General features: G+C 53.0%; 58 protein-coding genes and 4 tRNA genes (1 of these 62 running past the window's edge). 21 read left to right on the top strand and 41 right to left on the bottom strand.

Annotated elements, in window-relative coordinates; translation table 11 throughout:
* Positions 1-788, top strand: the 3' portion of a protein-coding gene (locus L2097_RS14995) for an MFS transporter (RefSeq protein WP_047372084.1). The gene continues 538 nt to the left of window position 1, outside the view; 788 of the gene's 1,326 nt are visible here — the last part of the coding sequence; its start codon lies off the left edge, out of view; the stop codon is at positions 786-788.
* 1 nt (position 789) lies between these two features.
* On the opposite strand, the gene L2097_RS14990 is transcribed toward L2097_RS14995, so the two are convergent.
* The 23 genes from L2097_RS14990 to nnr all read right to left on the bottom strand — a co-directional run bounded on the left by L2097_RS14990 (position 790) and on the right by nnr (position 23,864).
* Entirely contained in the window at positions 790-1,956 is a 1,167-nt protein-coding gene (locus L2097_RS14990; protein ID WP_250353191.1) for a glutathionylspermidine synthase family protein, read from the bottom strand.
* A 2-nt stretch (positions 1,957-1,958) separates the two neighbouring features.
* Positions 1,959-2,615: a DUF1190 domain-containing protein gene (locus L2097_RS14985; protein WP_142516806.1), complete on the bottom strand. Its 657-nt coding sequence runs from the start codon at positions 2,613-2,615 to the stop codon at positions 1,959-1,961.
* 9 nt (positions 2,616-2,624) lie between these two features.
* Positions 2,625-3,023, bottom strand: a complete 399-nt coding sequence (locus tag L2097_RS14980; protein WP_250353190.1) for a DUF350 domain-containing protein — start codon at positions 3,021-3,023, stop codon at positions 2,625-2,627.
* Positions 3,024-3,032: 9 nt separating this feature from the next.
* On the bottom strand, positions 3,033-3,254 hold the full coding sequence (locus tag L2097_RS25785; protein WP_350029006.1) for a DUF2170 family protein: 222 nt from the start codon (positions 3,252-3,254) through the stop codon (positions 3,033-3,035).
* A gap of 135 nt (positions 3,255-3,389) precedes the next feature.
* The gene (gene rlmB, locus L2097_RS14975; RefSeq protein ID WP_047372088.1) at positions 3,390-4,121 is read right to left on the bottom strand and encodes a 23S rRNA (guanosine(2251)-2'-O)-methyltransferase RlmB; all 732 of its coding nucleotides are present in this window, start codon (positions 4,119-4,121) and stop codon (positions 3,390-3,392) included.
* Between the two features lie 90 nt (positions 4,122-4,211).
* Positions 4,212-4,988, bottom strand: a complete 777-nt coding sequence (locus tag L2097_RS14970; protein ID WP_250353189.1) for an ABC transporter ATP-binding protein — start codon at positions 4,986-4,988, stop codon at positions 4,212-4,214.
* Positions 4,988-5,758 carry an ABC transporter permease gene (locus tag L2097_RS14965; protein ID WP_085005176.1) on the bottom strand — a complete coding sequence of 257 codons (771 nt, stop codon included), beginning with the start codon at positions 5,756-5,758 and terminating at the stop codon, positions 4,988-4,990. The genes L2097_RS14970 and L2097_RS14965 overlap by 1 nt, the downstream gene beginning before the upstream one ends.
* On the bottom strand, positions 5,755-6,756 hold the full coding sequence (locus L2097_RS14960; protein ID WP_250353188.1) for a taurine ABC transporter substrate-binding protein: 1,002 nt from the start codon (positions 6,754-6,756) through the stop codon (positions 5,755-5,757). Before L2097_RS14960 ends, L2097_RS14965 begins: the two co-directional genes overlap by 4 nt.
* A 74-nt stretch (positions 6,757-6,830) precedes the next feature.
* Complete coding sequence (cuyB, locus tag L2097_RS14955; protein WP_047373416.1) at positions 6,831-7,556, bottom strand: cysteate racemase; 726 nt, start codon at positions 7,554-7,556, stop codon at positions 6,831-6,833.
* Positions 7,549-8,565, bottom strand: coding sequence for a D-cysteate sulfo-lyase (gene cuyA / locus L2097_RS14950; RefSeq protein WP_085005174.1), 1,017 nt, complete (start codon positions 8,563-8,565; stop codon positions 7,549-7,551). The genes cuyB and cuyA overlap by 8 nt, the downstream gene beginning before the upstream one ends.
* 221 nt (positions 8,566-8,786) lie before the next feature.
* Positions 8,787-11,219, bottom strand: coding sequence for a ribonuclease R (gene rnr / locus L2097_RS14945; protein WP_085005173.1), 2,433 nt, complete (start codon positions 11,217-11,219; stop codon positions 8,787-8,789).
* A 37-nt stretch (positions 11,220-11,256) separates the two neighbouring features.
* Positions 11,257-11,682 (bottom strand): nitric oxide-sensing transcriptional repressor NsrR, encoded by a 426-nt coding sequence (gene nsrR / locus L2097_RS14940; protein WP_047372093.1) that lies wholly within the window; start codon positions 11,680-11,682, stop codon positions 11,257-11,259.
* Between the two features lie 150 nt (positions 11,683-11,832).
* A complete protein-coding gene (gene purA / locus L2097_RS14935; RefSeq protein ID WP_047372094.1) occupies positions 11,833-13,131 on the bottom strand; it encodes an adenylosuccinate synthase in 1,299 nt (432 codons plus the stop codon).
* 103 nt (positions 13,132-13,234) lie between these two features.
* Complete coding sequence (locus tag L2097_RS14930; protein WP_039077811.1) at positions 13,235-13,432, bottom strand: DUF2065 domain-containing protein; 198 nt, start codon at positions 13,430-13,432, stop codon at positions 13,235-13,237.
* A gap of 75 nt (positions 13,433-13,507) precedes the next feature.
* Complete coding sequence (gene hflC, locus L2097_RS14925; RefSeq protein WP_039077812.1) at positions 13,508-14,512, bottom strand: protease modulator HflC; 1,005 nt, start codon at positions 14,510-14,512, stop codon at positions 13,508-13,510.
* Between the two features lie 2 nt (positions 14,513-14,514).
* On the bottom strand, positions 14,515-15,780 hold the full coding sequence (gene hflK / locus L2097_RS14920) for an FtsH protease activity modulator HflK (protein WP_047372095.1): 1,266 nt from the start codon (positions 15,778-15,780) through the stop codon (positions 14,515-14,517).
* A 185-nt stretch (positions 15,781-15,965) separates the two neighbouring features.
* Complete coding sequence (hflX, locus tag L2097_RS14915) at positions 15,966-17,246, bottom strand: ribosome rescue GTPase HflX (RefSeq protein ID WP_047373417.1); 1,281 nt, start codon at positions 17,244-17,246, stop codon at positions 15,966-15,968.
* A 75-nt stretch (positions 17,247-17,321) separates the two neighbouring features.
* Positions 17,322-17,627: an RNA chaperone Hfq gene (gene hfq / locus L2097_RS14910; RefSeq protein ID WP_047372096.1), complete on the bottom strand. Its 306-nt coding sequence runs from the start codon at positions 17,625-17,627 to the stop codon at positions 17,322-17,324.
* Positions 17,628-17,723: 96 nt separating this feature from the next.
* Complete coding sequence (gene miaA / locus L2097_RS14905; protein WP_047372097.1) at positions 17,724-18,674, bottom strand: tRNA (adenosine(37)-N6)-dimethylallyltransferase MiaA; 951 nt, start codon at positions 18,672-18,674, stop codon at positions 17,724-17,726.
* Positions 18,667-20,517: a DNA mismatch repair endonuclease MutL gene (gene mutL, locus L2097_RS14900; protein WP_250353187.1), complete on the bottom strand. Its 1,851-nt coding sequence runs from the start codon at positions 20,515-20,517 to the stop codon at positions 18,667-18,669. The genes miaA and mutL overlap by 8 nt, the downstream gene beginning before the upstream one ends.
* 9 nt (positions 20,518-20,526) lie before the next feature.
* Positions 20,527-21,867 carry an N-acetylmuramoyl-L-alanine amidase AmiB gene (gene amiB, locus L2097_RS14895; RefSeq protein ID WP_047372099.1) on the bottom strand — a complete coding sequence of 447 codons (1,341 nt, stop codon included), beginning with the start codon at positions 21,865-21,867 and terminating at the stop codon, positions 20,527-20,529.
* 16 nt (positions 21,868-21,883) lie between these two features.
* Positions 21,884-22,345 (bottom strand): tRNA (adenosine(37)-N6)-threonylcarbamoyltransferase complex ATPase subunit type 1 TsaE, encoded by a 462-nt coding sequence (gene tsaE, locus L2097_RS14890; protein ID WP_085005171.1) that lies wholly within the window; start codon positions 22,343-22,345, stop codon positions 21,884-21,886.
* Positions 22,317-23,864 (bottom strand): bifunctional ADP-dependent NAD(P)H-hydrate dehydratase/NAD(P)H-hydrate epimerase, encoded by a 1,548-nt coding sequence (gene nnr / locus L2097_RS14885; RefSeq protein ID WP_085005170.1) that lies wholly within the window; start codon positions 23,862-23,864, stop codon positions 22,317-22,319. The genes tsaE and nnr overlap by 29 nt, the downstream gene beginning before the upstream one ends.
* On the opposite strand from nnr, the gene queG reads away from it, so the two are divergent.
* Positions 23,863-25,002, top strand: a complete 1,140-nt coding sequence (queG, locus tag L2097_RS14880; RefSeq protein ID WP_250353186.1) for a tRNA epoxyqueuosine(34) reductase QueG — start codon at positions 23,863-23,865, stop codon at positions 25,000-25,002. The two genes, nnr and queG, sit on opposite strands and share 2 nt — an antisense overlap.
* Before the next feature lie 268 nt (positions 25,003-25,270).
* On the opposite strand, the gene L2097_RS14870 is transcribed toward queG, so the two are convergent.
* The 4 genes from L2097_RS14870 to orn all read right to left on the bottom strand — a co-directional run bounded on the left by L2097_RS14870 (position 25,271) and on the right by orn (position 26,406).
* A tRNA-Gly gene (locus tag L2097_RS14870) sits at positions 25,271-25,346 on the bottom strand.
* 87 nt (positions 25,347-25,433) lie between these two features.
* Positions 25,434-25,509, bottom strand: a tRNA-Gly gene (locus tag L2097_RS14865).
* Between the two features lie 72 nt (positions 25,510-25,581).
* Positions 25,582-25,657, bottom strand: a tRNA-Gly gene (locus L2097_RS14860).
* 203 nt (positions 25,658-25,860) lie between these two features.
* On the bottom strand, positions 25,861-26,406 hold the full coding sequence (gene orn / locus L2097_RS14855; RefSeq protein WP_047372103.1) for an oligoribonuclease: 546 nt from the start codon (positions 26,404-26,406) through the stop codon (positions 25,861-25,863).
* 106 nt (positions 26,407-26,512) lie between these two features.
* Here orn and rsgA point away from each other — a divergent pair, with 106 nt between their 5' ends.
* The 3 genes from rsgA (at position 26,513) to mscM (ending at position 31,983) form a co-directional block, all read left to right on the top strand.
* Positions 26,513-27,565 (top strand): small ribosomal subunit biogenesis GTPase RsgA, encoded by a 1,053-nt coding sequence (rsgA, locus tag L2097_RS14850; RefSeq protein ID WP_047372104.1) that lies wholly within the window; start codon positions 26,513-26,515, stop codon positions 27,563-27,565.
* Positions 27,566-27,663: 98 nt separating this feature from the next.
* Positions 27,664-28,632, top strand: a complete 969-nt coding sequence (gene asd / locus L2097_RS14845) for an archaetidylserine decarboxylase (RefSeq protein WP_047372105.1) — start codon at positions 27,664-27,666, stop codon at positions 28,630-28,632.
* 18 nt (positions 28,633-28,650) lie between these two features.
* Positions 28,651-31,983, top strand: a complete 3,333-nt coding sequence (mscM, locus tag L2097_RS14840; RefSeq protein ID WP_085005854.1) for a miniconductance mechanosensitive channel MscM — start codon at positions 28,651-28,653, stop codon at positions 31,981-31,983.
* A 99-nt stretch (positions 31,984-32,082) separates the two neighbouring features.
* Here the strand turns inward: mscM and L2097_RS14835 are convergent, their stop codons facing one another.
* From L2097_RS14835 to epmA, 3 genes are all read right to left on the bottom strand, one after another.
* Entirely contained in the window at positions 32,083-32,397 is a 315-nt protein-coding gene (locus L2097_RS14835; protein WP_250353185.1) for a YjeO family protein, read from the bottom strand.
* Complete coding sequence (locus L2097_RS14830) at positions 32,394-33,110, bottom strand: hypothetical protein (RefSeq protein WP_250353184.1); 717 nt, start codon at positions 33,108-33,110, stop codon at positions 32,394-32,396. Before L2097_RS14830 ends, L2097_RS14835 begins: the two co-directional genes overlap by 4 nt.
* Before the next feature lie 211 nt (positions 33,111-33,321).
* Positions 33,322-34,299 (bottom strand): elongation factor P--(R)-beta-lysine ligase, encoded by a 978-nt coding sequence (gene epmA, locus L2097_RS14825; RefSeq protein WP_085005855.1) that lies wholly within the window; start codon positions 34,297-34,299, stop codon positions 33,322-33,324.
* A gap of 322 nt (positions 34,300-34,621) precedes the next feature.
* On the opposite strand from epmA, the gene frdA reads away from it, so the two are divergent.
* From frdA to L2097_RS14800, 5 genes are all read left to right on the top strand, one after another.
* On the top strand, positions 34,622-36,412 hold the full coding sequence (frdA, locus tag L2097_RS14820; RefSeq protein ID WP_085005856.1) for a fumarate reductase (quinol) flavoprotein subunit: 1,791 nt from the start codon (positions 34,622-34,624) through the stop codon (positions 36,410-36,412).
* Positions 36,405-37,139 carry a succinate dehydrogenase/fumarate reductase iron-sulfur subunit gene (locus L2097_RS14815; RefSeq protein ID WP_250353183.1) on the top strand — a complete coding sequence of 245 codons (735 nt, stop codon included), beginning with the start codon at positions 36,405-36,407 and terminating at the stop codon, positions 37,137-37,139. The genes frdA and L2097_RS14815 overlap by 8 nt, the downstream gene beginning before the upstream one ends.
* Before the next feature lie 10 nt (positions 37,140-37,149).
* Positions 37,150-37,545 (top strand): fumarate reductase subunit FrdC, encoded by a 396-nt coding sequence (gene frdC / locus L2097_RS14810; RefSeq protein WP_250353182.1) that lies wholly within the window; start codon positions 37,150-37,152, stop codon positions 37,543-37,545.
* A gap of 11 nt (positions 37,546-37,556) precedes the next feature.
* Positions 37,557-37,916 (top strand): fumarate reductase subunit FrdD, encoded by a 360-nt coding sequence (gene frdD, locus L2097_RS14805; protein ID WP_047372112.1) that lies wholly within the window; start codon positions 37,557-37,559, stop codon positions 37,914-37,916.
* An 84-nt stretch (positions 37,917-38,000) separates the two neighbouring features.
* Positions 38,001-38,531, top strand: coding sequence for a lipocalin family protein (locus L2097_RS14800; protein ID WP_047372113.1), 531 nt, complete (start codon positions 38,001-38,003; stop codon positions 38,529-38,531).
* Here L2097_RS14800 and sugE read toward each other — a convergent pair.
* Complete coding sequence (gene sugE, locus L2097_RS14795; protein ID WP_250353181.1) at positions 38,528-38,845, bottom strand: quaternary ammonium compound efflux SMR transporter SugE; 318 nt, start codon at positions 38,843-38,845, stop codon at positions 38,528-38,530. The two genes, L2097_RS14800 and sugE, sit on opposite strands and share 4 nt — an antisense overlap.
* Before the next feature lie 263 nt (positions 38,846-39,108).
* Between sugE and L2097_RS14790 the strand changes: the two genes are divergently transcribed.
* Positions 39,109-39,732, top strand: coding sequence for a LuxR C-terminal-related transcriptional regulator (locus tag L2097_RS14790; protein WP_047372115.1), 624 nt, complete (start codon positions 39,109-39,111; stop codon positions 39,730-39,732).
* Between the two features lie 36 nt (positions 39,733-39,768).
* Here the strand turns inward: L2097_RS14790 and ecnB are convergent, their stop codons facing one another.
* The 3 genes from ecnB to efp form a co-directional block, all read right to left on the bottom strand.
* Complete coding sequence (gene ecnB, locus L2097_RS14785; RefSeq protein ID WP_039077840.1) at positions 39,769-39,915, bottom strand: lipoprotein toxin entericidin B; 147 nt, start codon at positions 39,913-39,915, stop codon at positions 39,769-39,771.
* Positions 39,916-40,022: 107 nt separating this feature from the next.
* Positions 40,023-40,157 (bottom strand): entericidin A/B family lipoprotein, encoded by a 135-nt coding sequence (locus tag L2097_RS14780; RefSeq protein WP_047372116.1) that lies wholly within the window; start codon positions 40,155-40,157, stop codon positions 40,023-40,025.
* 154 nt (positions 40,158-40,311) lie between these two features.
* Positions 40,312-40,878, bottom strand: a complete 567-nt coding sequence (gene efp, locus L2097_RS14775; RefSeq protein ID WP_039077842.1) for an elongation factor P — start codon at positions 40,876-40,878, stop codon at positions 40,312-40,314.
* Positions 40,879-40,919: 41 nt separating this feature from the next.
* Here efp and epmB point away from each other — a divergent pair, with 41 nt between their 5' ends.
* Positions 40,920-41,948, top strand: coding sequence for an EF-P beta-lysylation protein EpmB (gene epmB, locus L2097_RS14770; RefSeq protein WP_250353180.1), 1,029 nt, complete (start codon positions 40,920-40,922; stop codon positions 41,946-41,948).
* A 226-nt stretch (positions 41,949-42,174) separates the two neighbouring features.
* Positions 42,175-43,050, top strand: coding sequence for a YjeJ family protein (gene yjeJ, locus L2097_RS14765; protein ID WP_250353179.1), 876 nt, complete (start codon positions 42,175-42,177; stop codon positions 43,048-43,050).
* Between the two features lie 93 nt (positions 43,051-43,143).
* Here the strand turns inward: yjeJ and L2097_RS14760 are convergent, their stop codons facing one another.
* The 4 genes from L2097_RS14760 to L2097_RS14745 all read right to left on the bottom strand — a co-directional run bounded on the left by L2097_RS14760 (position 43,144) and on the right by L2097_RS14745 (position 47,753).
* A complete protein-coding gene (locus tag L2097_RS14760) occupies positions 43,144-44,841 on the bottom strand; it encodes a methyl-accepting chemotaxis protein (protein WP_284454033.1) in 1,698 nt (565 codons plus the stop codon).
* A 318-nt stretch (positions 44,842-45,159) separates the two neighbouring features.
* Positions 45,160-45,513: a DUF4156 domain-containing protein gene (locus L2097_RS14755; protein WP_047372119.1), complete on the bottom strand. Its 354-nt coding sequence runs from the start codon at positions 45,511-45,513 to the stop codon at positions 45,160-45,162.
* A gap of 255 nt (positions 45,514-45,768) precedes the next feature.
* Positions 45,769-47,415, bottom strand: a complete 1,647-nt coding sequence (gene groL / locus L2097_RS14750; RefSeq protein ID WP_085005859.1) for a chaperonin GroEL — start codon at positions 47,413-47,415, stop codon at positions 45,769-45,771.
* 44 nt (positions 47,416-47,459) lie between these two features.
* Positions 47,460-47,753, bottom strand: coding sequence for a co-chaperone GroES (locus tag L2097_RS14745; RefSeq protein ID WP_007372708.1), 294 nt, complete (start codon positions 47,751-47,753; stop codon positions 47,460-47,462).
* A gap of 266 nt (positions 47,754-48,019) precedes the next feature.
* On the opposite strand from L2097_RS14745, the gene yjeH reads away from it, so the two are divergent.
* A complete protein-coding gene (gene yjeH / locus L2097_RS14740; protein WP_250353178.1) occupies positions 48,020-49,267 on the top strand; it encodes an L-methionine/branched-chain amino acid transporter in 1,248 nt (415 codons plus the stop codon).
* Between the two features lie 51 nt (positions 49,268-49,318).
* Here the strand turns inward: yjeH and L2097_RS14735 are convergent, their stop codons facing one another.
* Positions 49,319-49,783 (bottom strand): FxsA family protein, encoded by a 465-nt coding sequence (locus tag L2097_RS14735; RefSeq protein WP_047372124.1) that lies wholly within the window; start codon positions 49,781-49,783, stop codon positions 49,319-49,321.
* A gap of 336 nt (positions 49,784-50,119) precedes the next feature.
* Between L2097_RS14735 and aspA the strand changes: the two genes are divergently transcribed.
* From aspA to L2097_RS14710, 5 genes are all read left to right on the top strand, one after another.
* Positions 50,120-51,556 (top strand): aspartate ammonia-lyase, encoded by a 1,437-nt coding sequence (gene aspA, locus L2097_RS14730; RefSeq protein ID WP_047372125.1) that lies wholly within the window; start codon positions 50,120-50,122, stop codon positions 51,554-51,556.
* A 102-nt stretch (positions 51,557-51,658) separates the two neighbouring features.
* Complete coding sequence (locus tag L2097_RS14725; RefSeq protein ID WP_047372126.1) at positions 51,659-52,960, top strand: anaerobic C4-dicarboxylate transporter; 1,302 nt, start codon at positions 51,659-51,661, stop codon at positions 52,958-52,960.
* 81 nt (positions 52,961-53,041) lie between these two features.
* Positions 53,042-53,365 (top strand): divalent cation tolerance protein CutA, encoded by a 324-nt coding sequence (gene cutA, locus L2097_RS14720; protein ID WP_047372127.1) that lies wholly within the window; start codon positions 53,042-53,044, stop codon positions 53,363-53,365.
* Positions 53,341-55,083, top strand: coding sequence for a protein-disulfide reductase DsbD (locus tag L2097_RS14715; RefSeq protein ID WP_250353177.1), 1,743 nt, complete (start codon positions 53,341-53,343; stop codon positions 55,081-55,083). Before cutA ends, L2097_RS14715 begins: the two co-directional genes overlap by 25 nt.
* A 48-nt stretch (positions 55,084-55,131) precedes the next feature.
* A complete protein-coding gene (locus tag L2097_RS14710) occupies positions 55,132-55,707 on the top strand; it encodes a transcriptional regulator (protein WP_085005862.1) in 576 nt (191 codons plus the stop codon).
* On the opposite strand, the gene L2097_RS14705 is transcribed toward L2097_RS14710, so the two are convergent.
* Both L2097_RS14705 and L2097_RS14700 read right to left on the bottom strand, forming a co-directional pair.
* Complete coding sequence (locus tag L2097_RS14705; protein WP_047372130.1) at positions 55,708-56,310, bottom strand: LysE family translocator; 603 nt, start codon at positions 56,308-56,310, stop codon at positions 55,708-55,710.
* A gap of 38 nt (positions 56,311-56,348) precedes the next feature.
* Positions 56,349-57,194 carry an AraC family transcriptional regulator gene (locus L2097_RS14700; protein WP_250353176.1) on the bottom strand — a complete coding sequence of 282 codons (846 nt, stop codon included), beginning with the start codon at positions 57,192-57,194 and terminating at the stop codon, positions 56,349-56,351.
* A 182-nt stretch (positions 57,195-57,376) separates the two neighbouring features.
* On the opposite strand from L2097_RS14700, the gene L2097_RS14695 reads away from it, so the two are divergent.
* Both L2097_RS14695 and L2097_RS14690 read left to right on the top strand, forming a co-directional pair.
* Positions 57,377-57,452, top strand: a tRNA-Phe gene (locus tag L2097_RS14695).
* A 21-nt stretch (positions 57,453-57,473) separates the two neighbouring features.
* Positions 57,474-57,671, top strand: a 198-nt coding sequence (locus tag L2097_RS14690) for a hypothetical protein (protein WP_250353175.1), incomplete at its 3' end; no start/stop codon positions are given.

The following is a 57,671-nucleotide window of genomic DNA, read 5'->3' as shown; positions in this document are numbered from 1 at the left end:
TGTCAGCATTACTGAGTACGGAAGCGCTGCACGACTGGGGCTGGCGCATCCCCTTTTTCATCGCCATTCCACTGGGAGGCGTTGCGCTCTGGCTTCGCGTTAACATGGAAGAGACCCCCAGTTTCGTACGCCAGCAAACGCAGTCGACTCCACCTCAGGCGGCCAGTTTCGCCAGTACGTTAAAAGCCATTATTACCGGCATTGGCCGCCTGATGGTCTGGTCAGCGGCAGGCTATACCTATCTGGTCATTATGCCAACCTACCTTCAGTCGGCGTTGCACACGGGTTTTAATCAGGCGCTATTGATTGCGGTGATTTCAAACGCCGGATTCGCCCTGACGATTATCCCGTCCGGCATGCTGAGCGATCGGATTGGGCGACGCGCGGTGATGGTCACCGCCGCAGTAATGCTACTAATTCTGGCGTTGCCACTGCTGAAAATTTTACAGGCGGAATCCAGCAGCTTATTGGTGAAAGCATGCGTCGTATTTATCGCGGGTGGACTGGTAGGTATGCTGGCAGGGCCCGGGCCTGCGATGCTGGCGGAAATGTTCCCAACACGGGTGCGTTATACCGGGCTGGGGCTGGCGTATTCGCTGTCGAATGCGATTTTTTCAGGCTGTGCGGGACTGATTATTACCGGGCTGATTAAGCAAACGGGGAATCTCGATATTCCGGCATATTACGTGATGGCAACGGCGGTGGTCAGTGTAATTGCGCTGATGACGCTCAGGAAGGATGACCATCAGCGCACGTTAGACGACCAGACCACACCGGAGAGCCGATGAGCTATCCGGCAATATAGTGCGGAATAAAACGCGAGGTGTCTTTGGTGATAAGCGAAATATCCTCGCGGATCCCCATGCCTACGGCTTCATCATCGACCACCCAGCTCCCAATCAGCGTATAGCTGTCGCCAAAACGCGGGAGTGGCTGGAAAGCCTGATAAATCATCGGCTCGTCCGCATAATCTCCATCTTCATGGACAATCACATTCTTATGTCTGTCAAAAATCGTCACGTTCCCCCCCTCACGGGAAAACAGTGGCTTACGCACGCAACCTGCGAAACCCGGCGCAATCACCGGTGTTTCACCGTCAAACCAGGCGGGCAGCAGGTTAGGATGATCCGGAAAAAAACGCCACAACAATGGCAAAAGACCCTTATTACTCAGAATGCTTTTCCACAACGGCTCAATCCATTGTTCATGACGCTTACGTAGCATAGGGCCGTTTTCGTCACGCATCATCCACTCAAGCGGGTATAGTTTAAATGCCTGGCGAATAACGTTATCGTCGAGGTCTGTCAGTACGCCGCCAACACCTAATCCCAGATCTTCAATATAAATAAAGCGTGTATCTAATCCTGCCTGACGAGCACAATCTTCAAGGTAAAACACCGTACCGCGATCTTCTTCCGTGCCTTTGCAGCAACAAAAATAGAGAGGCTCTTCGCGCCGCAATGCATTAAAACGAGCGATCAATTTGTCCTGAATAGCGTTAAACTGATCGGCATCACGCGGGATAACACCGCTACGTCGAGACTCTTCCATCCAGATCCACTGAAAATAAGCCGACTCGTACAGCGAGGTTGGCGTATCCGCGTTATATTCCAGCAGCTTGACGGGATCTTTACCACACCAGACAAAATCCATCCGGCCATACAACGAGGGATCGTTGTTACGCCAGCTTTCAGCAATAGCATCCCAGTACAACGACGGAATAGCCAGTTGTTCCAGTAATGCATCATCTTTTATCGCCCGATCCACAACCTCCAGACACATCTGGTGTAGCTCGGCCGTTGGCTTTTCGATCTGATCTTCAATTTGCCGTAGGGTAAAACGATAAGCACGGCTTTCGTCCCAGTAAATTTCATCATCAATGATATGAAAATCGAAACCGTGGTCGTGGGCGATCTTATCCAGTTCCGGACGAACAGGTACATCATGTCGCAACATGGTTATCCTCCCCAACTTCCACGTAGACCTGAAGAGCGCCCATAGCCACCGCGTGCAACAGTGGTCGCTTTTCGGACTGTTATGCCATAGCGGTTGTCAGCGGATTTTTTACTGTCAGAACGCCAGGCATAATCGCCTGATGCGGTATTCCAGACTGCACGCGAGCTATAGCCGCCTCCCCCACCGACACTGCTGGTGTTGGTGCTGGTGTTAGTATCCTTGTCATCACGGTTTTCACGTACCACCTGGCTTAGCAGAAAGCCTGCCAGTACGGGTGTCCAACTCTGCCCCACGTTGTTGTAATAACACTGCCCATATTGTCGGGAGCAATCCTCCTGCGACATATTTTTTGGCAGTTCATTTTCAAACGTTGTTTTGGCACTGTTCCAGGCATCGGTGCATAACTGAGCGCTGTTACCTTTTTTAATGCAGTCTTGCGGCGAGGAATAAAATACGCCGTCACCCTCGTTGTCTGCGTTACCATCCTCACAACCTTTGAGCACGAAGAAGGCGGCACCACCCATAATCGCCAGCGTCAGGTAGCTGGCACTTTTTCGTTCTCTCGTCTGTGAGTCGATCGTTTCGCCATTACCATAATTTTTAAACCGAACCTGTGCTGGCGAATTATCGTTACTCTTTGATTTTATTTTTCTGCCCATGATCATTCATTACCATGTCATGCAGGCAGCGTTGAAAATACCACCTGCCAGCGCTGCGCCACCCATAAAAAAACCTACTGCGACGTTATTATCGACAATATAATCACTAAACCTTGGCATATATAACCGCACACCAGCATATATTAAGAGCTGGACAATCAGTGCAATAACACCCCAAATTAAATAATCTGGAATACTGACTGAATTAATCGCTGCGCTAGATAAAGGGACCACATAGCCGAGTAGCGAACCGGATAATGAGAGCGAAGCTGCAATATTATTATTTTTAATCAAACCCCATTCATCATGTTGGGTTATGCGCGAGTATATAAACAAAAAACAGATTGCCATTGCTGTACCGATAAAGAAATACGAGCAAAAAGCCAACAAAGCATCAACGGTATGCATTCTTTTTCCTTAGCAAACTAATCTACGCAATAAAAACGCGTTGAATTTCTCAGGTTGTCGAGTTAACTTAACCGGAAAAATATATGTTTCAATCATTATTTGGCAGGATACCAGCAGTATATTTAATTGCAATTCACCGTAATTCCTCATTACGAGGATAAAAAAATCACGGTTATTTTTTAGAACGATATTTAAAGTTGAGTATTTTAATAATACGTTGTAAAACGACATCTTTGACCATGACATATTTTAACATCCTGTCTGAATTGAACCATGTCATAACAGTATTAAAATAACACGCAAAGATAACATTAACAGCCATCTGATTTAAAAAACCACCCATTCGGGTGGTTTTTCCAACACCATTTAGCTGCGCTGACGTACCGCTTCGAACAGACAAATACCAGTGGCGACCGACACGTTCAGCGACGACACGCTACCCGCCATCGGAATGCTGATCAGTTCATCGCAGTGCTCACGGGTCAGACGACGCATGCCTTCGCCTTCGGCGCCCATCACCAGCGCCATTGGGCCGGTCATTTTGCTCTGGAACAGGGTATGATCTGCTTCACCGGCGGTGCCGACAATCCAGATGTTCTCTTCCTGTAGCAGACGCATGGTGCGCGCCAGGTTGGTCACACGGATCAGCGGGACGTTCTCCGCCGCACCGCAGGCCACTTTTTTAGCGGTCGCATTCAGTTGAGCCGATTTATCTTTCGGCACGATCACCGCATGGACACCAGCAGCATCGGCGCTACGCAGGCAGGCGCCGAGGTTATGGGGATCGGTGACGCCATCGAGGATCAGGAAGAAGGGCTGTTCGAGGCTGGCGATCAGGTCCGGCAGATCGTTTTCCTGATACTGGCGACCCGGCTTCACACGGGCAATAATGCCCTGATGCACCGCGCCTTCGCTTTTTTCATCCAGATATTGACGGTTAGCGACCTGAATCACGACACCCTGCGCTTCCAGCGCGTGGATCAGGGGCAGCAGACGTTTGTCTTCGCGCCCCTTAAGAATAAACACTTCCTGAAAACGCTCTGGCGCGCGTTCCAGCAGGGCCTGCACCGCATGGATGCCGTAAATCATTTCACTCATTAAGGGTACTCATTTGAGGCGATATCGCCGGGTTGAAAAGGTTCAGATAATCACATCGCCCATTATAACCGACAGACGCCCCAGATCGAATCAACTAAGATGGCGTTTCGCCTCCTGGCGCACGCGATGAAGGACGTGTTGCTTGATTTCGCCGTACTGCGGGTGCTCCGCCAGCGTTTCGATGTCGCGTTCGCGACTAAAGGGCAGGATAATCTCTTCGACGATCTTTCCCGGTTTCGCCGACATCACCAGGATGCGATCGGCCAGAAACAGCGCCTCTTCCACATCGTGGGTCACAAACAGCAGCGTGGTCTGCGTCGTCAGCCAGGCCTCGCGCAGCAGCTCCTGCATCATCAGGCGGGTTTGTGCATCCAGCGCGCCGAAGGGTTCATCCAGCAGCAGCACTTCCGGCCCCGGCAGCCAGGCACGGGCCAGCGCCACACGCTGTTTCATGCCACCGGAAAGTTGCCAGGGCGCATGCTGTTCAAAACCTTTCAGACCAACGCGATTGAGCCAATCCAGCGCCCGCGCGTTGACCTCTTCTTTTTGATAGCGGCCCAGGCGCGGGCCAAAGGTGACGTTCTCCAGTACCGACAACCACGGGAACAGATTCGGTTGCTGGAAGATCATGCCGCGCTCCGGACCCGGCTGCTGCACGAGTTTGCCGCTCGCCAGTACGCGTCCGCTGTCCGGTTTGGTAAACCCGGCGACCAGATTAAGGATGGTGGATTTGCCGCAGCCCGATGGCCCCAGCAGCACCACAAATTCCCCTTTGTCGAGGGTGAGATTGATCTCCTCCAGCACCGTAAACGGCTGCGGTTTGGCGGCAAAGGAGAGGGAGACGTTTTCAAGCGCAATGGCACTCATTATTCTTTCCCCGCCCACGGGACAAACAGGCGTTGCAGTCCCAACAGGATCAAATCCAGTAAATAACCCGTCCCGCCCAGCAGCAGAATGCCGAGCATGACGATATCAGTACGTAAGTAAGAGCTGGCGTTAATCACCATCCAGCCGAGGCCGGAGCTGGCAGCCACCATTTCGGCGGCAATCAGCGACGTCCAGCCAATGCCGATGGAGAGCCTGACGGTGGTAAAGAGATCCGGTAGCGCGTCAGGGAGCACTACGCGCAGGAAAATCTGCCCTTTGTTCGCCCCCAGCGTCTGGGCGACGCGAATCCGTGCCCGCCCGATGCGCTCTACCGCCGCCGACGCCCCCACCACGACGCTCAGGAAGGTGGCGATAAAAATCAGGAAAAATTTCGAGGCCTCACCAATCCCCAGCCAGACCACCGCCAGCGGGATCAGTGCGATTTTTGGCAGCGGACGCAGAAACTGCACAAACGGGTTAAGCACCGCGGACAAACCCGGCGAAAGCCCCATCAACAGCCCGAGCGGGATGCCCAGCACAATGGCGACGGCAAAAGCGCTCAGGGCGCGGGCCAGGCTCACCGCTACGTGCTGCCAGAGCGGCACCTGGCGGTAGCCGTCTGCCAGCAGTTCTTCTGCCGTGAGGCCAATATCGGTGAGCGAAGGCAACAGCAGCGGGTCCACCCATTGCCGGGTGGCCGCCAACTGCCAGAGTGCAAAAAAGATCGCCACCGACAGCACGCTGATGGCGATATGCTGACTTACTCTCATTTTGCCGCCGCGTCGCGGATGTAATGGGAATTAATCGCGGCATCCCAGTTTTGCGGGATATCCTGCTTACGAATTTCACCAATGCCAGCAAGGAAACTGGACGTTTTGGTCAGCGCTTTGCCAATGCCGCTGTGGGTGGTGTCGGTGCCATTACCCAGCCAGGCCGCGGTGCCCTGCTCAGCAAGCGTTGGGTATTCCAGCCCGCCCAGGGTATTGGCGGCGGTGGTGATCGGAGCACCGACTTCTTTCGCCACAATGGCGGCTGCGCTTTCCGGGTCTTTCTTAAATTCATCGACTTTCTGCTGGTGCACGCGCAGGAAGGCGGTTACCGCTTCCGGGTACTGCTCGGCAAAGGCCTTACGTACCACGTAGTTGTTGTAAATCAGGTAGCCATCTTTTTGCAGGTCTTTGGTGGCGAAAACCTGATGACCGCCGGAAGATTCCAGCTCCTGAGCAAACGGTGCCCAGACGTAACCTGCATCAATGTCGCCGCGTTTCCACGCTGCCACCATCTCTGCCGGGCGTAAAGGCAGCAAAGTAATTTTGCTGCGATCGAGTTTATTGACGCTGATTGCCGCTTCCAGCGCATAGGCTGCGGTGGAGTTAGGCGGGTAAGCCACGCGTTTGCCTTCAATATCTTTAATATTGTTGATGCCCTCTTTACCAATTAAACGTTCATAACTGGCAATCACACCGGAGACACCAATAATCTCTACAGGCAATTTACGGACAATACCTGCCGTTGCCGGACTGGAGCCGAAATTGGCAATATCAATCGCATTGCTGGCGAAATAATTAAGCGCATCCGCACCGGAGGCGAATTGCACCCATTTCACCGGGCTGTGTAATGCCTTATCTAAAGAGCCATCGGCTTTTGCCAGCATTAATACCTGCGAGCCGCCGCTATAGGCGACGCGAACTTCAGAAGGCGTAGCGGCCATACTGATATTGGCCCACAGGCTGCCTGCTGCGAGTAATACGCCGATCGTTTTTTTCATTTCTTTTTCCTTGAGGTCAATGCATATCATTTCTCCTGCAAAACAGGAGAAAATAGTCAATTAAAGCGCTTTATTTATGCCAGTTGCGTAAGACGATGGTCCTGCCAGAGGCGGGAACATCGTTCAGCCAGCGATTGTGCGGGGTCATGAGTGAGCGACAGGAACGGCGCATCGACAGCACGCAGCGCCACCGGGACTTCCGTGCAGGCCAGCACCAGTTGCTGCGCGCCGCGCGCCATCAGCGCCTGCGCCTGCAATGCGAGCAGTTCTCCCCCCTCAGCCAGTTTGCCGCGCTTCACGGCATAGCAGCCGGGCACAAACCACTCCGCCAGTTCGTCTTCGGTGGGCGTAATGGATTCAATCCCCTGAGCCGCAAGACGTTGCTGATACCAGCCGGCATCCAGCGTCCCTTTGGTGGCAATAATGCCGACACGTTCAGGTTTTTTAGCCGACGTTAACAGTGCGTCCAGGGTAGCATCCACGATGTGCAGAATGGGCGCATCGCTGGCGGCGCTCAGTTGCGAGTACCAGTGGTGCGCGGTGTTGCAGGGGATAGCGATATGGCTCGCCCCTGCCTGATTCAATTTTTCAATACCTTCAAGAAGCTGAGGTAACGGCGACGGGCCAACCCCGGCCAGCGCCTTTTGCCGGTCAGCAATTTGCGGCACATTCCACACTACCGACGGCAAATGGTGTTGATCGCTCTGCGCCGGCGTGGCGTCGAGCAATTTGTGCTGAAAGTCGAGCGTGGCGAGCGGCCCCATGCCGCCCAGCACGCCGAGTAAAAAGGGTTTAGCCATGGCGGGCATGCGCCTCCAGCACCTGGCGATAGCCAAACAGGCCAACCGAGCCACCGGTATGGATAAACACCACGTTCTCATCCTTATGGAAATGCCCTTTCCGAATCAGGTCGATAAGCCCGGCAGCCCCCTTCCCGGAATAGACCGGGTCGAGCAGAATGCCTTCGTGGCGGGCAAACAGGGTCAGGGCTTCCAGCATACTCTCGGTCGGCAGTCCGTAGCCGTCCCCCACGTAATCGCTGTTCGCCACCACCGCCTCGCGCGGCAACTCACCAGGCACCCCCAGCAACGCCAGCGTGCGTGAAGCCAGATTCCAGACATTCTCTTCCTGCTTCGCCTTCGGCGCGCGAACGCTAATCCCCAGAACCGGCACCTGGCTATTGGTGGCAGTAAACCCGGCAACCAGCCCGGCTTGTGTACCCGTGCTGCCTGTGGCGTGCACAACGTGATCGATACGCAAGCGTAACTGAGAAGACTGGTAAAGAAGCTCTTCGGCGCAGGCGACGTAGCCCAGTGCGCCAATGGGGTTTGAACCACCACCGGGAATGATGTAGGGATTATGCCCTTGCTCACGCAGCGTCGCGGCATACTCTTCCATTGCCTGTTGCATATCCGTGCCGCCCGGCAGATGGGCAACGATTTCGCCGCCCAGCAAATCATCCAGCAGAATGTTGCCGGAACGTTGATAGTCTTCGCCAAAGTCAGTGACGCGTTTTTCCAGCAGCACTTTGGCAGCAAGACCAAGTTTTGCCGCCCCGGCGATGGTCTGGCGTACGTGGTTCGATTGCGTTGCCCCCTGGGTAATCACGATATCGGCGTTTTTCGCCAGCGCATCGGCCAGCAGGAATTCCAGCTTACGGGTCTTATTTCCGCCACTGGCAAGCCCTGTTGCATCATCGCGTTTGATCCATATTTTCGGACCACCCAATAAGGCAGAAAGATTATTCAGAGGCTCCAGAGGGGTGGGAAAATGACCGAGTGAAAGTCGGGGAAAGCGCGCCAGATGCATAACGACTCCTTGCTAAATAAGCGAATAACGGATGGGAGTCACTATACACATCTGATTCTGAGCGCTAATCACCAATAATAAATATCGATTTTCACAATTTAGCTAAGTCAGAGAAATAACCTTCCGGATGGCGATTTCTATTACCCGAGAGAATATATTACGTTAAAAAAGAATAACCCCTCTGCATTGAGAGGGGTTATTAGACGGTATTTCAGGACGGCTTATTCAGCTACTTTCTTTTTAGCGGCGCGTTTCGCTTTGGTCGCTGCGGCGATTTTTTGCGTCTTCGCGGACGGCTTTTTGGCGCTTTTTTCTTTCTTCGGTTTCGCTGAGCCTTTGGCTTTCCGAAATGCGCTGTCGGGTTCGAAATTGACTTTCTTACCGGTCTGACGACGTTTACCCGACGGTTTCGCACCGTTGCCTTTGTTCGCCTTTTCGCGTGCGGTTTTACCGACATTGCGCGGACCACGTTCACTGGAGATCAGCGAGAAGTCGATTTTGCGCTCGTCCATATTGACCGCTTCCACACGAACCTGCACTTTGTCGCCCAGACGGTAGGTCTGGCCGCCCGATTCACCAATCAAACGCTGACCAACCTGATCGAAGCGATAGTAGTCGTTATCCAGCGTGGAGACGTGCACCAGGCCATCAATAAACAGGTCATCCAGACGGACAAAGAAACCAAAACCGGTAACACTGGCGATGACGCCGGAAAAGGTGTTACCCACCTGGTCCTGCATAAAGTCGCATTTCAGCCAGTCAGAGACTTCGCGGGTTGCTTCATCCGCGCGACGTTCGGTCATTGAACAGTGCTGGCCCAGCTGCAGCATCTCTTCCATAGAGTAATGCCAGCCGCCGGTTTCGGTGCTGTTGCCGGTATGGCCTTCATCTTTCGCCAGCAGATATTTGATGGCTCGGTGCAGCGACAGGTCAGGATAACGGCGGATCGGCGAGGTAAAGTGCGCGTAGGATTGCAGCGCCAGGCCGAAGTGACCGCGATTTTCCGGATCGTAGACCGCCTGCTTCATGGATCGCAGCAGCATAGTTTGAAGCATCTCATGATCGGGACGATCGGCGATGGACTCCAGCAGTTCAGCATAATCGCGCGGCTCGGGTTTGTTACCGCCCGGTAGCTCCAGGCCCAACTCCGCCAGGACGGTACGGAAAGAAGTGATCGCTTCAGTCGTTGGCTTGTCGTGGATACGGAACAGCGCGGGCTCATCCTCTTTCTCAACGAAACGCGCTGCTGAGATATTCGCGAGGATCATGCACTCTTCAATCAATTTATGGGCATCATTACGCTGAGTTTGCTCAATGCGCTCAATACGACGCTCGGCGTTGAAGATAAACTTCGCCTCTTCGCTCTCAAAAGAGATACCGCCACGTTCGGCACGGGAGGCATCAAGAACTTTATAGAGGTTGTGCAGCTCTTCGATGTGCTTAACCAGCGGCGCATACTGCTCGCGCAGATCCTGATCGCCCTGCAGTATATGCCAGACCTTGTTATAGGTCAGACGGGCATGGGAGCTCATTACCGCTTCGTAGAAGGTGTAGCTTGTCAGACGACCCCTTGCCGAGATGGTCATTTCACAAACCATACACAGACGGTCAACCTGCGGGTTAAGTGAGCAGAGACCATTGGAGAGCACTTCCGGCAGCATCGGTACGACCTGAGAAGGGAAATAGACCGATGTACCGCGACTACGCGCCTCGTCGTCGAGCGGTGTGCCAGGACGGACGTAATAGCTGACATCGGCAATAGCAACCCACAGGCGCCAGCCGCCGCCGCGTTTTTTCTCACAATAAACGGCGTCGTCGAAGTCGCGGGCATCTTCACCATCGATGGTGACCAGTGGCAAGGAACGCAGGTCTATGCGGCCCACTTTGGCCTCTTCCGGCACCTGCTCTTTCAGCCCTGAAACCTGTTTTTCAACCGCAGGCGGCCAGACATACGGGATTTCATGAGTTCGCAGCGCCATATCAACAGCCATGCCGGTACCCATGTTATCGCCTAGCACTTCAACGATTTTACCGATGGCTTTAGTGCGACGGGTCGGGCGTTGGGTGAGTTCAACCACCACCACAAACCCCATGCGTGCGCCCATGATCTCTTCTGGCGGGATCAGGATGTCGAAGCTCAGACGGCTGTCATCTGGCACCACAAAGCCGACGCCCGCATCGGTAAAGTAGCGGCCGACAATCTGGCTGGTTTTTGGCACCAGAATACGCACAACGCGCGCTTCACGACGGCCTTTACGGTCAGCACCCAGCGGCTGAGCCAGAATCTGATCGCCGTGGATACACATTTTCATCTGTTCGCTGGAGAGGTACAGATCGTCTTTGCGGCCCTCTACGCGCAGGAAGCCATAGCCATCGCGGTGGCCGATAACCGTTCCTTTGAGCAAATCAAGGCGTTCTGGCAGGGCGTAACACTGACGGCGGGTAAAGACCAGTTGCCCGTCACGCTCCATGGCGCGCAGGCGACGGCGCAGTGCTTCGTTTTGCTCTTCGCCTTCGATATTGAGTTCAATCGCCAGCTCTTCACGGCTGGCCGGTTTTTCGCGTTTTGTTAAATGTTCGAGGATAAATTCGCGGCTGGGGATGGGGTTTGTGTATTTTTCAGCTTCGCGTTCCAGGAAAGGATCGTGTGACATAGCGGTTCCTCCGTTGTCATCTCTGGTGGCGATGTTTTCAGTCCACCAGCAATAATTTGTAAAGCGGTTGATTCTCTTCAACCAAATCGGCCAGCGTGTAGTTATCCAGCTCCTTGAGAAAACTTTGCACAGCCTTAGAAAGCGCCCGCTTAAGGCGGCAGGCGGAAGTGATATGGCAAAACTCACTGCTGCAGTTAACCAGCGCCAGGGGTTCCAGGTCACGCACGACATCGCCAATGCAGATATCTTTCGCTGCCCGACCAAGACGAATCCCGCCATTTTTTCCTCTGACGGCAGCAACGTAACCTTCACGACTAAGTTGATTGATTATTTTGACCATATGATTACGGGACACGCCATAAATTTCAGTGACCTCGGTAATGCTGGTCATCTTTCCTTCCGGCAAAGAAGCCATGTAAATCAGCGCGCGTAATCCGTAATCCGTAAAACTTGTTAACTGCACATCTACCTCAGTAAAAGGAAGAAAGGTGAGATACCTACAGGTATTGACTCTATTGATGATAAACCAGCCAACAGGAATGCCGCTAATTTATTTGAACTGAAGGGGAAAAAAGCAGGAAGAGTGGGGCCTGCCAGGCAAGCCCCGGGATCATTACGCGTCGAATGGGTCGCGCAGGATCATAGTTTCTGTGCGGTCCGGACCGGTAGAGATAATATCGATCGGTACACCCGTCAGTTCTTCAATGCGTTTGATGTAATTCAACGCCGCTTGCGGTAACCCGCTACGCTCTTTCACGCCAAAGGTCGATTCAGACCAGCCCGGCATGGTTTCATAAATCGGCTCAATACCTTCCCAGTTGTCTGCTGCCAGCGGAGTCGTCGTCACTTCGCGGCCATCCGGCATACGGTAAGCAACACAGATCTTCACTTCTTTCAGACCGTCCAGAACATCCAGCTTGGTCAGGCAGAAGCCAGACAGGGAGTTGATCTGTACGGCACGACGCACGGCAACAGAGTCCAGCCAGCCGGTACGACGACGGCGACCCGTGGTTGCACCGTACTCGTTACCCTGTTTGCACAGGAACTCGCCGATATCATCGAACAGTTCCGTCGGGAACGGACCCGCACCCACGCGTGTGGAGTAAGCTTTGATGATACCCAGTACGTAATCAACGTAACGCGGGCCAAGGCCAGAGCCGGTTGCCACGCCGCCTGCGGTGGTGTTAGACGAGGTTACATACGGATAAGTACCGTGGTCGATATCGAGCAGCGTACCCTGCGCGCCTTCGAACATGACGAAGTCGCCACGCTTACGCGCCTGATCCAACAGATCGGAAACATCAACCACCATGGCAGTGAGGATGTCGGCAATCGCCATGACATCGTCCAGCACTTTCTGGTAGTCAACCGCTTCAACTTTATAGAAATTCACCAGCTGGAAGTTGTGATATTCCATCACTTCTTTCAGTTTGTCAGCAAAGGTCGCTTTGTCGAACAGATCACCCACACGCAGACCGCGGCGAGCAACTTTGTCTTCATAAGCAGGTCCGATACCACGACCGGTGGTGCCGATAGCTTTTGCACCGCGCGCTTTCTCACGTGCCACATCGAGCGCGACGTGATAATCAAGGATCAGCGGGCATGCTTCGGAGAGCAGCAGACGTTCACGAACCGGGATACCACGGTCTTCCAGTTCTTTCATCTCTTTCATCAGCGCAGCCGGAGACAGCACAACACCGTTACCGATGATGCTGGTCACATTTTCACGAAGAATGCCTGATGGAATAAGATGGAGGACGGTTTTTTCACCGTTGATTACGAGAGTATGGCCTGCGTTGTGACCGCCCTGGTAGCGAACAACATATTTAGCCCGTTCAGTCAGAAGATCAACAATCTTCCCTTTACCTTCGTCACCCCATTGGGTGCCCAGTACGACGACGTTGTTACCCATTTTTTCAAAATCACCGTTTGCTTAAAAATGGATTCTACCATCGCTTTTTCAGATATACAGCACTTTTTGTACCCAAAATGAGGCAAATCCGACCGTTTTTTGATCAGCCAATCGTTTTCCTCAACATGTAGTAGATAACGATACCGGCGACCACAAGACCCCCTCCGAAGCGACGCAGCAGGTTATCTGGCAATGTGCTCATCGTGGCAATCATTCGCCGCCAGGCTCGGGGATACAGCATCGGACCGAGACCTTCAAATACCAGCACGAGCGCCAGTGCCAGCCAGATTGTTGCGTTCATTTTTTATCCTTATAAAAAGAAAACCACCGTCCTGATGAGGCCGGTGGTTTTGACGTCTAAAACGATGAGGTCAGTTTAACGTGTCGCGGAAGTCGGTGTCTTCATGTAGCGGAAGAAATCGCTATCCGGGCTGAGCACCATAACATCCTGGTTGCTCTGGAAACTGCTTTCGTAAGCACGCAGGCTACGAATAAAGGCGTAGAAGTCTGGATCCTGGCTAAAGGCGTCAGCAAACAGTTTTGCTGCTTCGGCATCGCCTTCACCACGCAGGATACGGCCCTGACGCTCAGATTCCGCCAGTGTCTTCGTGACTTCATAATCAGCCGCTGCGCGCAGTTTTTCAGCCTCTTCCTGACCCTGAGAACGGTGGCGACGGGCAACCGCTTCACGCTCAGCACGCATACGGTTGAAGATCGCTTCTGAAACTTCGGTTGGCAGGTTGATCTGCTTGATACGCACGTCAACAACTTCAATACCCAGAGCCGCCATACTGTTCGGGTTGACCACTGGCACTTTGCCGTTGGTTTCAGCCTGAACGCGCTCCGCCGCTTTAGCGATTTCGTTATCCGCCGCTGGCGTGGTCACTTCGTCTACCGTACCCGCAGAGCCGGAGTTCAGCGCGTCACGTACTTCCAGCGTCAGGCGACCACGGGAGTCGGTCACGATGTCTTTGACATCCAGGCGACCAATTTCAGAACGCAGACGGTCCGAGAATTTACGTTTCAGCAGTACTTCTGCCTGAGAGACATCGCCGCCGCCCGTTGCCAGGAAGTAACGGCTGAAATCGCTGATTCGCCACTTAATGTACGAGTCGACAATCAGGTCTTTCTTCTCTTTGGTCACGAAACGATCGGCCTGGTTATCCATCGTCTGAATACGCGCGTCCATCATTTTAACGGACTGAATAAAAGGCACTTTGAAATGTAGGCCAGGCTCATAAATTACCGGCTTTTTATCGCCGTCACGCACGACGCTGCTGAACTGGAATTTGATCCCGCGTTCACCCTCTTTTACGACAAAAATAGAGGTGTAGAGCACTACCAGCGCGATGATGATAATCGCGATAACTGACTTACGCATCGTTATTCCCCCTGACGCTGATAGTCGTTACGCTGCGCGTTAGCGCGGCGTTGGTCCATGATGTCGCCCTGACTGATGGACGATGAATTGCTCGCACCGCTGTTACCGGAAGAGGATGCAGGCGGCAGGCGCAGAAGGTTGTTCGCGCCACTGCTATCGCTCTTTGCCGCAGGTGCATTCCCGCCTTTCAGCATCTGATCAAGCGGCAGAACCATCAGGTTGCCGCCTTTATCGTTGACCAGCACTTTACGGGTATGGCTCAGCACTTTTTCCATGGTCTCAATATAGAGACGCTCACGGGTAATTTCCGGCGCGGCTTTATACTCAGGCAGAATCTTCGCAAAGCGAGCCACTTCACCCTGCGCTTCCAGAATGGTTTGGGTCTTGTACGCACGCGCTTCTTCCAGGATACGCTGCGCCTGACCATTTGCGCGTGGCTGCACCTCGTTGGTGTACGCTTCCGCTTCACGGATGAATTGCTGCTCGTTTTCACGTGCGGCAATCGCATCATCAAACGCGGCTTTGACCTCTTCTGGCGGACGCGCCGCCTGGAAGTTGACGTCCAGCAGCGTGATGCCCATGTTGTACGGTCTGATGGTCTCTTCCAGCTCACGCTGGGTATCGCTACGGATAACGGTACGACCTTCCGTCAGGATGCGGTCCATGCCATATTTACCAATTACGCCACGCAGCGCACTGTCTGTCGCCTGGCGCAGGCTGTCATCCGCGCTGGTCACGCTATAGAGATAACGTTCAGGATCGGTCACGCGGTACTGCACGTTCATTTCGACACGCACGACGTTTTCATCGGACGTTAACATCACTCCGGACGCTGCCAGTTCGCGAACGGACTCAACATTTACCGCCGTCACGTTATCGATAAAGGTCGGTTTCCAGTTCAGACCTGGCTCTACCAGATGGCTGAATTTACCGAAACGGGTTACAACGCCACGTTCCGCTTCTTTGATGGTGTAGAACCCACTGGCAGCCCAGATAATCACGGCGGCAGCCGCAACGATGCTTACGATACGGCCGCCAACATGGCCACGCGGGCCGGAAGGTTGTTGGCCTGCGCCACCTGAACCGGTGCCTTTGCCACCGCCCAGGCCGCCGAGTTTTTTGCTCAGTTTACGGAAGATATCATCCAGATCAGGTGGCCCCTGATCGCGACCGCCTTTGTTTCCATTTCCCTCAGAGTTGCCGCCTGGTTTGCTGCTTCCCCACGGGTCGCGGTCTTGTCCGTTGTTACCGGGCTGATTCCACGCCATGTATGTGCTCCATATTTGTTATGCGGTTTTACCCTTCATGCTTTGGGCTGCCTCTTTGTTGACCGCCTTCATTTGCTCTGGTCACATAGTTCTCTATGCTGCCGGGAACGCATTCAGTTGCCGCCGCGCTGCAACCCAAATCATTTATGGTACCCCAAAAGGGGAAAATCCTTCTGGCCAACCGGTCAGACGACGTAGTCTTCCAGTGCCGGTTCTTGTTTACAGAGGCGACGCCAGTCCACAATTGGCATACGCACCTGTATGCCCAGACTTCCGTCTTCCTCCATCCACTCTTTTTCGATGGCCTGAAGCTGATAAAAACGACTTCTCAGACGACCTTCTTTTGCCGGCAAACGCAACGTATGCTGCGCAACCTCGCCAGACAGTCGCTCAGTTAAAGCCTGGAATAACAGTGGTACGCCGATTCCGGTCTGGGCGGAAAGCCACACCCGAATCGGTTTATTTTCATCATCACGGTCGATACGCGGTTCAAAATCGTCCAGCATATCGATTTTGTTCATCACCAGCAGCGTCGGAATTTCATGTGCATCGATCTCTTCAAGCACAATATTGACGGCATCGATGTTGTCAGCGACACGCACATCCGCAGCGTCAATGACATGCAATAACAGCGTTGCCTGCCGGGTTTCCTGCAACGTCGCTTTAAACGCCGCCACCAGATCGTGCGGCAGATGGCGAATAAAACCGACGGTATCCGCCAGTACGGTTTCCCCTACATCGGCGACGTCAATACGGCGTAGCGTCGGATCGAGCGTCGCAAACAGCTGATCCGCGGCATACACCTGAGCCTCGGTTATTTGATTAAACAGGGTGGATTTACCGGCGTTGGTATAGCCCACCAGCGACACCGTAGGGATGTCCGCTTTCGTGCGGGAACGACGTCCCTGTTCACGCTGCTTCTCAACGCGTTCGAGACGCGAGAGGATCTGGGTAATACGATTACGCAGAAGACGACGGTCAGTTTCGAGCTGGGTTTCACCCGGGCCACGCAAACCAATCCCGCCTTTCTGTCGTTCAAGGTGGGTCCAGCCACGCACCAGGCGTGTCGCCAGGTGACGCAACTGCGCCAGCTCAACCTGCAACTTACCCTCATGGGTACGCGCACGCTGGGCAAAAATATCTAATATCAACCCCGTGCGATCGATAACACGGCATTCACATAAACGCTCCAGGTTACGTTCCTGGGCTGGGGTCAGCGCATGATCAAAGAGCACAACGGACGCGCCCGTCGCTTTCACGGCATCCGCAATCTCAACGGCTTTACCTTCACCAACAAAATACTTGGGGTGCGGTGCTTTACGGCTCCCGGTAATCACCTGCATTGCTTCGACACCGGCGGAAGAGACCAGAGATTCAAACTCCTGGAGATCTTCCATATCTTTGTCTTGCGAAAAATAGATGTGTACCAGTACCGCCTGCTCACCGGCATCATAACGGTCAAACAAGCGTAAACCCTCAAAAAAGATCAGCGGGGAACACAGAAACCCTGGCTCCCCGATGTAGATAAACAGCAAGCAACCTTATTCGGTCTCTTCGCTGTCCTGCTGCGCAGAAGCCTGTGCATTGCTACCATGATGATAGTTGCTGCTGGAGCCGCCACCCGCGTTGTTGCTATGATGAGAAACCGGGCGAGACGGAACAACAGTGGAAATAGCATGCTTGTAGACCATCTGGCTGACCGTGTTTTTCAACAGGATCACGAACTGATCGAAAGACTCAATTTGCCCTTGCAGCTTGATACCATTCACCAAATAAATTGAAACTGGAACACGTTCCCGACGCAGTGCGTTCAGGAACGGATCTTGTAAAGATTGCCCCTTAGCCATTCTATCTTTTCCTTATATGCTTGTTTTGTACTTAGAACCCGGGAGTTCTGAAAACTGCGTAAAATTTTGCGCACGATACAACTTGATTGTACACATTCAATTCGCGATCGCACCAATAACCTGTAACACTTCGTTGTATGACTCTTGGGGCTTTTCACTGTCTAACCAGTGAACGCCATCCCAGCCGCGCAACCAGGTTATTTGCCGCTTCGCTAACTGCCTCGTGGCGCAAACACCTCTGTAAACCATTTCGTCGTAGGAGATTTCGCCTTCAAGATAAGACCACATCTGGCGATAACCCACACAACGAACGGAAGGCATATCCGTATGCAAATCTCCGCGAGCAAAAAGCGCCCGCACTTCTGCTTCAAAACCCGAAGCTAACATCTGATGAAAACGCTGCTCAATTCGCTGATGGAGCAGTTCACGGCTCGCCGGGGCGATGGCGAACTGATGCACCTGATACGGCAGAGTCTCTCCAGACGTTTGCGTCAGATCTGTTAAAGTTTTACCCGAAATGAAAAAAACTTCCAGTGCCCGGGAAAGCCTTTGCGGATCATTTGGATGGATTCGCGCTGCGGCTACAGGATCAATGGTCTGTAACTGCTGGTGCAACGCGTCCCATCCACGCTCTGCTGCTTGTCTTTCAATTTCTGCTCGTACCGCAGGGTCCGCTGATGGCAAAGGGGACAACCCTTCCAGCAGCGCCTTAAAGTAAAGCATTGTGCCGCCAACCAGCAGGGGAATGCGCCCTTCTGCGGTAATCTCCGCCATAGCGGCCAGCGCATCGCGGCGAAAATCGGCCGCGGAGTACGCCTGCGCCGGGTCAAGAATATCTAACAACCGGTGCGGAGCGGCACGTAATTCTGCGGCATTCGGTTTCGCCGTACCGATATCCATCCCCTGATAGATAAGGGCTGAATCCACGCTTATCAACTCAACTGGCAAAACTTTACGTAACTCAATGGCTAATGCCGTTTTGCCGGAGGCCGTCGGCCCCATCAAAAAAATAGCCTTAGGCAGGCCAGCCTTGCTTACATCACTCATGTTTCAGGGCATTCATCGCCATAGATAAATCAACAGGTTGTAACAAACCATCTGGCGGGGTCTTAACCAGATGCGGACAAAGACGCTCGACGTCGGTAAGCAGGCTAATGGCCTGCGCCATATTCCACTGGGTGTGCTCGCTCGCCAGATGACGGGCCAGCCAGTGGGAAACATTCATCGCATCAATCTCTGTCTGCTGCGCCAGGTAGCCTATCAGTTCAGGAATCAAGATTTGTAAATTTTGTTGTCGTAAGGGTAAAGGCACGGCGCGAATCGTAACGTGTTGGCCATCCGGTACAAATTCGATACCCATTTCGGCCAGTACAGGCTGCGCGCGTTTTAACGCGGCATTTTCTTGCGACGAAACTTTTAGACGCACGGGAATGAGTAGCGGCTGCCCGCACACCGGGCCGCCATTCGGCGACAATTGCGCCTGCCGCAACCAACGTTCCGCCACGGGTAACGCCAGTAACGCTACCCTGCCGCCGCGTTCGAGCAAAGCAAAAGCAGGCGCGACAACCGTCAGTACTCGCCCAAAACTCTGGCTGTGCGCGTCCAGAACGGGAGCAGCCTCTTTGACGACATCCGCTTTACGTTCCGCAGCCGGGGTTTCCAGTAACTGGCGGTACAGTGCGCCTTGCTGCTTCTGATAACCCGGCTGTGCGTTTGGCCACGATGGCGCACGCGAAGAACCTGCCGAAGAAACCCCTAATGAAACAGACGCTCGTGGCGCAGGCTCGCGCATCACCGAGGGTTCGGCAAAGTGATTGCGCCCGGCGGCAATGCGGTTTTCCGGTATCGGGCGCGGTGCGGGTTCATCTTCCAGCGGTAACGCTGTCGCGGTCTGCTGTTGCAGTACGCTCAGCACGCCCTGGTAGATAAAGTCATGCACCAGCCTGGACTGGTGAAAACGCACTTCATGTTTGGCCGGATGTACGTTCACATCGACCTGATGCGGGTCTATCTCTAAATAGAGTACAAATGCCGGCTGCTGATCGGCCCCAAGCTTGTCTTCACAGGCCTGACGAATCGCATGATTAATCAGCCGATCGCGCATCATACGGCCATTCACATAGCAATACTGGATTTCGGCAAACGCGGAGGTGGTCGCCGTGGGCTCGGCCACCCAGCCACGTAGCGCCAGGTCTCCGTGCTGCCATTCGATTTCCAGCGCCTGTTCCAGAAATGCGGTACCGCAAATAGCCCCCAGTCGACGCTCTTTTTGCCCGTTCTGGGTCACCGCACGGTACTGGCGCATCATTTTACCGTTATGGCTCAGGTTGATGGTGACATCAAAACGCGCCAACGCGATGCGTCGAACGACTTCATCGATATGACCAAATTCGGTTTTTTCGGTACGCATGAATTTGCGCCGCGCCGGGGTGTTATAGAAGAGGTCCAGCACTTCCAGCGTGGTACCAACGGGATGGGCGGCCGGTTTAACCGTGACGTCCATATCGCGGCCTTCTGCATAAGCCTGCCAGGCCTCCTGCTGTTCGGCGGTGCGCGAGGTGAGCGTCAAACGCGAAACAGAGCTGATACTGGCCAGCGCTTCACCGCGAAACCCCAGGCTTATGATGGCTTCCAGATCGTCAAGCGAGGCGATTTTACTGGTGGCATGACGTGCCAGCGCCAGCGCCAGCTCATCTTTTTTAATGCCGCCGCCGTTATCGCGAATGCGGATGAGCTTAGCTCCGCCGCGTTCAATGTCGATATCGATGCGGGTCGCGCCCGCATCCAGGCTGTTTTCCACCAGTTCCTTCACCACCGAGGCAGGGCGTTCCACCACTTCGCCAGCGGCGATTTGGTTCGCAAGCTGTGGCGGCAAAACCTGAATCGGCATGAAGTCTCCTTAATTAAGCAATCCGCTGGCGGGCGCTGCGGCGTTAGCCATTTGTCCGGTGCCACCCTGCGGAGCTGACTGCAGAGGGTGCGCAAGGAAATAGTTGCGCAGCCCCGTGTAGATCGCTTCTGCAAGCTGCTGTTGGTACTCATCGCTGCCCAGCATACGCTCTTCGCTGTTGTTACTGATAAACCCGGTTTCAACCAGCACCGACGGAATATCTGGCGAACGAAGCACGCCGAGGCTTGCGTGTTCCGGATGTCGCTTATGCAGCGCGCCAATACGCGCAAGCTGAGTAATCATACTGCTGGCGACATCATAACCGACGCGCTGAGAATGGCCGAACTGTAAATCCAGTACCGCCTGGCTCAGGTAAGGGTCAGACTGGCTGTTCGCCAGCACATCGCCCGCTCCGCCCAACAGCTCAGACTGCTTCTCGTGCTGTTCAAGCCAGCCCGCCATTTCACTGTTGGCGCGACGGTTAGAAAGCACCCAGACAGAGGCGCCGGTAGCATCACGATTCGGTGCGGCATCCGCATGAATCGATACCAGGAAGTTTGCGTTTTGTTTGCGCGCCACGTCTGAACGCCCCATCACCGAGATAAAGTAATCGCCGTCGCGAGTCATTACAGCTTTGAACATCGGGTCATCATTCAGCAAAGTACGCAGTTTACGCGCCACAGAGATAGTGACGTTTTTCTCCTGGGTGCCGCCAGGACCAATCGCGCCCGGATCCTGCCCACCGTGCCCGGCATCAATAGCAATGATGACTTTACTGTCACCGGAAGCCGGACGCGCTTGTGCCGCAGGACGAACCGCCGTATTGCTGCTGGTGACGCTGGTGATGCGATCGTTACTGGCGCTAAAAGGGTTACGCCCGGTTTGGGTCTGCACCGGCTGTGGCACGATGGCTGGTGTTTCAACGCGTTTTGCCACCACTTTTGGCGGTGGGGGCGGAGGCGGCACATCGGCATCAATCGTGAACACCACGGTATAACCTGAGCCGCTTTGCTGTTTCACCGCACGGGTTTTACCGTTTTGCGTTAAATCGACCACCAGACGTAACGACTGGCTATCCTTCGGCGTGCCCGAACGAATGCTTCTGACCAAATTGTTACCGCTGAACTGGAGCGGCAACCCCTGAATAACACCGGTTTGTTTGATATCCAGCGCAACGCTGCGCTTCCCTTCTTGAGAAAAGGCATATTCCGGGTCGCCCATAAAACTGAATGTAATACGGGCCTGGTTATCTCCATTGGAAACCTGAATATCTGACAAACTCGCCGCACCGACCTGCATGCTGAATAAAATCAGTGCGGTCATTAGCCAACTTTTAACGCGATAAATCATCCCGTCATCCCTTAGATTAACCGGCCAAACGTGCCAGTAATGCATCGCCAGATGAGGATACAGCAGTAATGCGCGCCTCACGCCCCTGCGCCTGGTAATCAATATGAATTTCGACATCCGGGTCAGGCAGCACACCCGCACCTTGTTGCGGCCACTCGACCAGGCAAATAGCGTCGTTGGCAAAGTAATCGCGGATCCCCATGAATTCGAGCTCCTCAGGATCCGCAAGACGATACAGGTCGAAGTGGTACACATTCAGCTTATCGAGTGTGTAGGGTTCAACCAGCGTATAGGTCGGGCTTTTTACGTTCCCGTGGTGACCCAGGGCCTGCAGAAAACCCCGGCTGAACGTGGTTTTACCCGCACCCAGGTCGCCATACAGGTAAATCACTGTCGCGCCATCGCAAGCCTGCGCCATGCGTTGCCCCAAAGTCAGGGTCGCTTGCTCGTCAGGTAAAGGAATTACTCGATTCATCATCTTCTGTTTCAATAACGTCCGGGTTAACTACACGCACCAGCGTGGAAAAAAGATCGGTTGCCAGCATGCCCCGCATCCCCTGTCGCGCCGCCAGCACATCTGCCGCAACGCCATGGGCGAGACAGCCTGCGCAGGCCGCGTCATACAGTTCAAGTTTCTGCCCCAGCAGCGCGCCGATAATACCAGACAGCACATCTCCCATACCGCCGCTGGCCATACCCGCATTGCCGGCATCAATAATGCTGACCTTACCGTCAACGCCCGCCACCACCGTCCCCGCGCCTTTAAGAACGACAACGCCTGCGTATCGTTGTAGCAGACGTTGCGCAGAAAGTAAGCGATCACTTTCAATTTCTGCAACGGAGCAGCCAAGCAGACGCGCTGCCTCGCCAGGATGTGGCGTCAGGATGCGATTGTGACGTTTATCGGGATTGATTGCCAGAAGGTTCAGCGCATCGGCGTCCCAGAGCATCGGTTTGCGGAAATTCTCAACTTTCTGCAGGGCTTTTTTGCCCCACTCCTGCTGACCAAGCCCCGGTCCAATGACCACCACATCGGCCCATTCCAGGCTCTCTTCAAGGCTCTGTGGCGTGAGTTGATGTACCATTAGCTCCGGTCGCGCTGTCATGATGGGCGCAATATTTTCGCTACGCGTGAGCACACGCACCAGCCCTGCCCCCGCCCGTAGCGCCGCTTCGCCCGCCATGCGGATAGCGCCAGCCGTGCCATGATCGCCGCCAATGATAACCAGTCGGCCATGAGAACCTTTATGCGAGGTGGGGCGGCGTGGCGTAAACCAGTGGGTAAGGAAACGCGCATCAACCCGGGTCAGTAACGTCTCTTGCCCGGCCAGCCAATTCTCCAGCCCCAGAGCATGATGATGGAGCACGCCGACAACATCCCGGGCCTTACCGGTTAGCAGCCCCGGTTTCAGGGCGATAAAGGTGACGGTGTGTGCAGCCTCGATGACCGCGCCGGGCGTTGTACCGGTCTGGGCCTGTAAACCAGAAGGAATATCCAGCGCCAGGACCGGGGCCGGATGCGCATTAGCCTGGGTTATGAGAGCCGCGATAGCTTCTCCCGGAGCGCTGTGTAGCCCCGTACCCAGTAAGCCATCAATAATCAGATCGACGTCATCAGGCCAGACGATATCCGCGGCATGGATGACACCGCCCGCATTCAGCCACGCCTCTCGCGCTGCCTGTGCCTCTTCCGGCAGCGGCTTACTCCCCTCAATAGCCAACAGGGTCACCCCGATGCCCGCGGCCGCTGCCAGACGTGCGACCACATAGCCATCCCCGCCGTTATTGCCATGGCCGCATAGCACGAGCCAGTGCCGCGTTGCGGCGTAGTGTTCCCGCGCGACGTTGAACGCGGCTTCGCCCGCACGCTGCATCAGCTCAAACAGCGTAATCCCCAGGCTATCTGCTGCCTCCTTTTCCGCCCGTCGCAGTTCATCCGCAGGCCAGATGGAGTGTGGTATACTTACTGCGTATTTCTTCATTGTATGGTCCGTCATGTCAGAACCCCTCGATCTCAATCAATTAGCGCACAGCATCAAACAGTGGGGTACTGAACTGGGTTTTCAGCAGGTCGGGATCGCTGACACCGACCTTTCCGCCAGCGAGCCCAAGCTGCAGGCATGGCTGGACAAACAATATCATGGCGAAATGGAGTGGATGGCGCGACACGGCATGATGCGCGCCCGCCCACACGAGCTTCTGCCCGGCACCTTGCGGGTTATCAGCGTAAGAATGAATTATCTTCCCGCCAATGCCGCCTTCGCCAGCACACTTAAAAACCCGACGCTGGGCTATGTCAGCCGCTACGCGCTGGGTCGCGATTACCATAAATTGTTACGTAACCGATTAAAGCAACTCGGTGAAAAGATCCAGCAGCATTGTGCTTCGCTGAATTTTAGACCCTTTGTGGATTCTGCGCCCATTCTTGAGCGCCCGTTAGCTGAAAAAGCCGGGCTTGGCTGGGTAGGTAAGCACTCACTTATTCTGAATCGCCACGCCGGATCGTTCTTCTTTCTGGGAGAGTTGCTCATTGATTTGCCCCTGCCTGTCGACCAGCCCGTTGAAGAGAACTGTGGTCGCTGCGTGGCCTGCCTCACCATTTGCCCGACCGGGGCGATTGTCGAACCCTATACGGTCGATGCGCGCCGCTGCATCTCTTATCTCACTATTGAGCTGGAAGGCGCGATTCCAGAGGAATTCCGTCCGTTAATTGGTAATCGCATCTATGGTTGCGACGACTGCCAGCTTATCTGCCCGTGGAACCGTTTCTCGCAGTTAACAGACGAAGCTGATTTCAGCCCGCGTAAGGCACTCCATTCACCGGAACTGATTGAATTATTTGCCTGGAGTGAGAGCTGGTTTTTGAAAGTGACGGAAGGATCGGCGATTCGCCGTATTGGTCATCTACGCTGGCTGCGTAATATTGCCGTCGCGCTGGGCAATGCGCCCTGGGACGAAGCCAATATTCGTGCGCTGGAACAACGCCGGGGTGAGCACCCACTTCTTGATGAACATATAGAATGGGCCATTGAGCAACAGGTGGGAAAGCGAAATGCCTGCGTGGTGGAGGTCCAGACAGCGAAGAAACAACGCCTTGTAAGGGTCATCGAGAAAGGGTTAATTCGCGACGCCTGAGCCATCCACAGCTTGTGAATAAAATTAAAAACACATTGCGTATCAATGCCCACAAATTCGTCAAGTGATCCGATTAACAGTTTAAGATGAATTTTTTATTAAACATTTCAATACGTTAAAGTGAGATTATTAATCAGGCGAAGCGATTGTCATTTCAAATGAAGGCGAGCGATCTGTGGATAAGTCTGTTTACAAGAATATGTAAGGACGAAAAAAATCGTCCGCAGCATGTGCTTTCCGCTGTGGATAATTTGATGGAGTAAAAATTTGGAGCGGGAAACGAGACTCGAACTCGCGACCCCGACCTTGGCAAGGTCGTGCTCTACCAACTGAGCTATTCCCGCTTAATCTTCGTCTTTTAAGTTGCCACTTTGTTGCAACTCAAAATCCTGTGATTCGGATGGTACGTATCTTTCGATACTTTCAAATTTTGGAGCGGGAAACGAGACTCGAACTCGCGACCCCGACCTTGGCAAGGTCGTGCTCTACCAACTGAGCTATTCCCGCATAATCTCTGGTTTCACACTGCAACAGCTTGGCTACACGTGCATACCGGCGATTGATGGTGCATTCAAATTTTGGAGCGGGAAACGAGACTCGAACTCGCGACCCCGACCTTGGCAAGGTCGTGCTCTACCAACTGAGCTATTCCCGCAAACATCATTTTTCTTGCTGCCGTAATTTCACATTTCTGTGTCGTCACGGGAGGCGCATTATACGAGAATTCCTTTCTCCTGCAAGCCCCCCGAAAACGATTTTTTAAATTTTTCGTTCAAGTGCTCGATTATTCGTCATCTTGCCTGTTTTTGCACCGGACGGACTACCTTACTCTCTTTTTCATCCGTCCGGACAGCATTTTTATAGCTGAATAAAATGTTCGCGATAGTAAGCAAGCTCGGCCACAGATTCGCGGATATCATCCATCGCCTGGTGCGTGCCCTGTTTTTTGAAACCGTCGAGAATTTCCGGTTTCCAGCGACGCGCTAACTCTTTTAACGTGCTCACGTCCAGATAACGATAGTGGAAGTAAGCTTCCAGTTCCGGCATGTACTTAAACAGAAAACGACGGTCCTGACCGATACTGTTGCCACAAATTGGCGATTTGCCCGCCGGCACCCACTCTTTCAGAAATTCGATGGTCGCCAGTTCAGCCGCACGGTCATCAAACGGGCTTGCCTTGACGCGTTCCACCAGGCCGCTGCCGGTGTGGGTACGTACGTTCCAGTCATCCATCAGCGCCAGTTGAGCGTCAGACTGATGAACCGCAATTGTCGGCCCCTCCGCCAGGATATTCAGATTTGCGTCGGTGACCAGGGTTGCGATTTCAATAATACGATCGCGTTCCGGATTCAGCCCGGTCATCTCCAGATCGATCCAAATCAGGTTGTTTTCATTTGCACTCATGCTATTTTCCACCCTTCTCGCGTCATATTCAGCGTGACTATATTCATCTAAAATAGCGTGTATCATAAAGGTTTTGCCCATCCGGGGCGACCAGGAGCCAGTACGATTGAGTAAAAATAAACTCTCCAAAGGACAACAACGCCGCGTCAACGCGAATCATCAGCGTCGGTTAAAAACGTCTGTGGAGAAAGCCGACTACGATGACAACCTGTTTGGCGAACCGTCTGAGGGCATAGTGATCAGCCGATTCGGCATGCACGCGGACGTTGAATCCGTGGATGGCACCGTACACCGTTGCAATATTCGTCGTACCATTCGTTCGCTGGTCACAGGCGACCGCGTCGTCTGGCGTCCGGGCAAAGAGGCCGCCGAAGGCGTTACGGTAAAAGGCATTGTCGAAGCGGTACACGAGCGCACGTCCGTTCTGACTCGCCCGGATTTCTATGACGGCGTGAAGCCGATCGCTGCGAATATTAATCAGATCGTGATCGTCTCCGCCATCCTGCCGGAACTGTCGCTGAATATTATCGATCGCTACCTGGTGGCCTGCGAAACGCTGAACGTTGAGCCCTTGATCGTTCTGAACAAAATCGATCTGCTGGACGATGAAGGCATGGCCTTTGTGAATGAGCAGATGGATATCTACCGCAAAATTGGCTATCGCGTCTTGATGGTATCCAGCCACAAGAAAAACGGTCTGCAGCCGCTTGAAGAGGCCTTAACTGACCGCATCAGCATCTTTGCCGGGCAGTCTGGCGTGGGTAAATCAAGCCTGCTGAATAACCTGCTTGGCTTACAGAATGAGATCCTCACCAACGAGGTTTCTGATAACTCCGGTCTGGGTCAGCATACGACCACTGCGTCACGTTTGTATCACTTCCCCCACGGCGGCGATGTTATTGATTCTCCTGGAGTGCGTGAATTTGGGCTCTGGCATCTGGAGCCGGAACAAATTACTAACGGCTTTGTCGAATTCCATGACTATATCGGCCACTGCAAATACCGTGACTGTAAACACGCCAGCGACCCAGGCTGCGCCATTCGTGAAGCCGTCGAGAAGGGCGAAATCGCCGAGACGCGGTTCGAAAATTATCACCGTATTCTTGAAAGCATGGCACAAGTAAAAACGCGTAAAAGCTTTTCTGAATCCGATGACTGACAACTAAGCTAAGCGTCGTTAGAATCGTCCCCTTTTTTGCAAAGACCTGGCGATAGCGCCGGGTCAGGAACGACAAAAACAATGGCCTGGAGGCTACTTTGTTAAACTCATTTAAACTTTCGCTTCAATACATTCTGCCTAAACTGTGGCTCACTCGCCTGGCGGGCTGGGGTGCAAGCAAACGCGCAGGTTGGCTGACTAAACTGGTTATTGATCTGTTCGTCAAATACTACAAGGTCGATATGAAAGAGGCGCAAAAGCCGGACACAGCCAGCTATCGCACCTTCAACGATTTCTTTGTACGCCCGTTACGTGATGACGTTCGCCCGCTGAATACCGATCCGAACATTCTGGTCATGCCCGCAGACGGCGTAATAAGCCAGCTCGGTAAAATCGAAAACGACAAAATCCTGCAAGCCAAAGGTCACGATTACAGCCTTGAAGCCCTGCTGGCAGGCAACTACCTGATGGCGGACCTGTTCCGTAATGGTTCTTTTGCCACCACTTATCTGTCACCGCGTGACTATCACCGCGTGCATATGCCCTGCAATGGTATTCTGCGGGAAATGATTTACGTCCCGGGCGACCTGTTTTCGGTTAACCATCTGACTGCGCAGAACGTGCCGAACCTGTTTGCCCGTAACGAGCGCGTCATTTGCTTGTTCGATACTGAATTTGGCCCGATGGCGCAAATTCTGGTTGGTGCCACGATTGTCGGCAGTATTGAAACAGTCTGGGCCGGTACGATCACCCCGCCGCGCGAAGGCATCATCAAACGCTGGACCTGGCCTGCAGGCGAAAGCGAGGGTGCAGTGGCGCTGCTGAAAGGTCAGGAGATGGGCCGTTTCAAACTGGGTTCAACGGTGATTAACCTGTTCGCGCCGGGTAAAGTGAATCTGGCGGAACACCTGCAAAGCCTTTCTGTGACCAAAATCGGCGAGCCGCTGGCCATCTCCACCGAAACGCTGTTTACGCCGGAAGCTGAACCGACGCCTCTGCCGGCAGAAGAAATTGCCGCCGAACGGGATGCCAGCCCGCTGGTAGACGACAAGAAAGACGAAGTTTAACGAAGAAGGTAAGCTGTAGTGCGCCTGATTATCATTTTTCTGATGGCCTGGTGCCTCAGCCTGGGGGCTAATGCAGCAACGGCCCCTGATGCAAAACAAATCTCGCAAGAACTGGAGCAAGCCAAAGCGGCAAAAGCCACGCCCGAACAGGCTGAAACCGTCGAGGTGCTCCAGGCCGCGCTGAACGCGCTTGAAGAACGTAAAGGTTCGCTTGAGCGCGCTCAGCAATATCAAGATGTTATCGATAATTTTCCCAAACTTTCCCGAACGCTACGCTCGCAGTTAGATAACCTGCGCGATGAGCCAAAATCGGTGCCTGCCAATATGAGCACCGACGCGCTGAATCAGGAAATTCTGCAGGTCAGCAGTCAATTGCTGGAAAAAACCCGCCAGGCGCAACAAGAGCAAGAGCGTGCCCGGGAAATTAACGATTCGCTGAGCCAGCTTCCACAACAGCAAACGGATACCCGCCGTCAGGTCAATGAAGTTGAACGTCGTATCGGCACGCAAACCAGCAATACGCCGCTCGCGCAGGCGCAAAATCTCAGTGCGCAGGCAGAGTCTGCAAAGCTGAGGGCGCTGGTCGATGAACTGGAACTGGCACAGCTGTCGGCGAATAACCGCCAGGAATTGTCGCGGATGCGCTCCGAGCTGGCCCAAAAGCAGGCACAGCAACTCGATGCCTACCTGCAGGCTTTGCGCAACCAGCTTAACAGCCAGCGTCAGCGTGAAGCCGAACAGGCGCTGGAGAGTACCGAGCAACTGGCGGAAAACAGCGACAACCTACCGCCGGGTATTGTTGAACAGTTCAAGATCAACCGTGAGCTGTCGCAGGCGCTGAATCAGCAGGCGCAGCGCATGGATTTGGTCGCCTCGCAGCAGCGTCAGGCGACCAATCAGATGTTGCAGGTCCGTCAGGCGCTGAACACCCTGCGCGAGCAGTCACAGTGGCTGGGTGCGTCAAATATGCTCGGCGAAGCGTTGCGTGCTCAGGTCGCCCGATTACCGGAGATGCCTAAGCCCCAGCAGCTCGACACGGAAATGGCGCAGTTGCGGGTGCATCGGATGCGCTACGAAGATCTGGTGAACAAGCAGCCTCAGTTGCGACAGATTCGCCAGGCTGACGGCCAGCAACTGACGGCTGAACAGAGCCGTATCCTTGATGCCCAGTTGCGTACGCAGCGCGAGCTCCTCTCCTCATTACTGCAGGGCGGTGATACGCTGATACTGGAGCTGACAAAGCTTAAAGTGTCCAATAGCCAGCTTGAGGATGCGCTGCGCGAGGTGAATGAAGCCACCCACCGTTACCTTTTCTGGACGGCGGACGTCAGTCCGATGAGTCTGAGCTGGCCGGTTGAAATCGTGCAGGATCTGCGACGCCTGATCTCGCTGGATACCTTTAGCCAACTCGGCAAGGCCAGCGCGATGATGCTGACCAGCAAGGAGACCCTGCTCCCGCTTTTCGGCGCACTTATCCTTGTGGGTTTTAGCCTCTACTCGCGTAAGCATTTCACCCGTTTTCTGGAGCGTTCCAGTGCCAAAGTCGGTAAAGTCACCCAGGATCATTTCTGGCTAACAATGCGCACCGTGTTCTGGTCGATTCTGGTCGCCCTTCCACTTCCTGTCCTGTGGGCAACGCTCGGTTACGGCTTACGCGAAGCCTGGCCTTATCCGCTGGCAGTGGCGATTGGCGACGGGGTCACCGCGACCGTTCCGCTACTGTGGGTCGTCATGATTTGCGCCACCTTCGCCCGCCCAACCGGGCTATTTGTCGCCCATTTCGGCTGGCCGCGTCATCGTGTGGCGCGTGGAATGCGTAACTACCTGATGAGCATTGGTTTTATCGTGCCATTGATTATGGCGCTGATCATGTTCGATAACCTCAATGACAGGGAGTTTTCCGGGTCACTGGGGAGGCTCTGTTTTATCCTGATTTGTGGTGCGCTGGCGGTCGTCACGCTCAGCCTTAAACGCGCCGGGATCCCGCTCTACGTCGACAAGAGTGGTTCGGGCGACAATATGCCGAACCGCCTGCTGTGGAATCTGTTGCTAAGCGCGCCGCTCATTGCGATTCTGGCTGCCGCGGTGGGTTATCTGGCCACCTCGCAGGCACTACTGGCACGTCTGGAGACCTCCGTCGCTATCTGGTTCCTGTTGCTGGTGGTCTATCACATTATTCGCCGCTGGATGCTGATTCAGCGGCGCCGTCTGGCGTTCGATCGTGCCCGACATCGTCGTGCTGAGATCCTCGCCCAGCGCGCGAAAGGCGAAGATGAGACGCCGCACTCCACCAGCACCGAAGGATCGGTGGAGATAGACGAGAAAGAGCTCGATCTGGACGCCATTAGCGTGCAATCACTGCGTCTGGTTCGCTCGATCCTGATGCTTATCGCGCTGCTCTCGGTCATTGTACTGTGGTCAGAAATTCACTCGGCGTTCGGCTTCCTGGAGAACATTTCCTTATGGGATGTCACCTCCACGGTGCAGGGAGTAGAAAGTCTTGAGCCCATCACCCTTGGCGCGGTGCTGATCGCCATTCTGGTGTTTATCATCACCACGCAACTGGTGCGTAACTTCCCGGCGCTGCTGGAGCTTGCCCTGTTACAGCACCTGGATCTCACCCCTGGCACCGGTTACGCCATCACGACCATCACCAAATACCTGCTAATGCTGTTTGGCGGGCTGGTTGGATTCTCAATGATCGGCATCGAATGGGCAAAACTACAGTGGCTGGTTGCCGCCCTCGGTGTCGGTCTGGGCTTTGGCCTGCAGGAGATCTTCGCTAACTTTATTTCAGGCCTGATCATTTTGTTCGAGAAACCGATCCGCATCGGCGATACCGTGACGATCCGCGACCTGACCGGTAGCGTCACGAAGATCAACACTCGCGCCACGACGATCAGCGACTGGGATCGCAAAGAGATCATCGTGCCAAATAAGGCGTTTATTACCGAGCAGTTTATCAACTGGTCGCTGTCGGATTCGGTGACGCGTGTAGTACTGACAGTGCCGGCACCCGCCGATGCCAATAGCGAAGAGGTCACGCAGATCCTTTATACCGCGGCGGAACGTTGTACGTTTGTGATTGATAACCCTGCTCCGGAAGTGTTCCTGGTTGATCTCCAGCAAGGGATTCAGCTGTTTGAACTGCGTATCTACGCGGCAGAGATGGGGCATCGTATGCCGCTGCGCCATGAGATCCACCAGTTGATTCTGGCGGGCTTCCGTGAGCATGGCATTGATCTGCCGTTCCCGCCTTTCCAGATGCGGCTTGAAAGTCTCGATGGCAAGCGCACGGCGCGCACGCTGACATCGGCAGGGAAAGGGAATCGTCCGGCGGGAAGTGTGTAGTGTGATACCAGCACAGTAAGCCAATGAGAAAGGGAAAAATCGAGCAAACTCCATATTTAATATGGAGTTATGCTTTATAAATAACCCGGTGTATGATTTTTACCAGCATAGCTGATAACGAAGAAAGAAACACCAGACCCAGAACAGGGCAACAGCAACCACGACAGAATATTGCCAGCCACTACGTTGTTTTTTATACGTCATGGCATAAATAAACGGGAAAAATACGGGAATGGTCATCGCTACACCAATCGGGCGGATATCATCGTTCTCAATGTAAATCATAAGGTCGCAGATGTTGTTTATTCCGTTACCATCAATAAACCACTCTTTATCCTGTGTGGAGAACAATGAAATCCATAATATACTAACCCAGAACCAGATAAAATTAAGTGTGAATGATTTCCAGCTCAATTACCACCTCGCATAATTTTCATTATTGCTTCTTTTTTCTCAACAATTCTCCTTCCGTATTCGCTATATTCGCGCCCGGGCGCACCTTTTGGGGCTACAATTGAGTCAATAAAATCTTGTTTCTGCCTTTCCAGTCCTCGATTATACCGAGACCCGGCCAAAATTATTTGCTCATCGGTTAAATTGGCCGTATCAACATCTGGATAATCATACATAATTAAATCACGTAAATGAAAAGCGACAACCCTGATATTAAAACTATTATCAAGTAAGCATCTTGATAATTGAAACTGTTCATAAGATGTTAAAATATCAGGTCTGACCCCTATTGTTCGAGCTGCCACACCTAATTGTATAGCAACAGACCCTACCGAAGTAGAATTAGAGATTTTGTTATTATGTTTTCTTAAGATAGTTTCTAATACTTGCTTCAGTTGTAAAACGCCTATTGATTTAAAACGCTCAGGCGTCCCACCAACTTCTGCTGCGGCAACGCCCGCCAATAGCAACAATGGAACCTGTGCTTCTCTGGCATATTGCTTCAACATTTCCCGATGGTGAACCAGCCAGGCTGTTTTATATAACCATAAATGCGCTTTACCTGTACTGAATGTCCAGTTCGAGGGAAGGTAATACCATCGAAAAAAATTCACCCCATTCCAGTGAGGGAACCCATATTCATCAACCTTACAGAATATTAAATTATCACTCATGGAAAAACCCACTCTATAAATCAATAGCCAAGAGAGAGTAAAAATAAAAGTACTTCGTTAATATTAACGTGACTGATATCGCACAAAGTAGAAATGAACCGCATAAAAAGCAATCTATTTATATAATTTACATGTATTAATGTCGATCAATAATAATTAGATTAAATAAATAGCGAGAGGTCGATGATTTTCACCGACCTTATTAAAAAAATTAAGCCCGGTCGACGGTGAACGCCATCACCTCAGCGAGGCTTTCTGCCCCCAGCGCCAGCATCACCAGACGATCAACCCCCAGCGCCACTCCGGAGCAATCCGGCATACCGGCTTTCAGGGCTTCCAGCAGATTCATATCCACGGGTTGCTGCGGCAAACCACGCGCGGCACGCTTACGATTATCCTGCTCAAAACGCTGCTGCTGTTCGCGGGCATCGGTCAGTTCATGGAAACCATTCGCCAGTTCAATACCTTTGAAGTAGACCTCAAAACGTTCTGCCACGCGATGATCTTCGGTGCTGATTTGCGCCAGCGCGGCCTGGCTTGCCGGGAAGTGATAGACAAACGCCGGACGGTCTTTGCCGATATGCGGTTCCACGCCCATGGTAAACAGCAGTTGCAGTAAGGTATCGCGGTCTTCTTCAGTGTCTGCGATATTGCTTAAATCGAGCTTCGCCGCCACTTCACGCAGCTGAGGTTTATCCGCAGAAAGCGGATCGATTTCCAGGTAGCGCTGGAACGCCTGCTGATAAGAGAGCGACTCCGCTGCCGGACACTCCAGCACCTGTTGCAAAAGGTCATCCACTTCATTCATCAGACGATACATATCGTAATGCGGGCGGTACCACTCCAGCATGGTGAACTCAGGATTATGATGACGCCCCATTTCCTCATTACGGAAGCTACGGCACAGCTGGAAAACCGGACCGCATCCTGCCGCCAGAAGGCGCTTCATGTGGTATTCCGGGCTGGTCATCAGATAAAGGTTCATCCCTTGAGAATGGCCGGGACCAACGAAACGGGTCTCAAACGGGAACAGATGAATATCGGTTACCGTGGCCTGGCTCATACAAGGCGTTTCCACCTCTAACACGCCGCGATCGGCGAAGAAGCGCCGAACTTCCGCCATAATAGTTGCGCGTTTTAATAAGTTAGGGATGGATGCGCTCGGCTGCCAGGTTGCCGTCTCGCTCATGGTACTTTCTCCGAATTCAAACAAGGGCACGAAGTCTACCCGTATCGGCTCAGAGAGACAAATTTTGAGCGGAATAAGGGTTCAGCGTTGGGAGGTAAAAACACTAAAGGTTGGGGGTTTTGTAATTAAATTAATCAAAATCAATGATGTTTTAGGCCATTCATACATTAAAAAAATCGAACAGGTCAAATTTCCCTCATAGTCCTAAGATTATAATGCGTACCAATAAAGGAGCAGTGGAATCGTATTCGAGGCCCTGGCTGGTCAGGCACAAAGTCAGATCAAAACGGGTTGCGAAATAACAATAATCAGGAGGAATGTCGTGCAAACTTTTCAAGCCGATCTTGCTGTAATTGGCGCGGGTGGGGCGGGTTTACGTGCCGCCATAGCTGCCGCCCAGGCAAACCCAAATGCTAAAATCGCCCTTATTTCAAAAGTTTACCCCATGCGTAGCCACACCGTGGCCGCAGAAGGCGGTTCCGCCGCCGTTGCACAGGATCATGACAGCTTCGAGTACCACTTTCACGACACGGTAGCCGGTGGCGACTGGCTGTGCGAGCAGGATGTCGTTGACTACTTTGTTCGTCATTGCCCCACCGAAATGACACAGCTTGAACTCTGGGGCTGCCCGTGGAGCCGCCGCCCTGATGGCTCTGTCAACGTACGCCGCTTTGGCGGAATGAAGATCGAACGCACCTGGTTTGCCGCAGATAAAACCGGCTTCCATATGCTACATACCCTCTTCCAGGCATCGCTCCAGTTCCCGCAAATTCAGCGTTTCGATGAGCACTTCGTGCTGGATATCCTGGTCGACGAGGGACATGCGCGCGGCCTGGTGGCAATGAACATGATGGAAGGCACGCTGGTGCAGATTCGTGCCAACGCGGTTGTGATGGCGACAGGCGGCGCGGGCCGTGTTTACCGTTACAACACCAATGGCGGTATTGTCACGGGCGACGGAATGGGCATGGCACTTGCCCATGGCGTACCGCTGCGTGATATGGAGTTTGTCCAGTACCACCCCACCGGGCTGCCGGGTTCCGGTATTTTGATGACAGAAGGCTGCCGTGGCGAAGGCGGTATCCTGGTCAACAAAAACGGCTACCGTTATCTGCAGGATTACGGCATGGGTCCTGAAACCCCGCTGGGCGAACCGAAAAACAAATATATGGAGTTGGGGCCGCGCGATAAAGTGTCGCAGGCATTCTGGCATGAATGGCGTAAAGGCAACACCATTTCGACCCCACGCGGCGATGTCGTCCATCTTGACCTGCGCCATCTTGGCGAGAAAAAACTGCTGGAACGTCTGCCCTTTATTTGCGAACTGGCAAAAGCCTACGTTGGCGTTGATCCAGTAAAAGAACCGATTCCGGTACGCCCTACCGCGCACTACACCATGGGCGGTATCGAAACCGACCAGCAGTGTGAGACCCGCATTCAGGGGCTGTTTGCCGTGGGTGAATGTTCATCCGTAGGCCTGCATGGCGCAAACCGCCTTGGCTCTAACTCACTGGCGGAACTGGTCGTGTTTGGCCGCCTGGCGGGTGAACAGGCTATGGCGCGTGCCGCCTCTGCCACTGCGGCCAGCGACGCAGCGCTGAACGCACAGGCCGCAGATGTTGAGCAACGGCTGAAAAATCTGGTTAATCAGGAAGGCACGGAAAGCTGGGCTAAAATTCGTGACGAAATGGGTGAGTCAATGGAAGAAGGCTGCGGTATCTACCGTACGCCAGAACTGATGCAAAAAACCGTTGATAAACTGGCGGAGTTGCAAGAGCGTTTCAAACGCGTGCGCATCACGGATACATCCAGCGTGTTCAATACCGACATCCTTTATACCATTGAACTGGGACATGGCCTGAACGTCGCCGAATGTATGGCCCATTCCGCACTGGCACGTAAAGAGTCGCGCGGAGCGCATCAACGTCTGGATGAAGGCTGCACGGAGCGCGATGACGTCAACTTCCTCAAACACACCCTGGCGTACCGGGACGCAGACGGTACTACCCGTCTCGATTACAGCGACGTGAAGATAACGACGCTGCCGCCTGCGAAACGTGTTTACGGTGGTGAAGCGGAAGCCGCTGACAAGAAGGAGTCGACCCATGGCTGAGATGCAAACCCTGAAAGTTGAGGTGGTGCGATATAACCCGGAAATAGATACCGCTCCGCACAGCGCCTTTTATGATGTGCCTTACGATGAGCAAACGTCGTTGCTGGACGCGCTGGGTTATATCAAAGATAACCTGGCGCCTGACCTGAGCTATCGCTGGTCCTGCCGTATGGCGATTTGCGGTTCCTGCGGCATGATGGTCAACAAGGTGCCGAAACTGGCCTGTAAAACGTTTTTACGTGACTACACGAAGGGGCTAAAAATCGAGGCGCTGGCCAACTTCCCTATTGAGCGTGATTTAGTGGTCGACATGACCCACTTTATCGAAAGCCTGGAGGCCATTAAGCCCTACATCATTGGCAACACGCGTACGCCGGATCAGGGAACGAACAAGCAAACCCCGGCGCAGATGGCGAAATACCATCAATTCTCCGGCTGTATCAACTGTGGTCTGTGCTATGCGGCATGTCCGCAGTTTGGACTCAATCCGGAGTTTATTGGTCCTGCTGCCATCACGCTGGCGCACCGCTACAACCTGGATAACCGCGACCACGGGAAACAGCAGCGTATGCCGCAGTTGAACAGCCCAAACGGAGTCTGGAGCTGTACCTTCGTGGGCTACTGCTCGGAAGTGTGCCCGAAACACGTCGACCCGGCGGCCGCTATCCAGCAGGGCAAAGTGGAAAGCTCGAAAGACTTTCTTATCGCCACTCTGAAACCACGCTAAGGAGCGCATCATGACGACTAAACGCAAACCCTATGTCCGGCCAATGCCGTCGACCTGGTGGAAATCACTGCCGTTTTATCGCTTCTATATGCTGCGTGAAGGCACGGCGTTACCGGCGGTATGGTTCAGCATCGTTTTGATCTGCGGGCTATTTTCCTTAAAGCATGGTCCGGAATCCTGGGCGGGTTTTGTCGGTTTTCTGCAAAATCCGATTGTGGTGATCCTGAACCTGATTGCCCTGGCGGCAGCACTGCTGCACACCAAAACCTGGTTTGAACTGGCGCCAAAAGCGTCGAATATCATCATCAAAGACGAAAAGCTTAAACCCGAGCCTGTTATCAGGGGCTTGTGGGTCGTGACCGGGCTGGTGACGGTTATTATTCTTTTCGTTGCACTGTTCTGGTAAGGAGGCCAAAGGTGATCAATCCAAACCCAAAACGTTCCGATGAACCCGTCTTCTGGGGACTGTTCGGCGCAGGCGGCATGTGGAGTGCGATTATCGCGCCGGTGATGATTCTGCTGGTTGGCGTGCTGCTACCACTGGGTCTCTACCCCGGTGAAGCGCTCGGCTATGAACGTGTACTGGCATTCGCCCAAAGCTTTATCGGCCGTGCATTTTTATTCCTGATGATTGTTCTGCCGCTATGGTGTGGGCTGCACCGTCTGCACCATGCTATGCATGATATCAAAGTCCACATCCCCAGCGGTAAATGGGTCTTCTACGGTCTCGCCGCTATCCTGAGTGTGGTCACGCTCATCGGAGTCATCTTCCTTTAATTAGCCTCGCTCTCCCGCCCTGGCGGGAGAGCATTTTTCCCTACAGGTTCTACACTTAACTAAAAAGCCTGGAAGGAAAACATCATGCGTTTGTTGCCGATTATCGCAACGGCTGCTGCTGCATTTTTGGTGGTAGCCTGCAGTTCCCCCACTCCCCCTTCTGGCGTCACCGTGGTGGATAATTTCGATGCTCAACGTTACCTTGGCCGCTGGTATGAAATTGCCCGCTTTGACCACCGCTTCGAGCGTGGCCTGGAAAAGGTGACCGCCACCTACAGCACCATGGATGACGGCGGCATTCAGGTCATTAATAAAGGGTACAATCCGGAACGCGGCATGTGGCAACAATCGGTCGGTAAGGCGTACTTTACCGGGGATACTCGCAGAGCCGCGCTGAAAGTCTCATTCTTCGGTCCTTTCTATGGCGGCTATAACATCATTGCGCTGGACAAAGATTACCGATACGCGCTGGTATGCGGGCCGAACCGTGACTACCTGTGGATTTTGTCACGCACACCAACACTTCCGGATGCGGTGAAAAAACAGCTCGTTGATGTCGCGGCCCGCGAAGGGTTTGCGGTAGAAAAACTGCTGTGGATAAATCAGACCCTTTAAGACGTACTGAGCTTGAGGCCGATAATCCCCGCGACAATCAGCGCCAGGCTGAGCAAGCGCGCGGGGTTGGCCGATTCACCCAACAACACGATTCCGGTAATAGCAGCCCCCACGGCACCAATACCTGTCCAGACCGCGTAAGCGGTGCCTGTGGGCAGGTTTTTCATCGCCCATGACAGCATAACGACGCTGACGATCATTGCCGTTACAGTGATAACGCTGGGTACAAGACGGGTAAAACCGTGCGTATATTTCAGGCCAATAGCCCAAACGACTTCAAGAAGACCGGCAATAACAAGGATTATCCAGGACACAAGTGGCTCCAGTGCGGGGCCGTCCCCATTGAGTGTTGCGCAATCGGGTCGTCCCGACAGGCTGGTTGTGAGAGATAAATTTTGACCTGGTTACAAACAGAATGCAATTTTTGTGAAATTGCGCAGATTTAAGTGACTTAAAGCAAGAAATAGCTACAGATAGCAACGCAGTTCACGCATTTATTCCCCATAGGTACCCCCTATGATGAAGTGCTTCCAGCGACAGGGAGCGGTGCGTCACTATTCTTACTGCGAAGAAAAATATGTTCAAAATTCTCTTGATTGACCGTTGTTACTTCACCCGAACGGGGCTGGAAAGCTGGCTCAATCAAACTGATTTTTTCCCGGCTTCATTTCTTGTGACGTCACTGAATAACCTGATGCTGGCAAAAGAGCATATTGTGCAATGGCAGCCGGATCTGATCATTGCCGATCTCTACGGGTTTAAGAATGATCTCCACCATATTCAACAGCTTTCCTCATTGTTCACCGCCTGTGGAAAAGATAACCACCTTATCCTTTTGCAGTCAGGGGAAGATGCGCAACTGATGGCGTATTGTGCTCAGTATCAGGTCCAGGCGACGTTGCAAAAAAGCGAGCCAATGGAGACGCTGGCCAAAGTCATTGATCATGCCGTTCTGTCGCGCCCAGTGAGAACCGGGCCCCAGATTGCCACCCCGTTGCTCACACGCCAGGAAGAAAAAGTGCTCTCATTATGGATGGAAGGCCGCAGTAATCAGTCTATTGCGTCCAAAATGAGCATCAATGGAAAGACGGTTTATACCTATAAGCGCAATATTCGGATGAAACTGGGAATGGGTAACCGCTTTACACCGTTTCTTTCTTTGCCAGAAGCGCCAGAAAGCGCACAAGATAATCTGAATTAACGGTACGGCGCTGGCCGTACCGCGTACCGGCAGAAATTACTGCTGCGCTTTTGTCGCTGCGCCAGAAATAGCGCTACCACCCTCAGAGATATCCTGACCGACACCTCGCGTGGTGTTACAGGCAGTCAGTGCTGAGGAAAGAACCAGTACAGTAAAGATCGCAGCAAATGTCTTCTTAACCATAATATCTTCCTTATGTAGTCAATATTGTTTGTGTATAGCTACTTAAGGATAGACAAGATTGCGCAACCTGACGGAAGGTCGCCGATTTTTAGGACGACAGGAAGAAATTAGCTGGCTGCGTGAGAAATGGCGTTGCCGAGATGCCTGACGTCTTCACCAAAGCCACGCGCGGTATTACAGCCCGCCAGCAAGGTGGTGGTGAGAAGGAAGAGTGCTACAAGACTGAGAAGACGTTTCATCATTCCTGCCCTGGAAAAGCGAGGGTGCAATAAGGTGAGAGCCCAAATATCTCATAAAGTATTCAGGCTGCGTCGCGACCGTAAGAGAGAAATCCCAGATAACTGGGGTTTCTCTAACCACAGCCAATAAAGAGGCAGCCTAAAGGGTCAACATGAATTACTTCACGCGGGAGACATATTCGCCGGAACGCGTATCCACTTTAATGACTTCGCCAATCTGTACGAACAGCGGAACTTTAACCACTGCGCCAGTGCTGAGCGTAGCCGGTTTACCACCGGTACCTGCGGTATCACCTTTCAGACCTGGATCGGTCTCGATGATTTCCAGCTCAACAAAGTTCGGCGGCGTTACCGCGATCGGACGACCATCCCACAGCGTTACGATACACTCAGCCTGATCCAGCAACCATTTCGCGCTGTCACCAACGGTTTTCGCATCAGCAGCCAGCTGCTCAAAGGTTTCGTTATTCATGAAATGGTAGAACTCACCGTCGTTGTAGAGGTAAGTCAGGTTCATATCGATAACATCAGCGCCTTCGGCAGAGTCAGTCGATTTGAAGGTTTTTTCTACGCGGGTGCCAGTCAGCAGGCGGCGCAGTTTAACGCGCGCAAATGCCTGGCCTTTGCCTGGTTTAACGAATTCGCTGGCTTCAACTGCATAAGGTTCGCCGTCGAGCATGATTTTAAGACCGGCACGAAAATCGTTGCTATAGTAAGTCGCCATAAAGGCCCTCTAAAAATGTTAACTGGTAGCTAAGCCACAAAATGGCGCATATTGTAACCCTAAATACCCCATCCAGAGAAGATTGGTTATTGCAACTTGCCGATGTAATAACCGATCCAGATGAACTTCTGCGTGTTTTAAATATAGACACTGACGCAAATTTGACCGCCGGGCGCGAAGCAAAACGCCTGTTTGCACTGCGCGTACCCCGCGCTTTTGCCGCGAGAATGAAAAAAGGCGACCCCAACGATCCGCTTTTGCGTCAGGTCCTGACAGCAAGTGAAGAGTTTGTTGCCGCCCCAGGATACAGCACCGACCCACTGGAAGAGCAGGAAAGTGTGGTGCCTGGCTTGCTGCATAAGTACCGTAACCGTGCATTACTGCTGGTGAAAGGGGGGTGCGCGGTAAACTGCCGCTACTGCTTCCGTCGCCACTTCCCGTATGCGGAAAATCAGGGCAACAAGCGCAACTGGCAGGTCGCGCTGGATTATATTGCGCAGCAACCGGAACTTGATGAGATCATCTTCTCCGGTGGCGATCCGCTGATGGCTAAAGATCATGAGCTGGACTGGCTGATCGAACAGCTTGAAGCGATCCCCCATATCAAGCGACTGCGTATACATAGCCGCCTGCCGATTGTTATTCCGACGCGAATCACCGACACGCTCGTCGCCCGTTTTGCGCGTTCCTCATTACAGATTCTGCTGGTGAACCATATCAATCATGCGCAGGAAATTGATGACGCCTTTCGTGCGGCCATGGCAAAACTGCGTCAGGCAGGGGTATCGCTGTTAAATCAGAGTGTGCTGTTGCGTGGCGTCAATGACAATGCCCGCACGCTTGCAGACCTCAGTAACGCGTTGTTTGATGCTGGGGTGATGCCCTACTACCTGCATGTGCTGGATAAAGTTCAGGGCGCAGCCCATTTCATGGTAAGCGATGACGAAGCACGGAAAATTATGCGTGAGCTACTGACGTTAGTTTCAGGCTATATGGTGCCGAAACTGGCCCGGGAAATTGGCGGCGAGCCCAGCAAAACACCGCTGGATTTGCAGTTACGGCAACAATAAAGCCAACGCGGTGTACAGAAAAGCGGTGCAGGAATGCACCGCTTAGTTTTTTTTAAGAACACGATAGATTTTCCCGTTGAGGCTCAGCTTTTTGGCCTGTCTGGTTGTTCCCGGCGTTTATTATGGTATTTTAACTTTCCTCTTTTAGGTTATGTCATAAATATATTCGCCGTTTTTATTCTTTAGTGGAATATATATATTTTAACAATGGTTATGGAGAACCATAATGGAAATGAATATTGCAGGCATTAATGCTGGCGTTATACGCAACAATGAAGAATTCCTCGCCGTTGCGCTAAAACTAAACATTAAAAACAGTGACTCAACGCTGCTTTTTTTTCCGGCCTTAACCTTGCGCGATCTTTTTATCGCCATGGAATATTACCTTCATAAGCAGAAAGCGCTGAGTGAAGATCAACGCAAAGATTTCATCGCCGCGCAAACGGCGGTAACCAAAACAATGCATGCTCATATTCCAGGTTTAAAAAAAGAGGAACTGGAGAATGCTGATATAGATTATCGCGTCGACGCTATTGACCATTTTGCATACGATGAAGGGAAACTTATTTTTACTTTGCGGCTGCATAATAACGAAAAATTTATATTCGAAATCCATGAGCTGCAAATAGAGTTACTTACCCACGTTTTAATTCATGCTATTAATAATGCTGGAATGCAAGACCTGGCATTGCGTATGTCTTCACTATTGGATTTCCTGCCTCTGTATGATGTTGATTGCCAACCCGATGGTAAAATGATCTACGACACCTATACACAGCCAGACTGGAAAACGGCATTATTTGATCATTATTTAATTCTTCTGTACCACTATGCCGACGCAGAGAAAAAATCCCGTTTCTGCGCGGCCGTGATCAAAACCAGAAGCCTTCCTGATACGCCTGAAACGCAGGCTATCGCCAAAAGACTGTTGGCTTTCAGCCCACGGCTGGGAAAACTCGCCAATAAAGCCTGCCAGGTTCACATTCAGGCTATTAATGTTAAAGGTGATGAACCTCTTAATCTGGATAAATGCATGCATACGCTGAACCGGATACGCCATCAAATCACGGCGAAGCCACTGGTCAAAAAAGAAAAAAAATAACATGACGAAAACGCTGCCACGATGTTCCGTGGCAGCGTTTAAATAATTATTCCCTGGTGAAAAGGTGCGAGATTATTGTATTAAGTCTCTGTTTTAGAATGTCTCCCAACCTGCATCATGTCCTGCAACCGCAGACACAGGGGACATTTTAAGTGGACGTTTTGTCGTTTTAGGCGCCGCCGCCGCTTGTACCCCAGGCAAACGGAATACATCAACCAGTTGTTGCAACTTGACTGCCTGATCTTCCAGGCTCCCCGCAGCAGCAGACGATTCCTGGACCAGCGCCGCGTTCTGCTGCGTGGTGGTATCCATTTCAGACATGGCCTGAGCAATTTGCGCAATGCCCCGATTTTGTTCGTCAGACGCTGCGGCAATTTCTTGCATTAAATCTTTAACCTGGGTAACAGAGTGAACAATACCACTCATACTTTCGCCCGCCAGATCGACCTGCTTTGCCCCCTCTTCTACAAAATGGACTGATTCGCCGATAAGCGCTTCAATCTCTTTTGCGGCCTGCGAGCTGCGCTGCGCTAATGAACGTACTTCTCCGGCAACAACGGCAAACCCACGGCCCTGATCGCCTGCACGTGCAGCCTCAACGGCGGCATTGAGCGCCAGAATATTGGTCTGAAACGCGATACCGTTAATCACGGTGGTAATTTCAGAAATGCGGCGCGAGCTTTCAATAATATCTTTCATCCGGCTCACCGCATTACCCACAACGGTACCCCCCTGGGTCGCCGTATCGGACGCAGTAACAGCCAGCAAACTCGCCTGCTGGGCGTTTTGCGCGTTCTGTTTTACCGTTGAGCTCAATTCTTCCATACTGGCAGCGGTCTCAACAACGGCAGCAGATTGTTGTTCAGTACGAGCTGACAACTCATCATTACCTAAGGAAATCTCATTCGCTGCGGTATTTACCGAAGCAGAAGCATTTCTCACCATGGTGAGGGATTCCGCCACCCGATCAATTAAATGGTTAAATGCTGTGATCGCATGCCCAATTTCATCCTGGCGGCCGGCCTGTAGATTTTTGCTCAGATCAAGATCTTGACTGATCTGTACCATGCCATCTCGCATTGCATTCAAACGACGACGAATATTCAAAACGGTAAAGAGACCAAACAAGCCGAGAATAATGGTTGCCGCCAGTGTTGCACTCACTGATAAAATCTGCGCTTTGTTAATCAGCGATTTGCTGGCCGCATTTGCCTGTACAACTAAAGAGGTGTTGTAGTCGATCTGGTCATTAAAATCAGCAATTAGCGTAGCAATTTTATCTGCGATTAATCCGCCTTTTTGCATCGCGTTAATAATCGCCTTGCGGTCATTGGATTCCGATATTTTAAAATATTGCTCCATTGCCCCACGGAAAGCCTGCAAATCTGCCAGCGTTTTATTACTCAGTTCCTGATCGCGTTGGTCTGAAATCAATTCTTTGAGATAGTATTGATGCTTTGCAAGAAGCTCATCATAAATTTTATAGGCATTTTGTTTAATGACATCCATTTGCGCCTGGTCTTCGGTTAAGCCATGCAAATAAAGTTGCGAACGAACGCTTGTAGCCTGAATCATCTCTTTATTCATTGAACTCAGGCTGGGAAGAATGTTTTCCTGGAAATAATTAGTGTCCTCACTAATCTTTGATAAAGACACTATCGCAATGATATTTGTGCCTATCAAACTAATGATAAGTAGAGAAAAAGCAAGTAATAACCGTTTGGTGATGTTCATCATACCTCCCCAATTTAACTTTAGTATCTTTAATAAACCATGATGAATAACCACCATGAGGGAGAATCCTTTCACACTTCGGTTTTATTTATCGGTGGGTTTTATTAAAACTTTAGCGATAAGTTAACTTTTACTTTACGAATTGAAAAAAAGATGTGAAAACTCTCACATAAGTGAAACCTTAAGAAATCTTAATCTATATGAGGAGGAAAAATAAAAAACGTGAATCTTTAATTTAGAATAAAATAAACAATACCTTTAAAAATTAAAGAGTTATGATTAAAACGCCCGTTTAAAAATGATATTAATAATAAAGCATGCAGAGCACAGCGAGATCATTGCTCCCATTTCTAAATGGGAGCAATGCAATTTATTTTACTGCGGGCATTTATAAACCTGACCGGTCATTTCACTGGCCGTCGGTACGAAGCTGGACATAAAGCCTTGTGTCGGGCTGGAGACGCTATACAGCACGTTGCCGCCCATTTGCGCAGCCTGGTTGCGCAGGTCATTCGCTGCGCCACGCATTGAGCCACCTTCTTCGCCATGCTGGCCAGAAAGCCAGTTGCTTTGTTTACCCGTCGCGGTGCCCAGATACTGACAGTTTGCGGCAGGTTTATCTTCTACGAAGCGAACACTCTGCCCGCCCGAAGAAAGCTCATTACCGGCGCTGCAGCCTGCCAGTAACAACGTTGCGCCGACAATCCCTGCTAAATATTTAACGTGCATGTTATTCCCCACAATCAATGAGCTGGACGTCTTGCGTCCGTGTGTGAATCTTATACTAAAAAGATGACCAAAAGAAAAACCCCCGGGCATTTCTGCCCGAGGGTTTATTCATTTCTGCGATATACACGCCCAAATCATTCTGGTTGCAGGAAGGCGGCTAGTTTGTTAATCCCCAGGAGCTTACTCAAGTAAGTGACTGGGGTTAGCAAACGCAGCCAACACATCTGCAGCCTGAAGGATGCAGGGTGTGGGCAATTACATCATGCCGCCCATACCGCCCATGCCACCCATGCCACCAGCAGCACCTAAGTCAGGCGCGTCGCCTTTCGGCAGGTCGGTCACCATGCACTCGGTAGTGATCATCAGGCCAGCCACAGAGGCCGCGTACTGCAGAGCAGAACGGGTCACTTTAGTCGGATCCAGGATACCCATATCGATCATGTTGCCGTACTCTTCGGTCGCTGCGTTGTAACCGTAGTTGCCGTCACCACCTTTAACAGTGTTAGCAACAACAGACGGCTCTTCGCCGCAGTTCAGCACGATCTGACGCAGCGGAGCTTCCATTGCGCGCAGCGCAACTTTGATACCCACGTTCTGGTCTTCGTTCTGACCTTTCAGATCAGCGATTTTGCTTGCAACGCGAATCAGCGCAACACCACCACCGGCAACCACGCCTTCTTCCACCGCAGCACGGGTCGCGTGCAGGGCATCTTCAACGCGTGCTTTTTTCTCTTTCATTTCAACTTCGGTGGCTGCACCGACTTTGATAACCGCAACGCCGCCAGCCAGTTTCGCTACGCGCTCCTGCAGTTTTTCACGGTCGTAATCGGAAGTCGCTTCTTCGATCTGCTGACGAATCTGACCAACACGGCCCTGAATTGCCGCTTCGTCGCCCACGCCATCGATGATGGTGGTGGTGTCTTTGTTGATCACAACGCGTTTCGCCTGACCCAGGTCTTCCAGGGTCGCTTTTTCCAGCTCCATACCGATCTCTTCGGAGATAACGGTACCGCCAGTCAGGGTAGCGATATCCTGCAGCATCGCTTTACGGCGGTCACCGAAGCCCGGTGCTTTAACCGCAGCGACTTTCACGATGCCACGCATGGTGTTAACCACCAGGGTCGCCAGCGCTTCGCCTTCAACATCTTCTGCGATGATAACCAGCGGTTTGCCTGCTTTCGCAACGGCTTCCAGAACCGGCAGCATTTCGCGGATGTTGGAGATTTTCTTGTCAGCCAGCAGGATGAATGGGCTTTCCAGTTCTACAGCGCCCGTTTCCGGCTTGTTGATGAAGTAAGGGGACAGGTAACCGCGGTCAAACTGCATACCTTCAACCACGTCCAGTTCGTCCTGCAGACCGGTGCCGTCTTCAACGGTGATCACGCCTTCTTTACCGACTTTGTCCATCGCTTCTGCGATCAGTTTACCTACGGTTTCGTCGGAGTTAGCGGAGATAGTACCAACCTGAGCAATCGCTTTAGAGTCAGAGCACGGTACGGACAGTGCTTTCAGCTCTTCAACAGCGGCCAGAACGGCTTTGTCGATACCACGTTTCAGGTCCATCGGGTTCATGCCCGCAGCAACAGCTTTCAGGCCTTCGGTGATGATAGCCTGCGCCAGTACGGTCGCAGTGGTAGTACCGTCGCCTGCAGCGTCGTTCGCTTTGGAGGCCACTTCTTTCACCATCTGTGCGCCCATGTTCTCGAACTTGTCTTCCAGTTCGATTTCACGTGCTACAGAAACGCCATCTTTGGTGATAGTCGGCGCGCCGAAGGATTTATCCAGCACTACGTTACGGCCTTTCGGGCCCAGGGTCACTTTAACTGCGTCTGCCAGTACGTTTACGCCGCGCAGCATTTTCACACGAGCGTCGTTACCGAATTTTACGTCTTTAGCTGCCATTTTAATCTTTCCCTTAAATTCGTATGTTCAGTGTCGTTCGCGGATTACGCTTCAACAATTGCCAGAATGTCGCTTTCGGACATGATCAACACTTCTTCATTGTCGATCTTCTCAGCTTTAACACCGTAACCATCATTGAAAATCACGATGTCGCCCACTTTCACGTCCAGTGGCTGCACTGTACCGTTTTCCAGGATGCGGCCCTTACCGACAGCGATGATTTCGCCACGCGTTGATTTGCCTGCTGCAGAACCGGTCAGAACGATGCCGCCAGCGGATTTAGATTCAACTTCTTTACGTTTGACGATCACACGATCATGTAACGGACGAATACTCATTGATAGCTCTCCTTTGAGAAAGTCATTATCAGTTATGGGTGACGCCGGCCCGCAATCGGTTCTCCGGCTGGTGACCAGAGAGATGGGGATGGGTTTTTCCCCCTTCAAGGGGGCACTTTAAAAAAAATTTCGCACAAAGCGCTTAGCTGGCGAAAAAATGAAAAAACAATCCATAAGAACAGGCAGGCGCGCCAACAGCCATAAGTAAAATTGATTGTGTTAGCATTACCCCTCTTTATATTGCGATGACGCGTGGGATACAGGCCATGAGTGGACTGAAACAAGAGCTGGGGCTGGCACAAGGGATTGGGTTACTTTCTACATCGTTACTCGGAACGGGGGTGTTTGCCGTCCCCGCGCTAGCGGCGCTGGCGGCAGGCGACAGCAGCCTGTGGGCCTGGCCTGTGCTTATTCTGCTGGTCTTTCCGGTCGCTATCGTCTTCGCCGTTCTGGGTCGGCAGTTTCCCAGCGCGGGCGGCGTCGCCCACTTTGTCGGCATGGCGTTCGGTTCACGACTGGAGCGCGTCACCGGCTGGTTGTTCCTGTCAGTGATCCCGGTCGGGCTACCCGCCGCCCTGCATATCGCCGCTGGTTTCTGGCAGGGCATGTTTGGCTGGCAAGGAGCGCAACTGCTGGTAGCCGAACTGACCACCCTGGCGCTCATCTGGCTGATTGGAACGCGCGGTGCTGGCTCCAGCGCCAACCTGCAATCCATCATTGCCGGGCTTATCGTCGCATTGATTGTCGCCATCTGGTGGCGTGGCGGGCTCTCCTTTAGCGCCCTCTCTTTTCCGGCTCCCGCAGACGTTCCCCTCTCCGGCATGACGGCCTCACTGGCCGTTATGTTCTGGTGTTTTGTCGGCCTGGAAGCGTTTGCTCATCTGGCCTCGGAGTTTAAGCACCCTGAACGCGACTTCCCTCGCGCGCTGATGATTGGCCTGATTCTGGCGGGTTCAGTCTACTGGGCCTGTACCGTAGTGGTGCTGCATTTCCCACTCTGGCATAGCGCAGGGGCAGCAGCATCCTTACCGATCATTGTCGTTGAACTGTTCGGTAAGCAGGCGCAGTGGATTGCCTGCATCATCGGTTACCTGGCCTGTTTTGCCAGCCTCAATATCTATATTCAGAGCTTCGCCCGGCTGGTGTGGTCGCAGGCACAATACAAACCGCAAAGCCCGCTGGCCCGTTTGTCCTCCCGACAAATCCCACTTAACGCGCTCAATGCCGTCCTGACGTGCTGCGTTATCTGTACGCTGGGTATCTACGCGTTTGCCATTAATCTCGACACACTCATCATTTACGCCAACGGCATTTTCATTTTGATTTACTTGCTGTGCATGCTGGCAGGGTGCCGCCTGTTGAAAGGGCGTTATAAAGTACTGGCCTGGGTGGGCAGCATCCTGTGCTTACTGCTGCTGGCTATTCCCGGCTGGAAGAGCCTGTATGCGATTGTGATGCTGGCAGGATTGTGGGCATTTTTACCCGGGCGCGGCGTGGCGGTTCAGCGCCCGTAACCCCCAAAAGGCGTCGCCGCCTTTTCCGGGCCACAAAAAGCTTCGGTATGCTTAGCGATCGTCTTTGTTATCCAGACGGTCACGCGGATCATCTTTGCGCTGATACTCCCCTTCAAAAGTATTACCCGGCCCGGTGCTAAAGCCGCCGCCCGGCATACGGGAAAAACGCAAATGCGGCATCAGTTTAAGCGTCAGATGCTTTTGTACCGGCGGCAACAGCAGCAGTAAGCCGAGGAAATCGGTAAAGAACCCCGGCAGTACCAGCAGCAAGCCCGCGATAATCAGCGACACGCTTTTAATCATCTCGGCCGCCGGGCTTTCCCCTGCCGCCAGCTTTTGCTGCATTAAGAGGAAGTTTTTGAAGCCCTGATTACGCACCAGAGACATGCCGATAACCGAAGTAAAAATCACCAGGATAAGCGTCATAAGCACACCAAAGACATGCGCTACCTGGATGAAGATCGATATCTCGATGTAAACGTATAAAAAAACAGCAAGCAGCGGTATCCAGCGCACTGGTTTCTCCTCAGTGAACAGACGCCACCGGCGCCTGTTGGTAAATTTTTGCGATTCGCATACTGAGTGAGATGGTGGCAAACGCTGGAAATTCAATTTTTCCCGGCAACTATTTTTTCCAGCGCAGCGCTAGCGGTGATTCATTTCACAGATTAATGATTCTGATAAAGTGGCTAAGATAATAAGTGATCCAGATTACGGCTTTTCGCTCGGATCAGCATATGATCGCAGATATCTGGCCGATTAAGGAGATAATCGTCGGCCCGAAATCACACATAACCACATATATACTGTGTGTTTGGTGTATTCATTCGTAGCTTGATAAAGAAGGTTCACATGTTAAACAACATTCGTATCGAAGAAGATTTGTTGGGCACAAGGGAAGTTCCAGCGGATGCCTATTATGGTGTACATACTCTTAGAGCGATTGAGAACTTCTACATTAGTAACAGTAAAATCAGCGACATCCCTGAGTTTGTCCGGGGGATGGTAATGGTGAAAAAAGCGGCTGCACTTGCCAACAAGGAGCTGCAAACCATTCCGAAGAGCATTGCGAACACCATCGTAGCGGCATGTGATGAAGTCCTGAATAACGGCAAATGTATGGACCAGTTCCCGGTCGACGTCTATCAGGGCGGTGCGGGAACCTCGGTAAACATGAACACCAACGAAGTACTGGCAAACATCGGTCTGGAATTAATGGGCCATCAGAAAGGTGAATACCAGTACCTCAACCCTAACGATCACGTCAATAAATGCCAGTCCACTAACGACGCCTACCCGACCGGTTTTCGTATCGCGGTGTATACCTCCATCCTCAAACTGGTCGATGCCATCACTCAGTTGGGTGAAGGTTTTGAACACAAAGCAGATGAATTCCGCGACATCCTGAAAATGGGCCGTACGCAGTTGCAGGACGCCGTTCCAATGACGTTGGGACAAGAGTTCCACGCCTTTAACGTGCTGCTTAATGAAGAGACGAAAAACCTGCTGCGCACCTCCGAACTGCTGCTGGAAGTGAACCTCGGCGCGACGGCGATCGGTACACGTCTGAATACCCCGGATGGCTACCAGCAACTGGCGGTACAGAAACTGGCCGAAGTGAGCAACCTGCCGGTGGTCCCGGCGGAAGACCTGATTGAGGCGACCTCCGACTGCGGCGCTTACGTCATGGTACACAGCGCGCTGAAACGCCTGGCCGTCAAAATGTCCAAGATCTGTAATGACCTGCGACTGCTCTCTTCGGGTCCACGTGCGGGTCTGAACGAAATCAACCTGCCGGAACTGCAGGCGGGCTCGTCCATCATGCCCGCTAAAGTGAACCCGGTCGTGCCGGAAGTCGTGAACCAGGTATGCTTCAAAGTTATCGGTAACGACACCACGGTGACCATGGCGTCCGAAGCGGGCCAGTTACAGTTGAACGTGATGGAGCCAGTGATTGGCCAGGCCATGTTCGAGTCAATCCATATTCTGACCAACGCCTGCTACAACTTGCTGGAAAAATGCGTCAGCGGCATCACCGCTAACAAGTCCGTGTGCGAGGGCTATGTCTTCAACTCCATCGGCATTGTGACCTACCTCAACCCGTTTATTGGTCACCATAACGGTGACATCGTCGGCAAAATCTGCGCCGAAACGGGCAAGAGTGTGCGTGAGGTCGTGCTGGAGCGCGGTCTGCTGACCGAAGCGGAGCTGGATGATATTTTCTCAGCGCAAAACCTGATGCATCCGGCCTATAAAGCGAAGCGTTATACCGATGAAAGCGAACAGTAACACTGACGGCTAAATCCATAAGGCACGTCAGCCCTGACGTGCCTTTTTTTTAGCCTGCAGTAAAAAAAAATCATTATCATTTCATCAACAAGGAAGGCAATTATGTTTGCTGCAGAACTTGTACTCGTCCTGCTTGCTATTTACCTGGGGGCCAGACTCGGCGGCATCGGCATCGGTTTTGCTGGTGGTTTCGGCGTGCTTGTACTGACACTCTTTTTTCAAATCAAACCCGGCGCTATACCCTTTGATGTTATTGAAATCATCATGGCGGTTATCGCCTCTATTGCCGCAATGCAGGTGGCAGGGGGCATGGATTACCTGGTAAGCCTTGCGGAGCGTATGCTACGCCGCCACCCCAAATACATTACCTTTCTCGCCCCGCTGGTCACCTGGTTTATGACCATCCTGGCGGGTACCGGCCATACGGCGTTTTCTACGCTGCCGGTCATTACCGAAGTGGCGAAAGAGCAAGGGATCCGTCCTTCCCGCCCACTCTCCATTGCCGTAGTGGCTTCGCAAATTGCTATTACCGCCTCCCCCATCTCCGCGGCTGTCGTCTTTTTTGCCGGTATTCTGGAACCGCTCGGTGTGAGCTACCTGACGCTGCTGGCAATCTGTATTCCGGTTACGCTGATTGCCGTCATGCTGACGGCCATTGTGTGTAACTTCCTCGGCGCCGAGTTGAAAGATGATCCGGTGTACCAGGAGCGTCTGGCAAGAGGGGAAATCAAACTGCGTGGCAGCAAAGTTTTCGAAATCAAGCCCCATGCAAAACGCTCCGTGTTGCTGTTCCTCGTTGGGATTATCGCCGTCATGCTGTACGCCACGGCAATCAGTCCGAACGTGGGTCTGATCACGAACCCGGTGTTGCCGCGTAACGAAGCGATCGTAGTGTTCATGCTCACTATCGCCACGCTGATTTGCCTGACCTGTAAAATCAACACGGGCGACATTCTCAACGCCAGTACCTTTAAATCCGGTATGAGCGCCTGTATTTGCGTCCTGGGCGTGGCGTGGCTTGGCGATACCTTTGTGAAAAACCACATTCAGGATATCCAGACTGTGGCCGGCAATCTGCTTAACAACTACCCGTGGCTGCTGGCAGTGGTGCTGTTTTTCGCCTCTACTCTGCTTTACTCTCAGGCAGCAACCGCGAAAGCGCTGATGCCTGCAGCGTTGATGCTGGGTGTCAGCCCGCTGACCGCCGTGGCATCGTTTGCAGCAGTATCTGCATTGTTCGTGTTGCCAACCTACCCAACGCTGCTTGCGGCGGTGGAAATGGACGATACAGGCTCAACGCGTATCGGCAAGTATGTGTTTAACCATGCCTTTTTGATCCCAGGCGTCATCGCCATCACCCTGTGCGTGGTGCTGGGCTTCGTGATTGGCGGTATATTGTTGTAAAAGTCGTTAAAAACGGGCCGTACTGCGGCCCGTTTTCATTGTGCGTGATATAGTCCCCTTTTCGCTGCGAAGAGGTTACCGATGAACACGCCTGATACTGTTGTTGTGCTCTGTACCGCCCCGGATGAAGCGACGGCCCAGGAGCTGGCCGCCAAAACGCTGGCCGATAAGCTGGCCGCCTGCGTGACCCTCCTCCCCGGCGCCACTTCTATGTACTACTGGGAGGGAAAGCTGGAGCAAGAGTATGAAGTACAGTTGCTGCTCAAAACCGACGTTGCCCATCTTGAAGATCTCTTCGCCTGCATAAAATCGCATCACCCTTATCAGACCCCAGAATTACTCGCTATACCGGTTACTCACGGAGATTTTGATTACCTCACATGGCTCAACGCATCCTTACGCTAATTCTGCTGTTATGCAGCACGCCTGCCCTTGCCGGCTTATTTGACGCCCCCGGACAGTCCAGTTTTGTTCCGGCCGATCAGGCCTTTATGTTTGATTTCCAGCAACAGCAAAATGAGATCAGGCTCAACTGGCAGGTGAAAGAGGGCTATTACCTCTATCGCCAGCAAATCAAACTCACTGCGCAACAGGCAGACATCGCACCGCCACAACTGCCTTTCGGCGAGCCGCATAACGATGAGTTTTATGGCAAAAGCGAGATTTATCGCCAACAGCTGCACCTGCCGGTGACAATCAACGAGGCGGCCAAAGGCGCGACGTTGACAGTAATCTACCAGGGCTGTGCGGACGCCGGGTTCTGTTATCCGCCAGAGACGAAAGTGATTCCGCTGAGTGAGGTTCGCCCTAAGCCTCTCCCCCAGGAAAGGGGACAAACCAGCGCCGCGCCGGAGAACGCTCCTCGTCCCGCCGGAGAGAGTACCGGAGTGAGGGATAATAGCGACAGCCCCACGCTGCCCTTTTCCGCCCTGTGGGCGCTGTTGATTGGCATTGGCGTGGCCTTCACGCCCTGCGTCTTACCGATGTACCCACTGATCTCAGGCATCGTGCTGGGCGGCAAACAACGCCTTTCAACGCCCCGTGCGCTGCTGCTGGCGTTTATCTATGTGCAGGGCATGGCGTTGACTTACACCGCGCTGGGCCTGGTGGTAGCGGCGGCCGGGCTGCAGTTCCAGGCGGCACTCCAGCATCCGTACGTGCTGATTGGCCTGTCGGTGGTCTTCATCCTACTGGCGCTGTCGATGTTTGGCCTGTTCACCCTGCAATTGCCCGCCTCGCTACAAACCCGCTTAACGCTGATGAGCAACCGCCAGCAAGGGGGTTCCGCAGGCGGAGTGTTTGCTATGGGGGCGATTGCCGGACTGATTTGCTCGCCTTGTACCACTGCGCCGCTGAGCGCCATCCTGCTCTATATCGCCCAGAGCGGTAATCTGTGGCTGGGCGGCGGCACGCTCTATTTGTATGCCCTGGGGATGGGATTGCCACTGATTCTGGTTACCGTCTTTGGCAACCGTCTGCTGCCAAAAAGCGGTCCGTGGATGACGCAGGTCAAAATCGCCTTTGGCTTTGTGATCCTGGCCTTACCCATTTTCCTGCTTGAGCGCGTATTGGGTGAAAACTGGGGTTTACGCTTATGGTCGCTGCTCGGCGTCGCCTTTTTCGCCTGGGCCTTTATTGCCAGTCTCAGCGCAACCCGCCCGGTGACGCGCATTCTGCAAATCGTCCTGCTAGGGGCGGCGCTGGTGTGCGCACGCCCCTTGCAGGACTGGGCCTTTGGTCCGTCGACAGCACAACGCCAGGCACATCTGCCGTTTACCACCATCAATACCGTGGATGAGCTTAATCAGGCGCTGGCACAAGCCAAAGGCCGCCCGGTGATGCTGGATCTTTACGCCGACTGGTGCGTGGCGTGCAAAGAGTTTGAGAAGTACACTTTTAGCGATACGCGGGTTCAGGCAGCATTAAACAATTCCGTGTTACTACAGGCGGATGTCACCGCCAATACCGCACAGGATCAAGCGCTGCTGCAACATTTGCAGGTTCTGGGCTTACCCACCATTGTGTTTTTCGATGCGCAAGGCCATGAGCAACCGGCACGGCGGGTCACGGGCTTTATGGATGCCTCCGCCTTTACCACACATTTGCGCAATCACGCACCGTAAACAACACTTGGTTGAGGACGCAGGCTTCTGACAACGGAGGAACTTACCGTGCAACGTGAAGATGTTTTAAGCCAGACACTTCAGTTATTTGAATTAAGAGGGATTGCCGACACCACGCCGGAAATGGTCGCGGAACGTATTAACTATCCGTTAGAGGAGTTTTTGCGTTTCTGGCCGGATAAAGAAGCGCTGTTTTACGATGCGCTACGCTATCTCAGCCAGCAGGTTGATATCTGGCGCAGGCAGTTATTACTCGATGAAGAGCTGACAAAAGAGCAAAAATTGCTGGCGCGTTATGGGGCATTAACGGATTGCGTCAGTAATAATCGCTATCCGGGCTGCCTGTTTATCGCCGCCTGTACCTTTTACCCCGACCCGGACCATCCGATACACCAACTGGCGGATCAGCAAAAGCAGGCGGCGTTCGCCTTCACGCATGACCTGTTAACCCAACTGGAAGTGGACGACCCGACCATGGTCGCGAAACAGATGGAACTGGTGCTGGAAGGCTGCCTCAGCCGGATGCTGGTCAATCGTAGCCAGACCGATGTCGATACCGCCCGACAGCTGGCAGAAGATATTCTTCGTTTTGCATGTTGTCGTCAGGGCGGCGCATTAACCTGATCAGTGCATAAATCCGGCCCAGGCGGAAATCAACAGGCAAAGTGCCATCGCCCGTTGAAACCAGATTAGCGATGCCGCGCTGCGAAAGAGTCGGTTTACCGCTTTGCCCAGTAGCGTCCACGCGCCGAGGCAGAGTACCGAAATGAGCAGGAAGCTCAGTGACAAAAACGACACTTCGCGCACGGGATGCGCGCCGTTCGGCGCAAACAGACTGACCACGGCCAACGCCATCATCCAGGTTTTGGGATTGATAAGCTGCAACATGGCCGCCGCTTTGCCGCTAAAGGGTTCGCCACTCTTCTCATTCAAATCCGCAGCCGGTGCGGTAAATAACTGCCAGCTCATCCAGCTAAGCCACAGTGCACCGGCCCAACTCATCCCCTCACGTAGCAACGGATACCCCCGCAGGAGTTCCCCTGCGCCCGCTCCGGAGATAAACACAATCAGGCTTGCCGCCACGCAGGCCCCGATTACCGCAGGTAGCGTGGCCCTGATGCCATAGCGTTGACTGCTGGTAAGGATCAGAATATTGGTCGGGCCGGGGGTTATCGACGCCACAAAGGCAAACAACATAAATGGCAGGTAGCTGTAGAGTGTATTCACAGTCGGGACTCCTTATTCTCCGTCCTGTGACTTTGGCGTTATTTATTGATGTCGTCTGGAAGATTTGTGCAAAGTTTCCGGTAATGGGCTGGCGATAGCCGATATGCCCGCTGGAACCACCTCCCCAGATGGCTTTGATCGGCAAATCCCAGCGCAGCCGCCACGCTCGCCGGTTGTTCGCCGCGGGCCAGCATACTTCGGGCATTGGCCAGCCGCAGTTGAATAAGCCAGGCATGGGGGGAGAGATGAAATTCACGTTTAAAACAACGGGTCAGGGTAAACCGGTCGGTACCCGTTTCGCGGGCCAGATCGGACAGGCCGATGTTTTCCCCCATATGGGCATGCAAATAATCCCGTGCGCGATGGGCCACCGCCGTGCTTTGCAGATGTGATGGCAGGCGCTTACGCCACTGGCTGTGCCGGGTGAGCTGCCCGAGCAGATCATCCATGGTACTTTGCTGCACAATACGCATCTCCTCGCTGTGCAGCGCATGAAAGGTCCGGGCGATCGCGCCAGCAAGCTGCGGCTCGCGCGCCATCGTGCGGGAGAAATGCAGCGAATAACTGCAGGGTACGGACTCGTACAATCCACGGAGAGTGGAACTCAGCCACCTTTCATCAAGGTAAAATGTCAGGTAGGTGAAACCGCCCGCAACCGGCGCATCACCATCGTGAATTTCCCCAGGTTCGAGCAAGAAGGCATCTCCCGGCGTGCTGCGATGCCGTTCACGACGGCAATGAAATTCCTGCGTACCGCTGAGGGTGATACCCACCAGATAGCTATCATGCCAGTGCGGATCGTACGCATGGCCTTCAAAGTGGGCGCGAATTGTTTCGATGCCGGTATCCGCATGTTGCCGCAGTTCCAGCCAGTCATTAGCCATATTGCCTCCGAAATCCCCGGGAACAGCATTACTCCCCCGTGCGGAAAAAATCTGGAAGATTTGTGCAATACGCCGTTTTGTGGCGCAGAATCACTCAGACTGCCGCAAACTTGAGCAACTGAACAGCATTTTTTGAAATAGAGTTGACGCATTACGGTGATTAGGGTTTAATGCGCCCCGTTGCCCGGATAGCTCAGTCGGTAGAGCAGGGGATTGAAAATCCCCGTGTCCTTGGTTCGATTCCGAGTCCGGGCACCACTTATTCAGAGAACCCAGCCTATGGCTGGGTTTTTGCTTTTCTGCAACCGGACTCTCCATCGAACTCCGTTCGATTATTCGCCGCAAGCGGCTCACCCCTTCGGGGCCAGCACGACAAGCGCGCTGTTCAACGCCTTCGGCGTTAGTCCGAGTCCGGGCACCACTTATTCAGAGAACCCAGCCTATGGCTGGGTTTTTGCTTTTCTGCAACCGGACTCT

Origin of the sequence: Citrobacter sp. MNAZ 1397 (genome assembly GCF_023613995.1) — a bacterium.
In the GTDB taxonomy this organism is placed as follows: Bacteria; Pseudomonadota; Gammaproteobacteria; order Enterobacterales; family Enterobacteriaceae; genus Phytobacter; species Phytobacter ursingii.
The sequence above is the reverse complement of the archived record's forward strand: the minus strand, read 5'-3'. Positions and strand labels throughout refer to the sequence as shown.

Coding starts and splice junctions, on each gene's coding strand:
- L2097_RS14990 (WP_250353191.1), bottom strand. CDS start 1,956: ATGTTGCGACATGATGTACCTGTTCGTCCGGAACTGGATAAGATCGCC.
- L2097_RS14985 (WP_142516806.1), bottom strand. CDS start 2,615: ATGGGCAGAAAAATAAAATCAAAGAGTAACGATAATTCGCCAGCACAG.
- L2097_RS14980 (WP_250353190.1), bottom strand. CDS start 3,023: ATGCATACCGTTGATGCTTTGTTGGCTTTTTGCTCGTATTTCTTTATC.
- L2097_RS25785 (WP_350029006.1), bottom strand. CDS start 3,254: ATGTCGTTTTACAACGTATTATTAAAATACTCAACTTTAAATATCGTT.
- rlmB (WP_047372088.1), bottom strand. CDS start 4,121: ATGAGTGAAATGATTTACGGCATCCATGCGGTGCAGGCCCTGCTGGAA.
- L2097_RS14970 (WP_250353189.1), bottom strand. CDS start 4,988: ATGAGTGCCATTGCGCTTGAAAACGTCTCCCTCTCCTTTGCCGCCAAA.
- L2097_RS14965 (WP_085005176.1), bottom strand. CDS start 5,758: ATGAGAGTAAGTCAGCATATCGCCATCAGCGTGCTGTCGGTGGCGATC.
- L2097_RS14960 (WP_250353188.1), bottom strand. CDS start 6,756: ATGAAAAAAACGATCGGCGTATTACTCGCAGCAGGCAGCCTGTGGGCC.
- cuyB (WP_047373416.1), bottom strand. CDS start 7,556: ATGGCTAAACCCTTTTTACTCGGCGTGCTGGGCGGCATGGGGCCGCTC.
- cuyA (WP_085005174.1), bottom strand. CDS start 8,565: ATGCATCTGGCGCGCTTTCCCCGACTTTCACTCGGTCATTTTCCCACC.
- rnr (WP_085005173.1), bottom strand. CDS start 11,219: ATGTCACACGATCCTTTCCTGGAACGCGAAGCTGAAAAATACACAAAC.
- purA (WP_047372094.1), bottom strand. CDS start 13,131: ATGGGTAACAACGTCGTCGTACTGGGCACCCAATGGGGTGACGAAGGT.
- L2097_RS14930 (WP_039077811.1), bottom strand. CDS start 13,432: ATGAACGCAACAATCTGGCTGGCACTGGCGCTCGTGCTGGTATTTGAA.
- hflC (WP_039077812.1), bottom strand. CDS start 14,512: ATGCGTAAGTCAGTTATCGCGATTATCATCATCGCGCTGGTAGTGCTC.
- hflK (WP_047372095.1), bottom strand. CDS start 15,780: ATGGCGTGGAATCAGCCCGGTAACAACGGACAAGACCGCGACCCGTGG.
- hfq (WP_047372096.1), bottom strand. CDS start 17,627: ATGGCTAAGGGGCAATCTTTACAAGATCCGTTCCTGAACGCACTGCGT.
- miaA (WP_047372097.1), bottom strand. CDS start 18,674: ATGAGTGATGTAAGCAAGGCTGGCCTGCCTAAGGCTATTTTTTTGATG.
- mutL (WP_250353187.1), bottom strand. CDS start 20,517: ATGCCGATTCAGGTTTTGCCGCCACAGCTTGCGAACCAAATCGCCGCT.
- amiB (WP_047372099.1), bottom strand. CDS start 21,867: ATGATTTATCGCGTTAAAAGTTGGCTAATGACCGCACTGATTTTATTC.
- tsaE (WP_085005171.1), bottom strand. CDS start 22,345: ATGATGAATCGAGTAATTCCTTTACCTGACGAGCAAGCGACCCTGACT.
- queG (WP_250353186.1), top strand. CDS start 23,863: ATGTCAGAACCCCTCGATCTCAATCAATTAGCGCACAGCATCAAACAG.
- nnr (WP_085005170.1), bottom strand. CDS start 23,864: ATGACGGACCATACAATGAAGAAATACGCAGTAAGTATACCACACTCC.
- orn (WP_047372103.1), bottom strand. CDS start 26,406: ATGAGTGCAAATGAAAACAACCTGATTTGGATCGATCTGGAGATGACC.
- L2097_RS14830 (WP_250353184.1), bottom strand. CDS start 33,110: ATGAGTGATAATTTAATATTCTGTAAGGTTGATGAATATGGGTTCCCT.
- epmA (WP_085005855.1), bottom strand. CDS start 34,299: ATGAGCGAGACGGCAACCTGGCAGCCGAGCGCATCCATCCCTAACTTA.
- L2097_RS14815 (WP_250353183.1), top strand. CDS start 36,405: ATGGCTGAGATGCAAACCCTGAAAGTTGAGGTGGTGCGATATAACCCG.
- frdC (WP_250353182.1), top strand. CDS start 37,150: ATGACGACTAAACGCAAACCCTATGTCCGGCCAATGCCGTCGACCTGG.
- L2097_RS14800 (WP_047372113.1), top strand. CDS start 38,001: ATGCGTTTGTTGCCGATTATCGCAACGGCTGCTGCTGCATTTTTGGTG.
- L2097_RS14790 (WP_047372115.1), top strand. CDS start 39,109: ATGTTCAAAATTCTCTTGATTGACCGTTGTTACTTCACCCGAACGGGG.
- ecnB (WP_039077840.1), bottom strand. CDS start 39,915: ATGGTTAAGAAGACATTTGCTGCGATCTTTACTGTACTGGTTCTTTCC.
- L2097_RS14780 (WP_047372116.1), bottom strand. CDS start 40,157: ATGATGAAACGTCTTCTCAGTCTTGTAGCACTCTTCCTTCTCACCACC.
- efp (WP_039077842.1), bottom strand. CDS start 40,878: ATGGCGACTTACTATAGCAACGATTTTCGTGCCGGTCTTAAAATCATG.
- epmB (WP_250353180.1), top strand. CDS start 40,920: ATGGCGCATATTGTAACCCTAAATACCCCATCCAGAGAAGATTGGTTA.
- yjeJ (WP_250353179.1), top strand. CDS start 42,175: ATGGAAATGAATATTGCAGGCATTAATGCTGGCGTTATACGCAACAAT.
- L2097_RS14760 (WP_284454033.1), bottom strand. CDS start 44,841: ATGGTGGTTATTCATCATGGTTTATTAAAGATACTAAAGTTAAATTGG.
- L2097_RS14755 (WP_047372119.1), bottom strand. CDS start 45,513: ATGCACGTTAAATATTTAGCAGGGATTGTCGGCGCAACGTTGTTACTG.
- groL (WP_085005859.1), bottom strand. CDS start 47,415: ATGGCAGCTAAAGACGTAAAATTCGGTAACGACGCTCGTGTGAAAATG.
- L2097_RS14745 (WP_007372708.1), bottom strand. CDS start 47,753: ATGAGTATTCGTCCGTTACATGATCGTGTGATCGTCAAACGTAAAGAA.
- yjeH (WP_250353178.1), top strand. CDS start 48,020: ATGAGTGGACTGAAACAAGAGCTGGGGCTGGCACAAGGGATTGGGTTA.
- aspA (WP_047372125.1), top strand. CDS start 50,120: ATGTTAAACAACATTCGTATCGAAGAAGATTTGTTGGGCACAAGGGAA.
- L2097_RS14725 (WP_047372126.1), top strand. CDS start 51,659: ATGTTTGCTGCAGAACTTGTACTCGTCCTGCTTGCTATTTACCTGGGG.
- cutA (WP_047372127.1), top strand. CDS start 53,042: ATGAACACGCCTGATACTGTTGTTGTGCTCTGTACCGCCCCGGATGAA.
- L2097_RS14715 (WP_250353177.1), top strand. CDS start 53,341: ATGGCTCAACGCATCCTTACGCTAATTCTGCTGTTATGCAGCACGCCT.
- L2097_RS14700 (WP_250353176.1), bottom strand. CDS start 57,194: ATGGCTAATGACTGGCTGGAACTGCGGCAACATGCGGATACCGGCATC.